The organism is Cupriavidus phytohabitans, assembly GCF_000426345.1.
Classification (GTDB): domain Bacteria; phylum Pseudomonadota; class Gammaproteobacteria; order Burkholderiales; family Burkholderiaceae; genus Cupriavidus.
Genome location: NZ_AUFE01000046.1, coordinates 1 through 54,321, shown reverse-complemented (window position 1 = coordinate 54,321; position 54,321 = coordinate 1). Strand labels below are relative to the sequence as shown.

Annotated in this window: 40 protein-coding genes, 1 other RNA gene and 11 pseudogenes; 41 read left to right on the top strand and 11 right to left on the bottom strand. The window is 61.4% G+C overall.

Annotated features, from left to right (window positions below; genetic code table 11):
• Positions 1-197: 197 nt before the first annotated feature.
• Positions 198-518, bottom strand: coding sequence for a sigma factor-like helix-turn-helix DNA-binding protein (locus K309_RS0125415; protein ID WP_029049017.1), 321 nt, complete (start codon positions 516-518; stop codon positions 198-200).
• 433 nt (positions 519-951) lie between these two features.
• On the opposite strand from K309_RS0125415, the gene K309_RS43115 reads away from it, so the two are divergent.
• The 3 genes from K309_RS43115 to K309_RS0125400 all read left to right on the top strand — a co-directional run bounded on the left by K309_RS43115 (position 952) and on the right by K309_RS0125400 (position 2,734).
• The gene (locus K309_RS43115) at positions 952-1,218 is read left to right on the top strand and encodes an Hsp20/alpha crystallin family protein (RefSeq protein ID WP_232232482.1); all 267 of its coding nucleotides are present in this window, start codon (positions 952-954) and stop codon (positions 1,216-1,218) included.
• A gap of 135 nt (positions 1,219-1,353) precedes the next feature.
• Positions 1,354-1,602: a hypothetical protein gene (locus K309_RS0125405; protein WP_029049016.1), complete on the top strand. Its 249-nt coding sequence runs from the start codon at positions 1,354-1,356 to the stop codon at positions 1,600-1,602.
• 88 nt (positions 1,603-1,690) lie between these two features.
• Positions 1,691-2,734, top strand: a complete 1,044-nt coding sequence (locus K309_RS0125400) for a hypothetical protein (protein WP_084402539.1) — start codon at positions 1,691-1,693, stop codon at positions 2,732-2,734.
• Positions 2,735-2,747: 13 nt separating this feature from the next.
• Here the strand turns inward: K309_RS0125400 and K309_RS0125395 are convergent, their stop codons facing one another.
• Positions 2,748-3,734 (bottom strand): ribose-phosphate diphosphokinase, encoded by a 987-nt coding sequence (locus tag K309_RS0125395; protein WP_029049014.1) that lies wholly within the window; start codon positions 3,732-3,734, stop codon positions 2,748-2,750.
• Between the two features lie 39 nt (positions 3,735-3,773).
• Between K309_RS0125395 and K309_RS0125390 the strand changes: the two genes are divergently transcribed.
• Positions 3,774-4,760: a hypothetical protein gene (locus K309_RS0125390; protein ID WP_029049013.1), complete on the top strand. Its 987-nt coding sequence runs from the start codon at positions 3,774-3,776 to the stop codon at positions 4,758-4,760.
• Positions 4,761-4,872: 112 nt separating this feature from the next.
• On the opposite strand, the pseudogene K309_RS40365 reads toward K309_RS0125390, so the two are convergent.
• Positions 4,873-5,098, bottom strand: a pseudogene (locus tag K309_RS40365) (nicotinate phosphoribosyltransferase); the annotation flags it as partial.
• A gap of 117 nt (positions 5,099-5,215) precedes the next feature.
• Positions 5,216-5,547: a transfer-messenger RNA gene (gene ssrA, locus K309_RS39590) on the bottom strand.
• 290 nt (positions 5,548-5,837) lie between these two features.
• On the opposite strand from ssrA, the pseudogene K309_RS37400 reads away from it, so the two are divergent.
• The 4 genes and pseudogenes from K309_RS37400 to K309_RS42540 form a co-directional block, all read left to right on the top strand.
• A pseudogene (locus tag K309_RS37400) lies at positions 5,838-7,385 on the top strand (S16 family serine protease); the annotation flags it as partial.
• A gap of 16 nt (positions 7,386-7,401) precedes the next feature.
• On the top strand, positions 7,402-8,358 hold the full coding sequence (locus K309_RS0125375) for a Lon-like protease helical domain-containing protein (RefSeq protein ID WP_198030855.1): 957 nt from the start codon (positions 7,402-7,404) through the stop codon (positions 8,356-8,358).
• Positions 8,359-8,517: 159 nt separating this feature from the next.
• Positions 8,518-10,359 carry a DNA polymerase/3'-5' exonuclease PolX gene (gene polX / locus K309_RS0125370; protein WP_232232481.1) on the top strand — a complete coding sequence of 614 codons (1,842 nt, stop codon included), beginning with the start codon at positions 8,518-8,520 and terminating at the stop codon, positions 10,357-10,359.
• Positions 10,360-10,781: 422 nt separating this feature from the next.
• Positions 10,782-10,904 (top strand): annotated as a pseudogene (locus K309_RS42540) (putative glycoside hydrolase); the annotation flags it as partial.
• Positions 10,905-10,963: 59 nt separating this feature from the next.
• On the opposite strand, the gene K309_RS37390 reads toward K309_RS42540, so the two are convergent.
• Entirely contained in the window at positions 10,964-11,842 is an 879-nt protein-coding gene (locus K309_RS37390) for an ABC transporter permease (protein WP_084402537.1), read from the bottom strand.
• A 390-nt stretch (positions 11,843-12,232) separates the two neighbouring features.
• On the opposite strand from K309_RS37390, the gene K309_RS0125355 reads away from it, so the two are divergent.
• From K309_RS0125355 to K309_RS40360, 4 genes and pseudogenes are all read left to right on the top strand, one after another.
• Positions 12,233-13,171 carry a 1-phosphofructokinase family hexose kinase gene (locus K309_RS0125355; protein ID WP_029049010.1) on the top strand — a complete coding sequence of 313 codons (939 nt, stop codon included), beginning with the start codon at positions 12,233-12,235 and terminating at the stop codon, positions 13,169-13,171.
• Between the two features lie 720 nt (positions 13,172-13,891).
• Positions 13,892-16,393, top strand: coding sequence for an alpha-glucan family phosphorylase (gene glgP, locus K309_RS0125350; protein ID WP_029049009.1), 2,502 nt, complete (start codon positions 13,892-13,894; stop codon positions 16,391-16,393).
• A gap of 45 nt (positions 16,394-16,438) precedes the next feature.
• A pseudogene (locus K309_RS37385) lies at positions 16,439-16,846 on the top strand (universal stress protein); the annotation flags it as partial.
• A 278-nt stretch (positions 16,847-17,124) separates the two neighbouring features.
• A complete protein-coding gene (locus K309_RS40360) occupies positions 17,125-17,568 on the top strand; it encodes an NUDIX domain-containing protein (RefSeq protein WP_369796506.1) in 444 nt (147 codons plus the stop codon).
• Positions 17,569-17,588: 20 nt separating this feature from the next.
• Here K309_RS40360 and K309_RS37380 read toward each other — a convergent pair.
• Positions 17,589-18,593, bottom strand: a pseudogene (locus K309_RS37380) (IS110-like element IS884 family transposase); the annotation flags it as partial.
• A gap of 160 nt (positions 18,594-18,753) precedes the next feature.
• Positions 18,754-19,323, bottom strand: coding sequence for a DUF3238 domain-containing protein (locus tag K309_RS0125335; RefSeq protein WP_029049008.1), 570 nt, complete (start codon positions 19,321-19,323; stop codon positions 18,754-18,756).
• 276 nt (positions 19,324-19,599) lie between these two features.
• Between K309_RS0125335 and K309_RS0125330 the strand changes: the two genes are divergently transcribed.
• The 11 genes and pseudogenes from K309_RS0125330 (at position 19,600) to K309_RS0125270 (ending at position 32,809) form a co-directional block, all read left to right on the top strand.
• Positions 19,600-20,295: a hypothetical protein gene (locus tag K309_RS0125330; RefSeq protein ID WP_029049007.1), complete on the top strand. Its 696-nt coding sequence runs from the start codon at positions 19,600-19,602 to the stop codon at positions 20,293-20,295.
• Positions 20,296-20,308: 13 nt separating this feature from the next.
• On the top strand, positions 20,309-20,920 hold the full coding sequence (locus tag K309_RS0125325; RefSeq protein WP_029049006.1) for a hypothetical protein: 612 nt from the start codon (positions 20,309-20,311) through the stop codon (positions 20,918-20,920).
• 195 nt (positions 20,921-21,115) lie between these two features.
• A pseudogene (locus K309_RS37375) lies at positions 21,116-21,528 on the top strand (transposase); the annotation flags it as partial.
• 508 nt (positions 21,529-22,036) lie between these two features.
• Positions 22,037-25,216 (top strand): AfsR/SARP family transcriptional regulator, encoded by a 3,180-nt coding sequence (locus K309_RS37370; RefSeq protein WP_232232479.1) that lies wholly within the window; start codon positions 22,037-22,039, stop codon positions 25,214-25,216.
• A gap of 201 nt (positions 25,217-25,417) precedes the next feature.
• Positions 25,418-26,803 carry an FAD-binding oxidoreductase gene (locus K309_RS0125300; RefSeq protein ID WP_029049002.1) on the top strand — a complete coding sequence of 462 codons (1,386 nt, stop codon included), beginning with the start codon at positions 25,418-25,420 and terminating at the stop codon, positions 26,801-26,803.
• Positions 26,804-26,863: 60 nt separating this feature from the next.
• Entirely contained in the window at positions 26,864-27,031 is a 168-nt protein-coding gene (locus K309_RS41930; protein WP_156914450.1) for a hypothetical protein, read from the top strand.
• 324 nt (positions 27,032-27,355) lie between these two features.
• Positions 27,356-27,580, top strand: a complete 225-nt coding sequence (locus K309_RS0125290) for a hypothetical protein (RefSeq protein WP_029049001.1) — start codon at positions 27,356-27,358, stop codon at positions 27,578-27,580.
• A 272-nt stretch (positions 27,581-27,852) separates the two neighbouring features.
• A pseudogene (locus K309_RS37365) lies at positions 27,853-28,005 on the top strand (DNA-binding protein); the annotation flags it as partial.
• Positions 28,006-28,087: 82 nt separating this feature from the next.
• Positions 28,088-28,432 (top strand): hypothetical protein, encoded by a 345-nt coding sequence (locus K309_RS37360; RefSeq protein WP_369796505.1) that lies wholly within the window; start codon positions 28,088-28,090, stop codon positions 28,430-28,432.
• 1,055 nt (positions 28,433-29,487) lie between these two features.
• Entirely contained in the window at positions 29,488-32,166 is a 2,679-nt protein-coding gene (locus K309_RS0125275) for an excinuclease ABC subunit UvrA (RefSeq protein ID WP_029048999.1), read from the top strand.
• Positions 32,167-32,386: 220 nt separating this feature from the next.
• Positions 32,387-32,809: a hypothetical protein gene (locus K309_RS0125270; RefSeq protein WP_029048998.1), complete on the top strand. Its 423-nt coding sequence runs from the start codon at positions 32,387-32,389 to the stop codon at positions 32,807-32,809.
• Here the strand turns inward: K309_RS0125270 and K309_RS37355 are convergent.
• Entirely contained in the window at positions 32,787-33,842 is a 1,056-nt protein-coding gene (locus K309_RS37355) for a LacI family DNA-binding transcriptional regulator (RefSeq protein WP_051320596.1), read from the bottom strand. The two genes, K309_RS0125270 and K309_RS37355, sit on opposite strands and share 23 nt — an antisense overlap.
• A gap of 228 nt (positions 33,843-34,070) precedes the next feature.
• On the opposite strand from K309_RS37355, the gene hpsN reads away from it, so the two are divergent.
• From hpsN to K309_RS0125210, 12 genes and pseudogenes are all read left to right on the top strand, one after another.
• The gene (gene hpsN, locus K309_RS0125260) at positions 34,071-35,381 is read left to right on the top strand and encodes a sulfopropanediol 3-dehydrogenase (RefSeq protein WP_029048997.1); all 1,311 of its coding nucleotides are present in this window, start codon (positions 34,071-34,073) and stop codon (positions 35,379-35,381) included.
• 2 nt (positions 35,382-35,383) lie between these two features.
• Complete coding sequence (gene hpsO / locus K309_RS0125255; RefSeq protein ID WP_051320595.1) at positions 35,384-36,166, top strand: (S)-sulfopropanediol 2-dehydrogenase HpsO; 783 nt, start codon at positions 35,384-35,386, stop codon at positions 36,164-36,166.
• A gap of 112 nt (positions 36,167-36,278) precedes the next feature.
• Positions 36,279-37,631 carry an MFS transporter gene (locus K309_RS0125250; RefSeq protein ID WP_051320594.1) on the top strand — a complete coding sequence of 451 codons (1,353 nt, stop codon included), beginning with the start codon at positions 36,279-36,281 and terminating at the stop codon, positions 37,629-37,631.
• Positions 37,632-37,687: 56 nt separating this feature from the next.
• Positions 37,688-38,701, top strand: a complete 1,014-nt coding sequence (locus K309_RS0125245) for a galactitol-1-phosphate 5-dehydrogenase (RefSeq protein WP_029048994.1) — start codon at positions 37,688-37,690, stop codon at positions 38,699-38,701.
• 131 nt (positions 38,702-38,832) lie between these two features.
• Positions 38,833-39,114: a UxaA family hydrolase gene (locus K309_RS0125240; protein ID WP_011295856.1), complete on the top strand. Its 282-nt coding sequence runs from the start codon at positions 38,833-38,835 to the stop codon at positions 39,112-39,114.
• Between the two features lie 59 nt (positions 39,115-39,173).
• Entirely contained in the window at positions 39,174-40,349 is a 1,176-nt protein-coding gene (locus K309_RS0125235) for a UxaA family hydrolase (protein ID WP_029048993.1), read from the top strand.
• A gap of 181 nt (positions 40,350-40,530) precedes the next feature.
• Positions 40,531-40,895, top strand: a pseudogene (locus K309_RS40350) (tripartite tricarboxylate transporter substrate-binding protein); the annotation flags it as partial.
• An 87-nt stretch (positions 40,896-40,982) separates the two neighbouring features.
• Positions 40,983-42,101 carry a Re/Si-specific NAD(P)(+) transhydrogenase subunit alpha gene (locus K309_RS0125230; protein WP_029048992.1) on the top strand — a complete coding sequence of 373 codons (1,119 nt, stop codon included), beginning with the start codon at positions 40,983-40,985 and terminating at the stop codon, positions 42,099-42,101.
• A gap of 10 nt (positions 42,102-42,111) precedes the next feature.
• Positions 42,112-42,465, top strand: a complete 354-nt coding sequence (locus K309_RS0125225; RefSeq protein WP_029048991.1) for an NAD(P) transhydrogenase subunit alpha part 2 — start codon at positions 42,112-42,114, stop codon at positions 42,463-42,465.
• Complete coding sequence (locus K309_RS0125220) at positions 42,462-43,934, top strand: NAD(P)(+) transhydrogenase (Re/Si-specific) subunit beta (RefSeq protein WP_029048990.1); 1,473 nt, start codon at positions 42,462-42,464, stop codon at positions 43,932-43,934. Before K309_RS0125225 ends, K309_RS0125220 begins: the two co-directional genes overlap by 4 nt.
• Before the next feature lie 231 nt (positions 43,935-44,165).
• On the top strand, positions 44,166-44,672 hold the full coding sequence (locus tag K309_RS44085) for an aldolase/citrate lyase family protein (RefSeq protein ID WP_369796504.1): 507 nt from the start codon (positions 44,166-44,168) through the stop codon (positions 44,670-44,672).
• Between the two features lie 513 nt (positions 44,673-45,185).
• Positions 45,186-45,389 (top strand): cold-shock protein, encoded by a 204-nt coding sequence (locus K309_RS0125210; RefSeq protein ID WP_010812830.1) that lies wholly within the window; start codon positions 45,186-45,188, stop codon positions 45,387-45,389.
• A 217-nt stretch (positions 45,390-45,606) separates the two neighbouring features.
• Here the strand turns inward: K309_RS0125210 and K309_RS0125205 are convergent, their stop codons facing one another.
• Positions 45,607-45,801 carry a hypothetical protein gene (locus K309_RS0125205; protein WP_029048989.1) on the bottom strand — a complete coding sequence of 65 codons (195 nt, stop codon included), beginning with the start codon at positions 45,799-45,801 and terminating at the stop codon, positions 45,607-45,609.
• An 87-nt stretch (positions 45,802-45,888) separates the two neighbouring features.
• Entirely contained in the window at positions 45,889-47,061 is a 1,173-nt protein-coding gene (gene mdh, locus K309_RS0125200; RefSeq protein WP_029048988.1) for an iron-dependent methanol dehydrogenase, read from the bottom strand.
• A 603-nt stretch (positions 47,062-47,664) separates the two neighbouring features.
• Here mdh and K309_RS0125195 point away from each other — a divergent pair.
• From K309_RS0125195 to K309_RS0125185, 3 genes are all read left to right on the top strand, one after another.
• On the top strand, positions 47,665-48,720 hold the full coding sequence (locus K309_RS0125195; protein ID WP_029048987.1) for a medium chain dehydrogenase/reductase family protein: 1,056 nt from the start codon (positions 47,665-47,667) through the stop codon (positions 48,718-48,720).
• 224 nt (positions 48,721-48,944) lie between these two features.
• Positions 48,945-49,358, top strand: a complete 414-nt coding sequence (locus K309_RS0125190; RefSeq protein WP_029048986.1) for a MarR family winged helix-turn-helix transcriptional regulator — start codon at positions 48,945-48,947, stop codon at positions 49,356-49,358.
• A gap of 55 nt (positions 49,359-49,413) precedes the next feature.
• A complete protein-coding gene (locus K309_RS0125185; protein ID WP_029048985.1) occupies positions 49,414-50,511 on the top strand; it encodes an enolase C-terminal domain-like protein in 1,098 nt (365 codons plus the stop codon).
• A 59-nt stretch (positions 50,512-50,570) separates the two neighbouring features.
• Here the strand turns inward: K309_RS0125185 and K309_RS42535 are convergent.
• Positions 50,571-50,693: pseudogene (locus tag K309_RS42535) on the bottom strand (transposase); the annotation flags it as partial.
• 68 nt (positions 50,694-50,761) lie between these two features.
• Between K309_RS42535 and K309_RS44080 the strand changes: the two are divergent.
• The 3 genes and pseudogenes from K309_RS44080 to K309_RS0125175 all read left to right on the top strand — a co-directional run.
• Positions 50,762-51,130, top strand: a pseudogene (locus tag K309_RS44080) (FtsX-like permease family protein); the annotation flags it as partial.
• A 75-nt stretch (positions 51,131-51,205) separates the two neighbouring features.
• Positions 51,206-51,458: pseudogene (locus K309_RS41925) on the top strand (nucleotidyltransferase family protein).
• A 1,560-nt stretch (positions 51,459-53,018) separates the two neighbouring features.
• Positions 53,019-54,044, top strand: coding sequence for an IS110 family RNA-guided transposase (locus tag K309_RS0125175; protein WP_029048626.1), 1,026 nt, complete (start codon positions 53,019-53,021; stop codon positions 54,042-54,044).
• Positions 54,045-54,321: the final 277 nt, after the last annotated feature.

Sequence of the window (54,321 nt, the reverse complement as noted above, 5' to 3'; positions counted from 1 at the left end):
CCGCCCTCTACTCCGCGCCTCAAATTCCCCGCCTGTACACCAGTTTCGACTTTAGCTCCCCGCCGACATTGGCGCTCTTGTCGAGCGCCAGTTGGTCCGTCTCGAAGCTGCGACAGCAGACCGCAGGCAAATCCGCGTAACCGGGAAAGGGCGGCAACTTCTGGAAGCGATCTGCAGCGGCCGTTGACAGAGCCGGTTCAGTGCGGCCGGAGGTGCGTGGCGCCCTTGTCTGCCGGGGTATCCTCGGCCAGAAACGTCCTGGCTGCATTTGCCTGTCCCGAGGTACGCAGGGTCTCCATCGCCTGCCGTTCGATGCGCCGAACTCTTTCCCGCGACATGCCGGTCCGCCTGGCGATTTCCTCGTAGCCCATCGGGGTAACACCGCCAATGCCAAACCTGCATCGCAACACGGTGGCTTCATCCGGTGTCACGGCTGAAAGCATGGTGGCGACCAACTCGCGCATGCCCTTGTCCGCCACCGTCGTGAACGGGTCGGGCGCCGTCTGATCCTCGATCATTTCCGCGAGAGCGGTATCGCCGGATGGTATCGGCGCATCGCCATGCCGTGCCAAAGCCGCCCAATCACTATCGTGTAGCTTTGACAGGAGTCAAATTGCCCAATGAGAGAGCGCCTAGGATGATTTGTACACTGACCCCACAGGCGGATCTTGAAATGGCTGAATCTCAAACTACGGTGCCCGTGAAGAAAAGCGAAGACGCCGCCAGGCACCCCTGGTCTCCCCAGGCCTGGCACCCCATTGCGAGCCTGCGGCGTGAGATGGAACGCTTGTTTGACGATTTCGATCACGGCACACGCTTCACGCCGGCACGCCTGCCGCGGTTCGGCCTCGAGCCATTCTGGCGGCATGACTGGAGCATGCCTTCCGCTCCTTCCGTAGACCTTGCCGAAACGGACAAGACCTACGAGCTGACGGCCCCGAGTTGCCGGGGATGGACGAGAAGGATATCGAGGTGAAGCTGGCCAACGGCGGCCTGACCATCAAAGGCGAAAAGCGCGAGGAGAAGGAGGAAAAAGAGAAGGACTATTATTTGCGCGAGCGCTGCTTCGGTTCCTTCGAGCGCTATTTTCAACTGCCCGACGGCGTTGATGCCGACAAGATCGAAGCCAGGTTCAACAAGGGTGTGCTGACGATCACGCTTCCCAAGACGGTTGAGGCGCAAAGTGCGGCAAAGAAGATTCCGGTGAAGGGCGCCTGACGGCAGGCTATGATCGCGGCGAGAGTTCGGCGACGATGGCATCGCCACTCTCGTCGATCCCGTCTTCGCGGACAGGCACGGCATCCACTTCGCCGCCCTCAGTCACGTGGGCGGTCCCTTTTGCGAGGAGTGGCAATGGATACGCACAATGCAGCACCGCAGGCCGCTACCGCCAGCGAGATCCGCGACATAGTCGGGCCCGTGGAGGATCAGGTGGTCGAAATGATTCTCGACGAAGGGCCTACACGTGCAGAAGTCCTGGAAGCCTTCACATGGTTGCGTTCCGACCAGCGGTTACGCCATCGCCCGGGCTTCGGCTTGGAGGGAAAGTCCGCACGCATTCTGGAAATTCTGGAAAGCGAAGAGCCGGATTCGGACGCCTGAGGAACCGTGTGCCCCACAACACAGGCCGATCTTGCTATGGGGCCAGGCGCCTTATAAGGGCTCGCGATATGGATGGGAGGTTCCCGCAATGGCATGGAACGGTGCGGCAGTGCCCAATGACTCGATGCCGGTTGCAGCCAAGGTGGCGCTGCTGCGTCAACCCGGAATCTACCCCGATCATCCACGAGATGTGCAAGTGGTGGAGACTCACATGTCCTGGGTCTTCCTCACTCGCGATTATGCGTACAAGCTCAAGAAGCCAGTCCGTTATGACTACCTCGATTTTCGTACGCTTGCGGCAAGGCAGTACTATTGCACGGAAGAAGTGCGCTTGAATCGACGGCTGGCCGGCTCCGTCTATCTTGATGTCGTGCCTGTGGTCTTGGAACCGGGCGGCGCCGCTCGATTAGGCGGCAAGGGCACGGTGGTCGACTGGTTGGTCAAGATGCGCCGGCTGCCGGCCGATCGCATGCTGGACAAGGCACTATCCCAAGGCACCGCGACGCAGGAGGACGCGCGCGCAGTGGCAACCCGCCTGGGCGAGTTCTACATGACGCTGCCACCCGCGCCGGTCACGGTTGATGAATACCGGGGCCGCTTGCGCCGTGACATCGACGAATGCGAGCGCGAACTCAGTAACCCGGCGTTTGCGCAGCCTGTCGCGCTGGTGAGAGAGGTCTGCCTCGCTCAGCGCCGCCTGCTGGCGCAGGACCCGTCGCGCTTCGATCGGCGTGTCAAAGAAGGCCGGATTGTGGAAGCGCATGGCGATTTGCGGCCGGAACATATCTGCCTTGCGCCGCCGCTCGCCATCATCGATTGTCTGGAGTTTTCACGCCAATTCAGGACCCTCGATACGGCCAACGAAATCGGCTTTCTCGCTCTCGAATGCGAGCGGCTGGGCGCTGCCGACTTTGCCCAGGTACTGATTGGTACTTACCGCGACGTTACCGGCGACAGGCCCGATGCCGCCCTGTTGCACTTCTACCAGAGTTGCAGTGCCTGTTTGCGCGCGAAGATTACCGTCTGGCATTTGCGGGAGGCAATATATCGTGATTCGCCAAAGTGGCCCGAGAGAGCAAGATGCTACCTGCGACTGGCCGTGCAGCACATGCAAGCCTTTGCGCAGGCATAATCGCACGAAGGCGTCAACCCGCCAGCAGTTCGCTGATCGACTCGCCGCTGTGGCTGTGCGCGATCGCCTGCGCGAACAGGGCCGCACTGTCCAGGATGATGAGTTTGTCCCTGACCTTGCCTTCGGGGAGGCGGAATGGCGGTACGGTATCCGTGACAACGACCTGTACCAACGCATCATCCGCAAGCACCTGCGCGGCGCTCCCCACGAACAGTCCGTGCGATGCGGCGGTGTAGATCCGGCGGGCGCCGAGACCGCCGCACGCTTTCACGGTACGGGCTATGGTCGTTCCGGTGCCGATCAGGTCGTCGACAATGATGGCGCACTTGCCTTGCACGTCGCCGACTATCAGTTCACCGCTCACGATTCCCTCACTACGGTGTTTTTCGGCAAAAGCGCTGGCTACCGGGCGGGCCAGGGCATGGCTCAAACGCTGCCGGAAATCCTCGGCCCGCTTGATGCCGCCTGCATCCGGAGATACGACAGCGATCTCCTCATCGCGCAGAAGCGACGCGAAGTAGGAAACAAAGAGCTTGTTGGCCCCAAGGTGATCGGTGCGGCAGCGGAATGCATTCTGATAGGCAGCAACATTGTGGACATCGAGCGTGATGACATGATCGGTACCGACCGCCTCAAACAAGCCTGCGACGTAGCGCGTGGTGACCGGGTCGCGGGCCTTCGATTTCTGGTCCTTGCGCGCGTAGCCCAGGTACGGAACGATGGCGGTTACGCAGGCTGCCGAGGCATCCTTAAGCGCGCCAATGAAGAAGAGCAGTCGGCAGAGTTTGTCGTTAACGCTTTGGCGGGCATCGCCGTGCAAGGATTGCACCACGAAGACGTCCCTGCCGCGTACGTTCACCAGCGGGCGGCTTTTGTGCTCGCCGTCCTCGAAAGCCCGCTCCTCATGCGGACATAGCTCGGCCCCCAGGTGGCGGCCAACTTTTTCGCCGAACTCGCGCGTGTCATCGAGTGCGAACAACATCAAGTCAGGATGGATCATGGCTAGCCGGCTCCCCCTTTCTCCGTATGGTGCCCCAGCGTGACACACTTCGACGTCTTCAATGGTGACGCAGACGGTATCTGCGCGCTGCATCAACTACGCTTGGCCAACCCGATTGCATCCTCATTGATCACGGGCGTCAAGCGTGACGTGACGATGCTCGCGCGCGTTCCCGCCCGCCGAGGCGATGCCGTGACGGTGTTGGACATCTCCCTGGATACGAACCGCGAAGCATTGCTTGAACTCCTCGGGCGCGGCGTCCAGGTGGAGTACTTTGATCATCACTTTTCCGGGGACATTCCGCTGCACCCAAGATTGATGGCCTGCATTGAGACGGAGCCCACTGTGTGCACCAGTCTGCTCGTGAATCGCTATCTCGGGGGCAAGTATCCGCTCTGGGCCATTGTCGGGGCATTTGGGGACCATCTGCCCGATGCCGCGCACAGGCTCGCGCGGTGCCACGCCCTGCGAGCGGAGCAGACGCATCAGTTGCGCGAACTCGGCGAATCCATCAACTACAACGCCTATGGCGATGCCGAAGCGGATCTTCTGATCCCGCCTGCCAGACTCTATGAGAGCTTGCTTCCCTATGCGGATCCGTTCCAGTTTATCCTTGCCGCCCCAATCACGCGGGCGCTGCACGACGGACGGCGGCAGGACATGGAAATGGCTATGCGGCAGCGCGCCAGCATCGTGCTGCCGTGCGGCGCCATTTATGTGTTGCCAGACGTGGCCTGGGCGCGGCGTGTACGGGGCGTCTTTTCGAACCATCTGGCAAGTAGCCACCCAGGGCTAGCCCACGCGGTTTTGACGGTGAATGCGCAGGGGGGCTACACGGTGAGCGTGCGCGCGCCGATAGCGTCGCCATTTGGTGCTGACAGGCTGTGCCGGCAGTTTGAGAGTGGCGGGGGGCGCTCAGCTGCGGCAGGCATCAATTGCCTCGCGCGCGATGGCTTGCCGCAGTTCATGCGCGCGTTCGAGGAAGTCTTCAGCGTTGGAGGCGCGGCGCAAAATGCATCTCCCTGATCACGGGGCTGCAGCTGGGGAATCCCGATTCTTCCTTCAAGCCGATCCTGCCGCGGCCCCGGCCGATGCGCCGAGTGCGTCGGCGGTACGGGCCAGTTCGATAAGGGAAGGGCTGATAACGTCGCCATGATTGCTTTCTGCCCGGCCAGGTGGCCTTGCCTTCGGAACGTTTGCGTCGCGGCAAGCCCGCGTATTCCGTGAGCTTGTAGGCGCAGTCAACGTACGGTGAATCCGCCGACGTGTTCATTCGTGTGCCTACCCCGAAACCATCGATTGGTGCATCTCCGTACGCGGTATTCATCGAGATTGCCGCTGGCGAAGATGGCGGCTAGTCTGCCTCTGCTACGGTAGGCGCTGCGCCGGTGACAACGTTGATGCGCAGCGCAAGGCGGTGCTTCTAGACTTCCATCGCATTGAGAGGGAAGGAGACGACAGCGGCGAGGAACCGGCTGAAATGACAATGGGGACCGAAGTCCCCATCGGCTGTCTTGGTTTACAAGGCTTCAGCGGCCCCGGCATTGGCCTCAGGCGGCCAGTGCGAAACGCTCATCGTTGGCGTTTATGAGATTTGCTTCATTTACGTCGATCGCCTGACGGGTTGCCTGCGCCCCTTTGTACGTCCTGTCGAAACCGGTACACCCCCACCTCAGCGCGCCGCGTGTCACGGTACGCTGAGGTGGAGGTGAGGGGATTCGAACCCCTGTCCAGAACGCCGCCAGATTGCCGGGATGACAACCATGTCTCCGATATGGAGCGGCAATGGACATTTTCAAGAGCAAGGGCGCCGCCGAGCCCTGCGATGAACCTGGTCACGAGACAGGACGTTCACGGCGCATTGGAGCGTCAGGCGTGGGCCACTACACACCGGGATAGGGCGGTGACGGTCTGGTCCCTGGTCTTGTTCCTTATCAAACTGCGGCGCCAGGACGCCCCTATTTGACCTTGCACAACCGGTACGAAATTGTTGCCGCCTCGCGACGTAGTTTCAGAATAGGGAGTGGACGATGAACGCGATATCCGAGTAGATCTTGCGGTACACAGGGGCCGTTGATTCGCGACATCAATGTATTGCTCACCGATGTACAGGCCTTGCTCAGGGATGTCGCGGACGACGTGCTTCCGAATGTGCCCGCCGAGCTTGTGACCGCCTTGCAGGCGATCGAGTCGCCGGGGTTGCTCGCCGACACAGTGGCAGGCCTGGTCGACATCCCGCTCGAACGCAAGCAGGAAATCCTCGAGACGGTTGATGTCGGCAAGCGGCTGGACAAGGTTCTCGACGCCGTGGCCGGCCGCATCGAAGTGCTGCGCCTGTCGCGCGAGATTGGCGAACAGACCCGCGGCCGCCTCGACCAGCGGCAGCGGGAAATGCTGCTACGCGAGCAGCTCCGGACCATCCGGCACGAACTCGGCGAAGGCGGCGAGAACCAGGAAGACATCAGCAGGCTGGCCGAGGCGATCGACGGTGCCCACATGCCGGCGTACATCGAGACGCAGGCCCGCAAGGAACTGGCGCGCCTGGAGCGGATGCCGGAAGCGTCTTCCGAGTACTCGATGTGCACGAGCTACCTCGAATGGCTGACCGAGCTGCCGTGGGGCCTGCCGCAGGAAAAGTCCGTAGACATGGCAGAGGCGCGCCGCATTCTCGACGACGAGCATTTCGGACTGGAGAAGGTGAAGCGCCGCATCCTCGAATACCTTGCTGTGCGCAAGCTCAATCCGCAAGGGAAGGGACCGATCCTCGGCTTCCTCGGGCCCCCGGGCGTCGGCAAGACTTCCCTGGGCCAGAGCATCGCGCATGCGATGGGGCGGCCCTTCGTGCGCGTAAGCCTTGGCGGTCTGCATGACGAGTCCGAGATTCGCGGCCACCGGCGCACTTATGTCGGTGCCATGCCGGGCAATATCATCCAGGCCATTCGCAAGGCCGGCACCCGTGATTGCGTGATGATGCTGGATGAGCTTGACAAGCTCGGCCGTGGCGTGCACGGCGACCCTGCCGCCAGCCATGCTGGAGGTGCTCGATCCGGAGCAGAACGCTACCTTCCGAGGACAACTACCTGGGCACGCCGTTCGACCTGTCGGCCGTCGTCTTTATCGGCACAGCCAACCAGGCCGAGAGCATTCCGGGCCCGCTGCGCGACCGCATGGAAGTGCTGGAACTTCCGGGGTATACGGATGCCGAGAAACTGCAGATTGCGACGCGCTTTCTCGTTCCCCGGCAGCTCGCAGCTTGTGGCCTGACGGCCGACCAATGCGAGCTGGACGCTGCGGGACTCTCAGACATCATCCGCCGGTACACGCGCGAGGCATGGTGCGGTACCCAAGGACGGTCCGAGCGCTGGTGTCGCGATATTCATCGCGATAGCTTCGCTGATGATGGGCCGCCCCGTGCGTCGGGATGTGGCCATGACCGGCGAGATCAGCTTGCGCGGCGTGGTATTGCCGGTCGGCGGCATCAAGGAAAAGGTGCGCGCCGCACAGCGCGGCGGAATTGGGACCATCATGTTGCCCGTGCGCAATATGCCCGATATCGAAGACATTCCTGCCGACGCGCGCAGCTTGCTTCGTTTCGTGGCACTGGAAACGGTGGACGATGCGCTGGCGGGAGCCCTGGAAGCGCAGCAGTGACCTGCCGCGCCCGCACATGACGATGATCGCTGAGCTTCCGCCGGAAAGGCTGTACACACCGTGCGGACCGAAAAGCCTTGGGTTCGACACCACCGAATCACTGGTTGATGTCGATCTTGCCCTGATACATCCGCGCGCCGTGGCCGCCATCCAGCTCGGGATCGGCATGCGTGTTCGCGGCTGCAATCTGTTCGTACTGGGCGATCCGGGAAGCGGGCGCCGTGCACTGGTGCGTCACATCCTGGAAGCGGCGGCGCCCGAAGGGCCGCAGCCGGAGGACTGGTGTTATGTCTGCGACTTCGCGGCATCGGAAGGCGTGAAGCTGCTACGGCTGCCGGGCGGCCGCGGCAGGCAACTCTTTCAGGATATGCAGTGCTTCTCCCGCGAGGTAGGACTCGCTGTGGCAGCGGCGTTCGAGGACGTCCAGTACCAGAATCGTGTCGAATTGCTTGAAGAGGAAGAGAAGGCGCGAGAAGACGCCGCGCTGCAGGCGCTGGGCGAGGACGCGCGCAAACATGGCATCGCCATGTCGCGCGAGCCGGACAGCCTGGCCTTTGCGCCGCTCAAGGACGACGGTGAGAAAACGATCTCCGAGGAGGAATTCGCTGGACTACCGGAGGCGCAACAGCAGAAGCTGAGCCAAAGCGTCAATGCCCACTACGAGCAGCTGCAGCGCCTGATGAGCAAACTTCCCCATTGGCGGCGGAACTTGCAGAAGGCTATCAGAAAGGTCGGCCACCGCGCCCTGCGGCTGGCCGTCGGCCACCTGATTGGGGAGATCAAGCCAGCTTACGCCGATTTGCCGGCTGTGGTCTCATACCTCGACGCGATCCTGCAGGATGCTGTCGAGACGGGCCAAGCCTCGTACGAGGCAAACCGGGGGGCGAAGCGGATACGGCGCCGGATACCGGAATGCTTCGGAAGAAGCGACAACCACGGTGAAACGCGCGAGTGTAGTCCGCGCGGCCCGTGATGTCGAAAGCTGGGCGCCGGCAGTGCGCATTGCCTTCGTGTGACGTCAGCGGATTGCGCCTGGCCAGCCGCTGCGCGCCCATGCACTTTGACATTCCGCAAACCGTTCGGCGACCTGTCGACCAGAATGTTTGGGAATGGATACGCGCGGGAGTTAGCTGTGACGGCCAGAGTACGAGATGCCATTGCCGCGAAGGGGGAAAGCGCGACGTCGCTACGAGCGCCGGCGCCGCTGCAAACGCTGGCAAGGGTTGCGGACGTGGAAGATCGCCTCGGATCACGGCAGGGCTTGCTCAATGAGGATGTCATTGCCATCTTCAATGAAATTGCCGACCTGCTTGATATCTCGGGCGCGAACCCGTTCCGGATTCGTGCGTACCGCAATGCCGCGCGCACCATCAGCGGGATGACAGAGGACCTGCGGACCTTTCTCACGCGCGGCTGCGATCCCGCCGATCTGCCGGGCATCGGGCGGGATCTGGCCGGCAAGATTCGCGAGATCGCCGATACCGGTACGTGTGCGCTGCTGCGCCAAGTGCGCGACGAGGTGCCCGGACAGGGAGCAGCATTGATGAAATTGCCCGGCCTCGGGCCTCGGCGTGTTCAGGCGTTGCAGCGTGAACTCCATATCGCGTCGGTGGACGATCTGGGGCGCGCGGCGCGCGAGCACCGTGTCCGTTTGCTGAAGGGATTCGGGGCGCGTAGCGAACAGCGCCTGCTCCAGGCTATTCAGGCGCAGATGGATCGCAACCGGCGTTTCAATGTCGATGTCGCCGCGCGTACTGCCGACCCGCTCATGCAGTACCTGCGCGAGAACGCGAAGATAGCGGCCATGACGGTGGCGGGGAGTCTGCGACGGGGCAGGGACACGGTAGGGGACCTCGATATCGTGGCCACGTCCGCCGTGCCCCGCACGGTCATTCTGGCCTTCACCGCCTATCCGATGACGCAGACGGTCTTGTCGGCGGGCGTCACGCGGGCGAGCGTGATGTTATCGAACGGGATGCAGGTGGACCTCAGGGTCGTACCACCGGCGGACTATGGCGCGGCCATGGTTTACCTGACCGGCTCGAAGGCACACAACCTGGCGTTGCGCCAGCTCGCGCAGTCAATGGGGCTGAAGATCAACGAATACGGCGTTTTCCGGGGGCGCAGGAAGATCGCAGGCCGCGATGAAGCATCGGTCTACGCTGCGGTTGGCCTGCCGTGGATCCCGCCCGAACTGCGCGAGGACACCGGGGAAATACAGGCTGCTCGCGATGGCAGGCTGCCCCGGCTCGTTGCGAGGGAGGACATCAAGGGTGACCTGCACATCCACACCCGTGACAGCGACGGACTTGCCAGCCTGGAAGAAATGGTCGAGGCAGCGGGCAGGCTTCAATACCTGGCGATCACGGATCATTCGCCGCGCATGGGCATGACCCATGGGTTGGGGGCGCAGCGGTTGGCCGTCCAGGCCGAACGCATCGATGCGCTCAATGGCGTGGGTGGCATGCCATGGATACTGAAGGGCGTGGAAGTCGACATCCTGGAAGATGGCTCGCTGGATCTGCCGAACACGGTGCTGGGCCGGCTCGATCTGGTGGTAGGTGCCATCCACAGCCACTTCGAATTGTCGCCAGCCAAGCAGACAGCACGCATTCTCCGTGCCATCGACCATCCGCATTTCAGCATCCTTGCCCATCCTTCCGGCCGCCTGCTCGGTGAGCGGGACGGCTGCAGATTCGACGTTCCCCGCGTAATGAAGGCGCTGGCCGAGCGCGGCTGCTTTGTCGAAGCCAACAGTCAGCCGAGCCGGCTGGACCTGTGGGACAGCGCTTGCCGGATGGCCAGGGAGCATGGCGTACTGGTGAGCATCGCTTCGGATGCACACCGCGTTGCCGACCTGGACAATCTGCCGCTGGGCCTGACACAAGCCAGAAGGGGCTGGCTGGAGGCCGATGACGTTCTCAATGCCCGGGAGCTTCCGGAGTTGCGCTGCCTGCTCAAGCGAACCATGTAGCAAATGGACAAGACGTTCACGCCCGCATCTCGTGGCCCTCGGTGGGGGATCTTCTGCATTTTCCGAGCCCTGAAGACCGGTCGCATGGAAAAGAGAATGCGCTTTCTCGCATGGCTGGGTTGCTTGTTCCTTGTGCCGACCCTGGCGAACCCTGGGCGCGCACAGCCTGTGGCGCGAGATGTGCCTGTGCTCGTCTACCATCGCTTCGCCGAACGTGCGGTCGACACGATGACGGTCCGCACGGAAACAATTCGTGCACATCTGCGCTTTCCCGAGAACAACGGCCACAGGATCGTGCCACTGGCGGATGTGCTAGCGTGGCGGGCCGGTGATTCCGACAACCTGCCGCCGCGTGCGGTTGTGCTCAGCGTCGATGACGGCCACCGCTCCGTCTACGCGGTGTTGTGGCCAATGCTCGCTACGAAGAAGCAGCACGGATGGGGTTCGACGAGGTGCAGTTCGACTATCTGCGGTTTCCCGATGCGCCAGGAGGGAGATCCTGGAGTGAGCTCCCCGGCTTAGATGGGATAGACGTCGCTGCGATACTTCGTTCACCAGATGCGCGCCCGGGGTAGCGCCTTTTCCAACGCTTGAAGGCGCTGCCCTAGGCTGTGGTTTCTTGATTGCAGCCTCGTCTGAGAGCGTGCGGCCCCGAACGAAGCGTTCGAGCCCTGCACCGCATATCCTGCCAATCAGCTCTCTGTTGCGAGAAACGTCTGTGCCGCCCGTGCCGCTGCCGGACAAGGCAGTCCAGCTTGGGCGGCGTATCGTCATCCTGACGGTCTCTGCCGGCTCGCGCGACGGGAAGTTGCGCGCTGCCATCCGCCGAGGCTTTCGCCTGCGCGGGGGAAAGGAGTCCTGGACGCGCTGCACGGCCTACGCGGGCAGCGAGCGAGCCGAGACCTGCCAACGCCAGGACGCTGCCCACTCGTGCCAATGAGAGGGCGGAGCCCAACGGCCAGTGGCGGCTATCCAGAAATTGTTGCTTGATCAGATTCCCAATCAGGATGGAGCGGGTACCGCCGACTAACTCTGGCACCGCGAACATGCCAAGGCAGGGCGTAAAGACGAGTGCCGCCCCCGCCCATACGCCGGGGAGGGAGAGCGGCCATGTGATACGCCAGAAGCACTGCCAGGTAATTGCACCTAGGTCCTTGGCGGCATCGCGAAGCAGGGGATCGTGCTTTTCAAGGTTTTCGTAGAGCGGCAGCACCATAAACGGCAGATGCACATAGACCAGCACGACAATCACTGCAGCCGGCGTAAACAACACCTGTACGGCGTCAAGGCCTGACCATGCCATCACCCCGTTGATGGCACGCATAATGTAGCCGCGCGGACTCAGGATTATCATCCACGCATAGACCCGAATCAGGAAACTCGACCAGAATGGCAGGATAAAGAGGATCAGCATCAGGTCCCGCTGGTGCCGGGCGCTGCGCGCAATCCACCAGGCGAGGGGATAGGCGACGCCGCGCTCGATGCGGCTTGCGACATGCCGCGAACCGTTGAGCGGGGTTCGGGCAGTGCTTCATTCAAGATAGCGGCGGGCCGGTGCCGACGATTGTTCGGCGTCAACGTGTGCGTGCTGTCGCGGAAGTTGCGCAAAGAGGGAGATCGTGCCTAGGATGAGAGGAGTTCTTGCAGGGACGGCCGTAGCGGCACATGGCTGGCGACACTCGCGCATGATCTGGTTTGAGGAGCTCCGGCGCTCTGACATCGGATTGTTTGACGGGGATGATTCCATTTCCGTGACGCCCGCAGCTTCATAGCGGTCGAGCACACAGTTGCTGCCGCTATAGCGGCCGTGGTGATGGCGCGTTGAACAACAAACCTTCAGACATTACGGCAGGGCCATGCCAATCATTGGATGATGACAGACATTCTGACCATTACACCGAATCCCGCCGTGGATGTGGCAACCTCGATCGACCGAGTGTCAGATACGCGCAAGCTAAGATGCAGCGAGGCGAGGCGGGATCCAGGCGGCGGCGGGATAAATGTGGCACGCGTTATCCAGCGGCTTGGCGGTGATTGCCTCGCCGTCTATCTCGCTGGAGGTGCCACGGGGACGCTATTGCAACATCTGCTCGATGCAGAGCGAGTGCCAGGTGTGTGCCATGCGATTGCCGGGGAGACACGCGAAAATTTTTCCGTGACTGAATCCTCCACCGGACGCCAATTCCGCTTCGTGCTGCCAGGGCCAAAGGTAACGCAGGACGAATGGGAGCGTTGCATCATTCATCTTGAGACGCTCGCCGAGCCGCCGCGGTATCTGGTGATGAGCGGCAGTCTGCCACCTGGTGTTCCTGTAGATTTCTATGCAAGGCTTGCACGCCTGGCGCGGGCGCGCGGCACGCAGATCGTCGTGGACACTTCGGGTCCCGCGCTCGTTTGCGCATTGAACGAGGGAGTCAGTCTGGTCAAACCGAGTCTGGCCGAACTGCGTGAGTTGACTGGCTTGCCATTGCACGGTGAAGAAGAGTGGCGCAATGCCGCGTTGGAAGTTGTCCGAGAAGGGCGCGCGCAGATGGTGGCACTTACGCTCGGCGAGCAGGGCGCATTGCTGGTTACCGCGGATCAGACCTTGCGAGCGCCAGCCTTGCCTACGCCAGTGTCCAGTTCTATCGGGGCGGGCGACAGCTTCCTTGCTGCAATGGTCTGGGCGTTGAACCGTCACACAAGCAAGAGGGAGGCATTCCACTATGGGCTGGCGGCCGCTTCTGCGACCTTGCTGAGCGCGGGAACAGGGCTTTGTCAGCGCGCAGACGTCGACCGGAAGTACCGGGAAATCTCGGGGGATGAAACCTGAGGCAGGAGAAGGGTTGGAGCACCGCAGCAAACGATGATGCCTGCACCGCTCACTTCGCACCGCCGCTTCAGGTACTGCTTCTCACGATTTAGTCTCGATCAGTTCGTCGCGAATCAGGAATCGGCAGCACAGCTCTGGTGGGCAACGCCCTGGATACTCTGCCCCAGTCCGTGAATGGCAAGTGTGGCCGACTTCACACGCGGCTCATCGGTCTCGGCTGCGTCCCATTCCTAATGCCATACGGCCTTAGTCCTCGGCGGTGACGCGGGCCCGAGCCGAGGGCGCCCTTGATCGAGATCAAATCCTTGCCGGGCACAGCGTCAAGAATTAGACACGCACCCATACGACTGAGGAGCGCGATTGTGGTGGAATTGGCTGATGCTGCAACCCGGCAGGTGCGACACGGCAATGACAATAGTACTTTGCGCCAGTTGTTGGTGGCATCGGAAATTTTCCCTCTGGCCAAAACGGGTGGTCTCGCTGACGGGCTGTATGAAACGCGGCCTAAGCGCTGGTCAGAACTCCGGGAGCTGGCCATGTCGAGCGATTTTGCCTGGGCGCGCTCGGCAGCGTGCTACGCGTGTATCTCCTGATGCCTTTGCACTGACGCAGTAGACTAGTTGTCTGTCGGCATACGCGGAGCGGCCCGACATGCGCAGCCAACCAAAGCAGCGTGGCGCCGGGCAGTTGCAAACCAACCTATTGTGCTGAGGATCCCACGTGTATGCGTTCTTGCCGCGAACCCTGCCGGAGACGTTGTCTGCGTTGACGGACCTGGCACTCGATTTGCGCTGGACTTGGAGTCACGCGCTGGATGCCTTGTGGCAAACCATCGAGCCAGAGCTCTGGGCGCGCAGCCCCAATCCATGGGTGATCCTGCAAAACATTTCGCAAAAGCGTCTGGATGAACTCGCGGGCGACAGCATCTTTTTGCAGGAGCTCAATCGGGCGATTGAGAATCGCCGGTGCTATCTCAGTGAATTAGGTTGGTACGCTAGAAGGCGGGATAGCGACAGCCCCATCAGGGTTGCCTACTTCAGCATGGAGTTTGGCCTGAGCGAAGCGCTCCCCCTGTACGCGGGCGGGCTCGGAGTGCTGGCGGGCGACTATCTCAAGACGGCCAGTGATCTGGATGCGCCAGTGATTGGCATAGGACTGCTCTACCAGGAAGGCTATTTCCGCCAGATCATTGATGCGAATGGAGACCAGCGCGAAGCCTATCCCTACAACGATCCGACGAGCCTGCCGGTCCAGCCGACGATCGGCGCGGATGGCGCCTGGCTGAAAGTTGAACTGAGGCTGCCTGGCCGTATGCTGTTTGTCCGTGTATGGCAGGCGATTATCGGACGCACCCGGTTATACCTGCTCGATAGCAATGATGTGCGCAACGGTGCCGCGGATCGCGGCATCACGGCTAAGCTGTACGGCGGGGGGGCGGAAATGCGACTGCTCCAGGAGGTGGTGCTCGGCATTGGGGGATGGGCCATGCTCGAGGCGCTCGGCATCGAGGTGGAAGTGTGTCACCTCAACGAAGGTCACGCGGCGCTGGTGGTCCTGGAGCGAGCCCGTCGCTTCATGCAGCACACGAATGTTTCGTTCCGGGAGGCCATGTGGGCCACCCGCGCCGGGAACGTGTTCACGACGCACACGCCAGTACCGGCAGGATTCGACGCATTTCCGCCATCATTGGTCTATATGTATGCGCGCGAGTATCTTCGTGAATTCAACCTCTCGGTCGATGATTTTCTTGCGCTGGGCCGGCTTGACCCGACCGACAAAGACGAACCGTTCAATACTGCCTATCTGGCACTGAAAGGGTGCGCGCATGTCAATAGCGTGAGCCGGCTGCATGCCGAGGTCAGTCGCAGGCTTTTCAGCGGCTTTTATCCACGCTGGCCGCTGGATGAGGTGCCTATACGACATGTCACCAATGGCGTGCATATGCCGTCGTGGGATTCGGTTTGGTCGGATCATTTCTGGACCTGCGCCTGTGGGAAAGACCGCTGGCTCGGTACTGTAGAAGGTCTGGCCGAGCCCATGTCCGCGAGTGTTGACGAGTCCCTTTGGACGCTGGCTGCCAAGCAACGACACGATCTGGTGCGCTACGCGCGGGAACGCCTGGCGTGGCAGCTGGGCCAGCGCGGCGCCTCGCCGCAACTGGTTTCGGAAGCTGCGCAGGTACTCGATCCCAATGTCCTGACGCTTGGCCTGGCACGCCGATTCGCTGAATACAAGCGACCGAATTTGCTGCTAAAGGATCCGGCGCGCCTGACACGTCTGCTCACGGACGCACAGCGACCCTTGCAACTGATCATCGCAGGAAAAGCCCATCCGGAGGATGCGCAAGGCAAGGCGCTGATTCGTGAGTGGTTCGAGTTCACACATCGCTCGGAGCTTCGCCGGCACGTGGTGTTTCTGGAAGACTACGACCTGGCGCTCGCACAGCATCTGCTGCAAGGCGTCGATGTGTGGATCAATACGCCGCGAAGGCCGCGGGAGGCCTGTGGCACGAGTGGCATGAAAACGTTGTGCAATGGCGGGCTGAATCTGTCGACGCTGGACGGCTGGTGGGCGGAAGCTTATCGGCCCGAGTACGGCTGGGCAATCGGAAGCGGGGGGGATGGCAGCGACGAGGCTGACGCCGACAGCCTGTACCGCCTGCTCGAGGAGGAAGTTGTGCCTGCATTCTATGCACGCGACGCGCAGGGTATTCCGCGCAGCTGGGTGCAGCGCATGCGGGCCAGCACGTCGCATCTGGCACCGCGTTTCAGTACAAATCGGATGCTTATTGAGTATATGGAGCGCTTCTACCGGCCTGCGGCACGCACCTATCGGCGACGCTGCGAAAGCGGAGCGCGGCTGGCGCGAGCATTGCACGCATGGGACTCCGCGCTTGCCACGGATTGGCACGAGGTACATTTCGGGGCGGTCGAGGCAAGGCGCGAAGCAGACCAATGGCATTTCAGGCTACCCGTGTATCTGGGTGAAATTTCGCCAGATTCAGTCAAGGTGGAACTCTATGCGGCCGCGGATGGCAAGCTTCCCGCCGAAAGTACTCTAATGAGCGCCGAAGGGTCGATGGCGGGTGCGATTTCAGGGTACATCTTCTCAGCGTCTGTGCCGGCGTCCCGTCCGGTAGAACATTACACGGCAAGGGTACGGGCCTGGCATGAAGAAGCGTTCCTGCCCGCGGAGTCTGCATGGATTGCATGGCAGCGCTGAACGGTGCTAGCTTCGTCGCGCATCAGTTTCTGGAATCCTTGATATCCGTTCGCGGGGGTGTTCCCGACGGTGGGAACGCGGGTCATGCTGGCATGGAATGGGAGCCGGGAAGCGACAAGGGCCCTGCACGACTCCATTCCGCTCATCGCCGGCGCGGAGGTCAGGATCCTGAACGTGCAAACCACCTCCAAGGAGATGCGCGCGGACGCAACGCCTTGCAGCCACGCGGCCCGGACGCTGATGCGCTACGGCGTTGCCGTAGAGATCGAGCACGGTACCGGGGGCTCCGATCTAACCATCGGCGAGTTGCTGCTCTCTCGCACGGCAGATTTCAATGCTGACCTGATCGTCATGGGGGCCTACAGCCATGGCCACGTGCGTGAGCTCGTGCTCGGCGGTGTGACGCGCACGTTGCTGGCGTCCTTGACGGTTCCCGTGCTGATGTCGCACTGACCTCCGCCTGGACCGCCGGCGTGTAGAGGGTCGCTTCGAGCAGGCCGCAATGGCGATGGCGGGGATATCTTCCGAGCTTCGGCAAATCGAGCGGTGGACCGGCGTGATGGTCGCGTGCATGTTCAAGCAGATAGGCGATCGTATGGAGTGGCAGCGAGTGCGGTGCACGATCTCCAGCAGCGCGCGGGCGTGGGTGGGCCCCTTCCAGGTCGGCCACGGCACGCGAGCGCGGTTCTTCCCCCTGCGGGGAATAGGAATAGGAATAGGGCGAGGCCGGGATGGCGCATCAAATGAAGCGATCGGCGGGCGTGGTTGTGCTGCGGCCGGAGGCGGGCGAATGGCGTTGTCTCATTCTACGTGCCTACCGGAATTGGGATTTCCCCAAGGGGTTGCCTGAACCAGAGGAGACCGAACTGGTGGCGGCATTGCGCGAGACCGAAGAGGAAACCGGCCTGACAAGGCTGCAGTTCCGGTGGGGCGAGCAGTACTACGAAACCGAGCCCTACAACCGCGGCAGCAAGGTGGCTCGCTATTATCTGGCGGTTTCGGCCCGGGGCGACGTTGCCTTGCCGATTAGCCCGGAACTGGGCCGGCCGGAACACCATGAATTCCGCTGGGTGTCTTTTGCTGAAGCTGAGCAGCACTTGCCGCCCCGGCTGTTGCCTGTACTTGAGTGGGCGCGGAGGATCGTCGAAACGAAAAGTCGCGAGGGACCCTCCTGAAAGGGGTAATCTTGCTTCACGCTGATGTAATCCTTCTGATACGGCCGGTCATGGGCCAGAACCGCCCATATCATGCGCGCCATCTTGTTGGCCAGCGCAACGACTACGACATTCAGAGGCCGCCGCTTTGTCATTTGCTCAACCCAGGGACCGGGATCCTTAGCACGCGTCACGACGCTGCGCGCACCGTGGATCAAGAGGGTACGCAGATACGTATCACCTCTTTTGCTGATCCCGTGCAGATTCACCTTTCCGCCCGATCCGGTTTGCTTTGGCACAAGGCCTGCCCACGCGGCAAACTCCCGCCCTGACCGGAATGTCTTCGCATCGCCCATCATCGCGACCGTTGCTGTCGCCGTCAGCAGTCCCACGCCAGGGATCTCGCTGATCGCCTTCACAGCTTTGTCCTCTTTGACCCAGTCGCGCATTCGTCGCTCAATGCCGGCTATCTGTTCGTCCAGCTTCGTGAGGCCACTCCATTGCTCGCGCAATGTCTCTACCAGCGCCGCCGGCAAGCGCTCGGCAACCCGGGCGAGCACTTCCGGTATCGCCTTATCCAAGGCTATCCGGCCTTTTCCCATCACTTCACCGTACTCCGTTAGGAGACCGCGCAATGCGTTGATCTGCATGGTGCGGAACTTCACCAGTTGCTCACGCATACGGTGCAGCGCCAGCATTGCCTGCTGCATCTCGGTCTTCACCGCAACCGCCTTGCTGGGCTGCTGGACCGCCAGCCAGATCGCCCGGGCATCCGCTGCATCATTCTTATTGCGGATGTTGAACGCCTTCACGAACTCTGCTGGCATCAGCCTCACCTGGTGCCCCATTTTCGTGAGCTGCCTCGCCCAATGGTGTGCACCGCCGCACGCCTCCATTCCGATCAGGCAGGGAGCACGGTTTGCAAAGTGCTCGAGGAACTTGGCTCGCTTGATCTGCTTGTTCACGATCTCGCCCGTTGCCTGGTCGATGTAGTGCACCTGAAACACCGACTTCTCGATATCCACACCCACGGCCATAGAATTCATTTCAGGATCCTCCGATTGCCGGGAAATGTGCACATCATCCCACTTGGACACTTCGATGTCTTGGCCCGTGAGGATCGACCTCAAGATCTCTTGACCCCACCGCCCCGCGGGTGGGACGCGTTCATTTCAATTCGTACTTTTCGCTTGGCGTCACTCCTTCCTATATATGAAAGGGGCCGGCTGCTGGCGAATCAAGTCGCGCCCGGCGGGTGACGCTGCCGGCCGCGACCGCATTAGAAGCTAGCAGAGCGTAGGGTTGGTCTTCTTCGCCGAACAGGTCCAGTGGACTGACGGGTTGCTTCTGCAACAGAGTTAAGACCGGGCCGTCGTCCACACTACAGTACATCTCGAATGCGGGAAAATCGTTGACGGCACCCTTGACCAAGATGCGGCGTCCCTCGCGATCAATGGTTAGCGTGCCGGACCAATCGATGTCCGGTGCTGCCATCAACGGATTGGCCGCGGAGCCCTGGAAGTCGATCTGCATGGAGCCGGGTATGCCGTCGACAACGCCGCCTTCGGGGGCCACAGTCTGCGAGCCGCGCAGGTTCTGGAAAAGGATGCGATCGGCAGGTGCCGTCGCCGTCCTGATGATGTTGCCGTCATCGTCCAGCTCATGTGTCTCGCCGCAGCGATGAACTTGGCCCAGCACAACGGTGGAATCCTGCGATTCGAGACCGCCGATAGTGACCTCACTGTGCGCTCGACTACCCGAATCGGCGGCGGGCACCCCTCATCTTTGCGCTCGCAGCGACGGCATGTCCGTGATCTGAGACATAAGCCCGGCTCATATCTACCTTTCATAACGCCGAATTGCGCTGCCATGGCCATCGCCTATTATCCGTGAGCGCTTGACACCGTTTCTTCGTTCGAGCGCTTTTTGTTCCTCCGATTCTGCAATCCACACATCTATAGAAGCGATGGGATAGGCGTATCCCAAGGCAGCCCGCATGCCCGCTGCCCTTGTTCCTCTTGTATTGACCGGGAAAATCAGGAGATCACAAAAATGGCTTTTCTTGACACAATTCGGAACGCGCTCAAGCCCGATGACACGAAGGCGCGTGAGCAACTCGACATACTGAAGAAGGCAGCAACCGGTGAACTGGACCGGTATCGCAACGAGCTCGTGCAGAAGATGCGAAACCCAGACGCGTTCCGCGAGGAAATCGTTCCATACAAGATGTTTGAGCACATGGAGCAGTACCGCGTCAGCGTGACCGACAAAGCCGCCGAACAGATTTCCTCCATAGTCGACTCGTTCTTTTCCGGCGGTGAAAAGGACGTCAAGGAAGGCTTCTCCACCCTCATTAAGTTTGCCTTTGATGCAATTCTCGGTAGCCAGTCTGCCGGCGAATCGTCGACGCAGAATTGGTATATCGCCCTCGAGCGCGGCGCCCTTATCCGGGTCGACGTGATGGCCTGGCGCTACAACTTCACTGGCGAAGGCCTGATCACGGATGTGAAGAATGCGTTCTGTTTCACCGCGACGAAGTCGTTCGTCGATACCGCCACACTCAAGGACCAGGAACTCATCTACTTCGTCGCCAAAAGTCTTCACCTTTCGTCGGTGGACGAGATTATCAAGAACAAGGTCCTGGCAGACTATGTCGAATTCCTGCGCAAAGGATTCAGAGCGCAACCTGTCAATGCAGCAATAGCGCACTACGAACGTCTCGCCGGCAAACCCGTTGTCTTGGTGTAAGAGGGGGCTTGCCATGCCATTCAACGACACACAGATCGACTCCATCATCCGGAAGTACGCCGAGAACCGGGAGGCGCTCGGCCGCTTCCCTCCACCAACCAGAGAGACAATTCAGGTCATCGACGCAGTCATGAATCTCGTGGCCCCGCTCGACTTGATCGACGGCAAGGCGCCGATCGAGGATGAGCTCGGTCATATCGCCATGGCGGTCTTCCACTTGCAAACGCCGAAGATCCAGAATGCTTTCATCGTGGCGTTCTCTGGCGGGGCGGCTTCACGTCCGAACTTCGACCAGATCAAGGCTGTATTGAAGCCGGCGCCTTTGCTTGCCGCTCTGGGTATGGAAGACGCGGAAGACCACGAGGTGGCTTTCCAGTTCGAATACCGCATGGACCCGGAGGTCGCTGTATGGCCTTGCGCCGAACCTAAGGCGCTGGTCGTCGCTGAGAGATTGGACTCGAAGCTCCTTGGGTTTGCCTGCCGGTGGTATGCCGCTTCGCAACTCTCTACGCCGCACAGACTGAACATTTCGTTTGTGGAGACCCGAGAGGCGTTCATGTTGCCTTGCGAGCAATGCCTTGGTTTGTTCGGCAAGGCAGAACGGTGGCCGCACATCCACGTGTGAGTCCGGGCGCACAGACTCTAGATCTGCCTTGATGACCTCCTTCGGGAGGTCATTTGCTTTTGGACGTCCGCACCGAACTCGGGGTAATCGAATGAAAGGGACTTCCCCGACCCGAGGTTGCGGCGGAAGGCCAGTTGGCACCGACGTGCCATGATGGCGTGTCGAAGCTCATCACAACCAACGAAGAGGAAGTCCATGGCTATCGTTACCGTTGGAATTGATCTCGCCAAGAACGTGTTTGCCATTCATGGCGTCGACGAGGCCGGCAAGGCAGTGCTGGTCGACCCGAAAGTCTCACGCGATCAGCGGGTGCCACTGATTGCGCAGTTGCCGCCTGGCGCGCATTACTGGGCACGGTGTTTCGCCAGCACGGACACATGGTCAAGCTGATGTCGCCGAGACTGGTGGCGCCTTACCGGATATCCGGCAAGGACGGCAAGAATGACGCAGCCGACGCGGCAGCCATCCGCGAGGCGGCGACCCGACCGAGCATGGGCTTTGTGCCGGTCAAGTACGAGCGCCAGCAAGCGACCCTGAAATTGCCTGGAACCCGACTGGGATTCGTAGAAGAGCGTCCCCCGACTTACAACCGCCTGCGCGGATTGCTTCGGCTGCATTCTTAGCGCCGCGAAGTTCAGATTGATGCGCCACAGGAACCGGACCTTGTCATAGCGGCAGCCAAGGTCTACTCCCTTCCAGCTGTCCCGTTTTGAAGCCGATATCGGCACCCTCGTGCGCGCCGTGGAAATGAATTTTCCGCCTTTGATGACAGGTTGCCGTGCTAAACGCCTTTGCCATCCCCTTCACCTTGGGTGAAATATGCAGTTTTAGCCACTATACTGGACAATTTTGGCTCTTTCCGTGCGCGGTGGCAGGATGGAGTGCCCAATGCGCATGGGAAGGAGCGTCTTTCTCCCAAGTGCTTGGTTCAAGCGAGTAGCGCGTCACACACAAGCATGCCGGCCTTGACAAGACCACGGCCGCCTGCTTGATCTGAGAGTCAGGTTCCCATGTCGTATCGGATTCGCATTAGCGGATGAAGCTGCATCTACCCTGACTTTGATTGTGAATCCAATGTCGCCAGACCCATCGCTTTGTGTTGCATTGCGCTCCAGTATGACTTCCCACGCCCGCTACTCCGTCTGTTTGTTTGGAGAGTTCCAGCTCGACGGCGCTGACGCGCCCCGGTTTAACGCAAACTCGCCCCGCTTGCAGGCACTGCTCGCCTGCCTTGTCCTGCATCGGGACGCACCGCAGACGCGGCAACAGCTTGCTGTCCTGTTCTGGCCTGATTCCTCGCAGGCACAGGCGCGCAATGCCCTGCGTCAACTGCTGTTTCAGCTGCGTAAGGCCTGGCCGGAGGCAGATCAGTTTGTCCATGCCGATGCGCAAACGGTGCGATGGCTGCCCGATGCGGAGCTCGACCTCGATGTCGCTCAATTCCAGTCCGCGCTTGCGGCAGCAGCCAGGGCCTCGAGGCACGGCGACGCAGGCGCTGAAGAAGAGTCGCTGACGCATGCCGCGGATCTCTATCGCGGTGATCTGCTAGCCAACTGCTATGACGAGTGGATCCACGCCGAGCGCGAAAGGTTGCGCGAACAGTGCATCGCCGCGCTTGCGCGCCTCGGTCAACTGAGTGAGGACCGGCGAGACTATGTAAAGGCGCTGAAGTACACACAGCAGTTGCAGCGGCTCGACCCTTGCCGCGAACCCACTTGCATGGCGCTGATGCGCTTGCATGCGCTGAACCATGATCAAGCATCGGCCATACGCGCCTATCAAAACTGTGTGGAAACGCTCGCTCGCGAATTGGGTGTCCTGCCCGGCGAATCCATGCGCGAGGCCTATGCGCGGCTGGCTGCGCAGGCTGCGTCAATGCAGCGCCAACGCCCGCGGGACGCAATGCTGCCAATGATTGGTCGGCATGGCGAATGGCGCCGGCTTATTGAAGTCTGGCAGCGCACCCAGCTGGGCGACAAGCAGTTTGTCCTGATCCTGGGCGAAGCCGGCATCGGCAAATCGCGCCTGGCAGAGGAACTGCTTGTCCATCTGTCCGAGCAAGGCATCACCGTGGCGCATTCGCGCGCCTATGCGGCCGAGGGCCAGCTGGCGTTTGCACCGGTGACCGGCTGGCTTCGCAGCGCTGCTCTGAGTGGTGCGATTGGCAAGCTCGACAGACTGTGGCTGACCGAGGTCACGCGCCTGTTGCCCGAACTCCTCACGCAGCAATCCGGACTGTCGCCGCCGTCGCCTCTGACCGAGTACTGGCAACGCCAGCGGTTCTTCGAGGCGCTTGCGCGAGCGGTGCTTGCACAAGGCGGGCCATTGCTGTTGCTGCTCGACGACCTCCAATGGTGCGACGGCGAGACGCTTGAATGGCTGCGCTTCCTGATGCGCTTCGACTTGACGGCAAGGCTTATGGTGGTCGCAACGGCGCGGCCAGAGGAAATCATGCAGCTACAGGCGGCGAACAGGTTGCTGGACGCACTGCGCCGCGACGACCAGTTGATCGAGATCTCATTGGGGACACTCGATGCGGCCGAAACGGCAAAGATAGCGGCCCATATCTTGGACCGGCCGCTGGCCGACACGGAAGCAACCCGGCTGTTTGAAGAGAGCGAGGGTAACCCGCTGTTTGCGGTCGAAATGATGCGGGCCCGCTCCGACACCATTCCGGTCGGGAACGCACAGGGCGGCATGGCGTCGAAGTTGCCGCCCAAGGTTTACACCATTATCTCGAACCGGCTAGCGCAGCTTCCTCCGGGGACCCGCGATATTGTCGGGGTTGCTGCAATCATTGGCCGGGCGTTCACGACCGACATCCTCGCCCAGGCAAGCGACCTCGGCGAGGATGCCCTGGCAGGCGCGCTGGACGAGTTGTGGCATCGGCGCATCGTGCGCCAGACGGACAGTAGTGGCTTGGCGTTTGACTTCAGCCATGACAAGATCCGCGACGTGGCATACGCCGAAGTGAGTCCGCTGCAGCGCCGCCGCATGCATTTGCGCGTGGCGCGAGCGCTCGAGCAGGCGCCAGGCGATGCGCCCGACGCGGCAAGCGCGCAGATCGCCTCGCACTATGAGCAGGCTGGCCTGCCAGCCCAGGCGGCGGCATTCTATCGGAGCGCGGCCGGCGTTGCACAGAATGTGTACGCCTATGACGATGCCATTGCGTTGCTGACGCGCGGGCTGGAACAAGCGGACCGGATTGCCGATCCTCAGGAGCGCGCCCGTCAATCGCTGGCCCTCCAACTCGACCTTGCGCCACCGATTCGCATCGCCCGAGGTTGGGCGGCCCCCGAACTGGAAGCGCCGCTGCGACGCGCGGTGGAACTGAGCCGGCTGGCGGGCGACAGACATCAGCAAGCACGCGCCCAGGTCAGCCTTTCATTTTTCCTTGAGGTCAGGGCGGAGCTTGCACAGGCACGCAGCCTGAGCGAGGAACTGCTTGCGGGTTTGGGCACTTCGGGTTCCGGTACGTACTCAGTGATGGCATGGACCTGCGTCATGGGCAGCCTGGTCCAGCAAGGCGACTGGATGGCCGCCGAGCCGGCGTATCAGCGCGCGCACGCGGCTTATGACCAAACCCAGCACGCCGAGCATGCGTCCCTGATGGGCGGTAACTTCGGCGTGCTGGCTGCCGCGTGGTCGGCGCACGCACTATGGTTCAGGGGGCTTGCCGATCAGGCCCTTCAGCGTGGACACGAAGCGCTGGACATGGCGAACCGGGTAGCGCACCCGTTTTCGCAGGCGCTCGCGCTGTCATATCTCGCCACGCAGCATGCGCTGCGGGGTGAGCACGATCTCACGCTGCACTACGCCCGCCGGGCGCAGGAGATCGCCGAGCAGTACCACGTAGGCTACTACCTCGCCTGGGCAGGCGTGCTGCTCGCCTGGGCGAAAGCAAAGCAGTCGCCAGGCGCCGACGCAGTGGCGGCGATGCAGACGGCGATCGAGGGCTTTCACGCGACGGGCGCACGCCTGCGTTTGCCGCTCTACCTCGGCATGCTCGCGGAATGCCTGGGCGATGTGGGAGAGACCGAGGCGGCGTTGGCGGCGTTGGACGAGGCATTCGAATGCGCAGAGCGCACCGGCGAGCACTGGGTGAACGCCGAGCTGTACCGTCTGCGCGGTGAATTGCTGCTTCGCAGCAGCGCCAACCTTGCCGAAGCTGAGTCATCGTTGACCAAGGCGATCGAGATCGCCACAGCCCAACGCGCGCTCCCGCTTGAACTGCGGGCTACCCTGTCATGGACAGCGCTGCGCATCTCGCAGGGCGCGTCGGTCCGGATGAGGTGATTGGGGCGCCGCTTGCGCGATTCACCGAGGGTTTCGATCAGCCCGACGTCGTCAGGGCGCGGGCCTTACTTGCGCGTTAATCCCGGCCCGACCGCCGCGGGGCCCGTCGGGAGCCGAATCCCCCTTGTAACGGCGCACCTAACGCTTTCGAAACGCCGAGGTTGCTAAAACTCCTGCATACCAGCCGGACAGGAGGCAACCATGGAAGCTTCGTTGAGCGAACCCGTCGCGACGGATCTCAAGGCGCATTTTCGGGGCCAACTGATTCAACCGGGCGATGCGGCTTACGACCAGGCACGTGCCGTGTACAACGGCATGATCGACAAGCATCCTGCGCTCATCGCGCGCTGCGTCGATGTCGCGGATGTCATCGCGGCGGTGAACGCCGCGCGCGACGGCGGGATGCTGCTGGCCGTGCGTGGGGGCGCGCACAATGGCGCCGGGCTCGGCACCTGCGATGGCGGACTGGTGATCGACCTGTCGCCAATGAAGGGGGTGTTTGTCGATGCCGGACGCAAGACGCTGCGGGTTGGCGGTGGCTGCACATGGGGCGACGTGGATCACGCCGCCAGTGCCTACGGGCTGGCGACGCCGAGTGGCTTCATCTCGACAACTGGCGTGGGCGGACTGACGCTCGGCGGCGGCATCGGCTACCTCAGCCGCGCCTACGGCCTGACGATCGACAATCTGCTCGGCGCCGAGGTCGTGCTGGCCGACGGGCGTGTCGTCACCGCAAGTGAAGAGGAAAACGCCGACCTGTTCTGGGCATTGCGCGGCGGCGGTGGCAACTTCGGCGTGGTGACCTCATTCGAGTTCAAGGCTCATCCCCTTGCCACGGTCTATGGTGGCCCCATGCTATGGCCGATGGAGCAGGCACGCGAGCTGATGACATGGTGGCGCGACTTCATCCTGAGCGCGCCGCAGCACATCAATGGCTGGTTCGGTTTCGTCACGGTGCCGCCTGTCCCGCCATTCCCAGAGGAAGTTCACCTGCAAAAAATGTGCGCCGTGGTCTGGTGCTACACCGGGCCGCTCAATCAGGCCGAGACGCATTTCCGCCAGATTCGCCAGGCGGTTCCGCCGGCGGTGGACTTTGCCGGGCCGATCCCCTGGCCAGCCCTGCAGAGCCTGTTCGACGGACTGTATCCGGCGGGCCTGCAGTGGTACTGGAAAGCCGACTTCGTCAGCGACCTGAGCGACAAGGCCATCGATCTGCACATCAAGTACGCGCAGCAATTGCCGTCGATGCACTCGACCATGCATCTGTATCCGATCAATGGCGCAGCGCATCGTGCCGGTTGCGACGACACGGCCTTCAGCTACCGCGATGCCAACTTTGCCAGCGTGATTGTCGGCGTGGATCCCGACCCGGCCAACAACGATCGCATCGTGCAGTGGGCGAAGGACTACTGGCTGGCTCTGCATCCTCACTCTGCTGGCGGCGGCTACATCAACATGATGATGGACGAGGGGAACGACAGCGTGAAGGCGTCCTATCGCGACAATTACGCGCGACTCGCGCAGATCAAGCGCAAATACGATCCGGCCAACCTGTTCCGCGTGAATCAGAACATCTGGCCCGCCTGACGCAACACGATTGCGACGTGGGCGCAGGTACCCCTTTGCATCCCGCGGAAGGAGACTTTCATGAACAGGTTGTTGTGCATGGGATTTGCAGCGTTGATGCTTGCTTGCGCCGGTTGCCGCGACACCGGGGCCACCGCAGATGGCTCCAGCGATAACGCCATGGGTGCTATCGCGAGCACGGGCGAGCGAGCAAATGGAGAGCTGCATTCGCTGTACCTGTTGCGCTAAAGCGCATTCGGACACACAGGGCGCACGCCTGCACAACCAAAGGAGACTGGCCCGCGTGGAAAGGTTGACGGGCCTTCACTGACGTCGCTGGCGCCGCTGTTCGTGATGCTCCGATGGCTACACTGAGGGCGCTCTTTCGCCGCATCCGCACTAACTGATCCAGAGTCCGGCGCGACGTCGCTACCACAAGATGGCAGTCGGCACGCGCCAGGCAACGGCTTGCACGGCAGAGGCGATCCCGTGCGGCCCGTGCCGTTCCGTCTGATCGCCTGCACGAGGAGTGCGGCCGCAGCAGCGCCGCCGACACCCCTGTTGGAGATAGCAATGCGTAAGAATCTTGCCAAGACCCTGCTTGCCACTGTCGCACTCGCCGCCGGCCTCAGTCAGACCGCCCACGCCGGTGCATATGCTGATGCACTGATCGTTGCCGTGTCGGGACACAACGGCCAGCGCGACGCCTTTACCGATGGGGGGCGCATCAGCTCTCGCGATGGCTTCACCGACGGCGCGCGCAGCGGTGCACGCGACAGCGGGGCATGCCTGTCCTGAGCCGGGGCAGGGCAACGGAGCGGCTTCTCGGAGCCGCTCAAGGTTTTGCGAGTTGCCTTAGAGGGTAATTGTCCGAACCGTCGAATTGTAACGATGACGGTCCGGAAAGCTGCACTGGTAAAGCCGATTTCGCATCCATCGAGATTTATGACAAGCCTCTGAATCACAAGGATGCAGGCCAAGACCTGATGCTGGTGCGAGATCCTTTTGCCGCCAAGGCTTAGCCGATGACGCGGCTGCTGTCCGTCATCGACCACAAGCGTCGAGCCTGTGAGAAGGGCGAGATCCCGTTCCGTAAGGTCAACACGCATCGGCGCGTCCGCTATCAGGAGGTTGTCAGCTACAAGCAGCGCATTGATGGCGAGCGACGCAAGGCACTTGATGAACTTGCAGCACAGGCCCAAGAGTTGGACATGGGCTATTGAGCATGACTTCCAACTTCGCTGTAGTCTACGATGCTTGCGTTCTCTATCCTGCTTCGCTGGGCGATCTGCTGATCGGCTCGCGGTGACGGATCTGTACCGTGGAAAGTGGACGAATCAAATTCATGACGAGTGGATTCGCAACCTCCTCGCGCGGCGGCCGGAGCTTTCCGCGGATCGCCTTGCAGGCACTCGCGAACTGATGAACCGAAGTGTTCGGGATTCGCTAGTTTTCGGCTATGAGCACCTTAATGAATCCATTGAATTGCCTGACCCTGACGATCGACATGTGGTTGCGGCCGCAATTCATAGCGGCTCGGAGAGAATCATCACGTTCAATATGAAAGACTTCCCCGCAAGCCGCACCCTTTCGGCGCAGGGCCTGACGCAAACGGTGTTGATCCTAACGCAGTACAGTCTGGCAATCTAAATCCCCAGCCTCATCTTGGCATTCCGCCGCGACAGAAGATACTGGGCCTCCAGACATTGGCAGCTGCAGCGAGCTTACGGTTTTCGTCCGTTTGCATAATTTTGTTCCCGCTGGTCGCACGCCAGTTCGCCGTTTTCGAGGTGCCGAGAACAATTTTATGCAAAGAAATCTTGCAGAACATTGTTCTTCCGGCCGACGTTTTGCGTAATTTTGTTCCTTTCCCGGCGGATCGGTCAGCCGGTGCGCAGCCCGCTGCAGCTTGCGAAGCCGAGGACGGCCGCCGTTAGGGGCACCGCGTGCACCGTCGTGCGATCAAGGGCCAATCCGGGGCACGCCGGCGGAGGCTGCAAGGCGGCCGCCGCGCGCCTTCCCGCGGCGCTCCTTGGCCTGGCCCAGGGGGGCCAGGAACAAAAATCTGCAAAATCCGGGAACAGTTTTATGCAAACCGACGATAACGTCGCGACGCACAGTCGATTGCCTTGCCTTTTTGACCTAACGCCCGAAGGGCGATTTTTTGCGGGGGGTGATGCTTAATGAGACGCCAGCCGGCTGCGGTCGCAGCCAGTTGCTCAGTCCACTGTCGGCGCGCTGACGCTGGAGGCAGGCGCAAAGTCGAAATGGGCCGCGGCATACAAGCCTTGCACGCCCAAACTTCTTCACCGTGCTGATAGAAGACGACCCATTTGCCGTCGCTGCGCGTCAAACCGCGCTGCGGCTACGCGCATGTAGCAAATTGCACTTTCTGGCAATAAGCCTTCACTCCGAGAGAGTCTGGCATGTTTCCTGCGTCGCGAGAGCCATTGCCACGTTGCCCATGAGCATTTGGCGTGCGGCGCCAACGCGTGCCAGCCACGCGACGGCGCAGGGAAGCAGCAGAGAGCGCTCACGTCTGCGTGTTGACGGTAGACGTGAATTGTGTGGACGCCCGCATCTTGCGGAGCACGCGGCGCTGCCAGGCCGGGTATGAAGTCGCTGGAAATACTTAGATCCGGTCGGCAATTTGTGCAAGAAGGGCGGCCGGAAGGCGATGCCGAACGAACACGGCACCAATTCGTATGAGCGATGAAAAACGACAGAGCCAAGTGAGCCCGCAGAACGACCCGTTGCCGGCTGCTGCCGGCGGCGTGGCGGACAACTTCGTCCGCGTGCGCGGCGCGCGCGAGCACAACCTCAAGAACGTCGATGTTGATATTCCGCGCAATGCGCTGGTGGTGTTTACCGGGGTATCGGGTTCCGGCAAGTCGTCTCTGGCGTTCGGCACGCTGTACGCCGAAGCGCAGCGGCGCTACTTCGAGTCGGTGGCACCCTATGCCAGGCGGCTGATCGACCAAGTGGGCGTTCCGGAGGTGGATGCCATCGAGGGGTTGCCGCCCGCCGTCGCGCTGCAGCAGCAGCGCGGTGCGCCAAACGCGCGCTCCACGGTTGGCAGCGTCACCACGCTGGCGAGCCTTGTGCGCATGTTGTATTCCCGCGCCGGCACCTATCCCCCCCGGCAGCCAATGCTGTATGCGGAGGACTTCTCGCCTAACACGGTGCAGGGCGCCTGCCCCATGTGCCATGGCCTGGGGCGTACCTATGATGTCAGCGAGCAGTCAATGGTGCCGGACGATTCATTGTCGATCCGCGAGCGCGCGATCGCCGCATGGCCGCCCGCATGGCACGGGCAGAACTTGCGCGACATCCTGGTCACGCTCGGTTACGACGTGGACAAGCCGTGGCGCGAGTTGCCAAAAAGGGACCGCGACTGGATCTTGTTCACGGAGGAGCAGCCTTCGGTGCCGGTATATGCCGGATTCACGCCCAAGGAAGTCCGCGCCGCGCTAAAGCGCAAGATGGAGCCCAGCTACCAGGGAACGTTCACCGGCGCACGCCGCTATGTTCTGCAGACATTTGCCACGACGCAGAGCGCGCTGATGAAGAAGCGGGTCGGGCAATACATGATCGGACGGGAATGCCCGGCGTGCCACGGCAAGCGACTGAAGAAAGAAGCGTTATCGGTGGAATTCGCGGGTATGGACATCGGTGCGTTCGCGAGTCTTCCGCTTGCCCGCGTCGCGGAGATCATGCGCCCGATCGCGCGGGGAGAGTGGGCGGGCGCCGAGGATGCATCCGGCGCGGTACTGAGCAAGAACGCGATGCGCGCTGCCACCGCGCGGCGCGTGGCGGCGGGGGGATCCGCGCACAAGGCGGCGCCCGATGTGCGGCGCACGCCCAACCTCTCCGACGAAAAGCGGCTGGCCGCGCAGCGCATCGCGGAAGAGTTGATGGAACGGTTGTCGACGCTCATCGATCTCGGCTTGGGCTATCTGTCGCTGGACCGCAGCACACCGACGCTGTCGTCGGGCGAATTGCAACGTCTGCGGCTGGCCACGCAGTTGTCTTCCCAACTGTTCGGCGTGGTCTATGTCCTCGACGAACCATCGGCTGGGCTGCATCCGGCCGATGGCGAGGCGCTGCTGCTGGCGTTGCGACGGTTGAAGGCGGCGGGCAACTCGCTGTTCGTGGTCGAGCATGACATGGAGACCATGCGCAACGCGGACTGGATCGTAGACGTGGGACCAGCTGCGGGCGAGGGCGGCGGGCGTGTGCTCTACAGCGGGCCACCTGATGGACTCGCCGCAGTGCAGGCATCGCGTACCGCAGCGTATCTTTTTGGCCAGCGACAGGTGCCGCTGCGAACCTCGCGCGACCCGGCGGGTTGGCTGAAACTCGTGCATGTATCGCGCAACAATCTGCACAAGATCGATGCCGCGATACCGCTGAGTTGCTTCACGGCGGTGACAGGGATCTCAGGATCTGGCAAATCGAGCCTCATCAGCCAGGCATTGCCGGAACTGGTGAACCGGTATCTGGGCCGCGTGAACGATAGCGACGCCGACGAGGAACGCGATCCGTTGTTCGCGGTGACGGATGCCCCGACGGGAGGCCGCGTCGCGGGCGGCATGGAGACTGTGCGCAGGCTGGTGCGCGTCGATCAAAAGCCCATTGGCCGCACGCCGCGGTCGAACCTCGCCACCTACACCGGGCTGTTCGATCATGTGCGCAAACTGTTTGCGGGCACCTCCGCGGCACGCAAGCGACGCTATACGCCAGGACGCTTTTCCTTCAATGTGGCGCAGGGCCGTTGCCCGACCTGCGAAGGCGAGGGCTTTGTTAGCGTGGAGCTGCTGTTCCTGCCGAGTGTCTATGCACCCTGTTCCGCTTGCCACGGCACGCGCTATCAGCCGCAGACGCTGGAAATCTGCTGGCAGGGCCGGAATATCGCTGAAGTCCTGGACCTGACCGTCGATGCGGCATGCGAAGTCTTCGCTGACGAACCCGCGGCGATGAGATCGCTGAAGGCGTTGCGCGACATCGGACTGGGCTATCTTCGGCTGGGGCAACCGGCCACCGAACTGTCCGGCGGAGAGGCGCAACGCATCAAACTCGCCACTGAACTGCAACGAGCGCAGCGGGGCGACACGCTTTACGTGCTGGACGAACCCACCAACGGCCTGCATCCGGCCGATGTGGACCGCTTGCTCGTGCAACTTCAGGAACTGGTCGATGCGGGAAATACAGTCGTAGTCGTCGAACACGACATGCGTGTCGTGGCACAGGCGGACTGGGTGATCGACATGGGTCCCGGTGCTGGAGACGAGGGCGGTCGCGTCGTAGCTTGCGGTCGCCCCCCGGAGATCACCGGCGTGGCGGCGAGCCGGACGGCGGAATATTTGGCAAGGGAATCAGGTTGATCTTGTACTGGTCGGCTCTTGCCGACCCACTGCGGCCATCCGATCCGGTACCACCTCGGCGGCAGCTATCGAGATACAAGGGACATTCGTTCGATAGCGTTTCATTCTTCCGTCCGTATGGACGCTGGCATTCTGGTGGCGTCGCGAGCTCTATCTAAGTGTTGGCCGGCACCAACGTGTGCCGCGACGCTACCGGGGCCGCGATGCCAATGACGGTAGGTTGCATTTCGACGACGACCTGGAAGCCAATCTGCGCGCGGCCGATCGAAGCTTGGAAACGTTCGTGGCGACGATCAACGCGCATTTCGCGCCAACAGGCGGGCTCGACGTCGAGCCCGCCCCCGACAAGCCCTGTGTTCCTGCCCGGACGATGGCTCATTCGCCAGCGCTGCTCGATGCACGCGCGGAGCGCGTTGGCAGCGTGATCTGGGCCACCGGCTACAGCTTCGACTTCGGTTGGATCGAGCTGCCCGAGGTGTTCGATGTGGCCGGGGCGCCCATCCACAGCCGCGGCATCACCGACATGCCGGGGCTGTACTTCCTTGGCCTGCCATGGCTGCATAAACGGAAGTCGAGTTTCCTCGCGGGAGTCGGAGAGGACGCGGCTCATATCGCCGCGGCTATCGCTGACGAGGGGGGATAACGACGGCCGGGTAATCCTCGTCACCCAAAGGTGGAGCCGCGGTGCCGCGCTGAATCAGTGAAATTGGCATCTCCGTACGGCCAGGTTCCGTTCCGTCCTGCAGCCATCGCAATAAAGCTTCCGCAGTCTTCTTCCCCAACAAGCTACTTTCCAACGCTACGGTTGTGAGGCCCGGCGTGACTTCGGCCGAAATCGGTAGGTCGTCGCAGCCAACGATCGAAAGCTGATCAGGCACTTTGAGGTTTAGCGCTGTTGCCTCGAACAGACAACCGAGCGCTAGCACGTCATTGCCACAAAAGATCGCCGTAGGCCTGGTCGATGCATCGCGAAGTATGTTTCGCAGTCCGGTGCGGCCTCCTGCAAACGAGTAAGGCTGCTCGCAGGCCGCGCCGGGAAGGATTTCAGCACGCAGAGCTCGCAAAGTGTTGACAAAGCCTTCGGTGCGTAATCGTGCGCGATCGTTGTTTCGCGAGATACCAGAAATCATGCCGAAGTGCCGATGCCCAAGATCGAACAGGTATCTGGCCGCGAGCGCTCCGATTTCAAAGTTATCGAACCCGATGCAGGGGCACTGGTTCGACAATGCCCATGTGATGATAGTCCGCGTGCCCGATTGTCGTAGGACTGACAGCGTTTCAGGAGCGTGGTCGGCGCCGACGAGGACCATGGCGTCGACGGCGCGCTCTGACAACGCACGGACGACATCTATCTCGGCTTGAGAATCGTAGTTGTGGGAGCCTAGGAGGAGTTGGTAGCCGTTCGCGGCCAACACACCCTGCATCCCTTGGATGGCATGCGAGAAGATGGCGTTGTCCAGAGTAGGCACGACCGCTGCGATTGTGCGGGAACGACCGGAAGCCAACGTCCGTGCGGAAGCGTCCGGGACATATCCGAGTGCCTGAATGGCATGTCGCACACGGGCCAAAGTCTCTTCACGCACCAACGAGGGTGAGGAAAGTGTCCGCGAGACCGTCGCCATGGAGACTCCGGCGAGCCTCGCTACATCTTCAAGTTTCGTTTTCGGCACTTTCATTGCTCCCCGTCCAGTGTCTTATTGTCGCCGATCTGTGAGGGGTGCTCTAGCGACTACAAGTTGGGCGCGGACAGATCGGGGAAAACCCTTTCTTGCGGCTCGCCGCGGACGCGCTATCCTTTGCATGAAAGCGCTTACATTTGCGGCACGACGCATTTTGTGGGTCATTTCTCAGAAAATGAAAGCGATTACATTCATGCCCCTACCCCAACCTGAGGACTTGCAGAAATGATTTCGTATCTGAAAAAAGCGGAAAAGACGCCCCAGACCGAAACGGCGACAGCACAGAAGGTCGTGACAGAGATGCTTGCCGAGATCCAGGCGCGCGGTGAAGACGCCGTGCGTCAGTACGCCAAACAACTCGACGGCTGGAATGGCGATATTGTCCTTACGTCCGATCAGATCCGGGAGCAGACCAAGGACGTGCCGGCGGCCGTGCGCGCCGACATTGACTTCGCCATTCGGCAGGTCACCGATTTCGCACTGGCGCAGCGCGATTCCTTGAAAGAGTTCTCCGTCGAACTGCATCCGGGCGTCACCGCGGGACAACGGGTGCTGCCAGTCAATGTGGTCGGTTGCTACGCACCGGCAGGACGTTACGCGCACATCGCGTCAGCGTATATGGGCGTGGCGACTGCCAAGGCGGCCGGCGTCAAGACTGTAGTGGCGTGCTCGAGCCCGTTCCGCGGCCAAGGCATTCATCCGCACGTCCTTTACGCCTTCCAGGCGGCCGGCGCCGACGTCATCATGGCGCTGGGCGGGGTTCAAGCGATCGCATCCATGGCCTATGGTCTCTTCACTGGCAAGCCGGCCGACGTGGTGGTGGGTCCGGGCAACAAGTTTGTGGCCGAGGCCAAGCGGACGCTGTACGGTCAAGTCGGCATTGACGTGTTCGCCGGACCGTCGGAAGTCGCCGTCATCGCCGATGAGACGGCCGACCCGGCCATCGTCGCCAGCGACCTCGTCGGACAAGCCGAGCACGGCCATGAGTCGCCCGCCTGGCTGTTCACCACTTCGCGCGATCTGGCCGATCGTGTCATGGCGCTGGTGCCGGAACTGATCGCCAAGCTTCCCCCGACCGCCCGCGATGCCGCCACCGCCGCTTGGCGTGATTACGGCGAGGTGATCCTGTGCGACACCCGTGAGGAGGTGGTGGATATCTCCGATCGTTATGCCTCCGAGCATCTGGAGGTCCACACGGCGGATCTCGACTGGTGGCTGGCCAATCTGACCTGTTATGGCTCGCTCTTCCTCGGTGAGGAAACGACCGTGGCGTTCGGCGACAAAACCAGCGGGCCCAACCACGTGCTTCCGACCAAGGGCGCAGCGCGTTACTCCGGCGGCCTGTCCGTACACAAGTTTATGAAGACGCTGACGTGGCAACAAATGACGCGTGAAGCGACGCGCCAGATTGGCCAGGTGACGGCTCGCATCTCGCGGCTTGAAGGCATGGAAGCGCATGCCCGTACTGCGGATGACCGCATGCTGAAGTACTTCCCCAACACGTCCTTCGAAATGGGCACGCCGGTGGAGGTGTAACCATGATCGGACTGCAAAATGCAGGGAGGCTTGCGCCTGATCTTTCGGGAAGGCAGGCGCTCGTAACAGGCGGCAGTTCCGGTATCGGAGAGGCCATTGCTACCGCGATGGGCCAGGCCGGCGCGCGAGTGATTCTCGCGGCGAGACGCCAGTCCCAGCTCGATGCTGCAGCATCACGCCTCGACGCCATGGGAATCGCGGTCGATACACACGTGTGCGATGTGTCCGATCTTGATGCCATTCCGGTTGCGGCGAATGCGCTGCAACAGCAACATGGCACGATCGATATCCTAGTCAATGCGGCCGGCATGAACCTGCGTGAAACGTATGCAAGCGTCACGCCGTCTTCGTGGCGGCTCCAGCTCGACACCCATCTCGGCGCGCCGTTTTTCCTCACGCAGGCGCTGGCACCCGCGATGCAGGCTCAGGGGTGGGGACGCATACTGAACATCGCTTCCCTGCAGTCGTACCGTGCCTTCGCCAACAGTGCACCGTATGGCGCGGCAAAAGGCGGCATCGTCCAACTCACGCGAGCTATTGCCGAAGAGTGGTCTCGTCACGGAATCACTTGCAACGCAATTGGTCCGGGCTTTTTCCCGACAGCGCTGACAGGTCCCGTGTTCGCGGATGCCGGTCTCACGGAGTATCACGCCAGCCGCACGTGTATCGGGCGCAATGGCGAACTAGCGGACCTGCACGGATTGGTCGCCTTCTTGGCCAGCGATATGGCAGCGTACATCACTGGCCAGACTTTCATGGTTGACGGAGGCTATACGGCTCGGTAAGCAACGCGGAAACCCATAAGGGCGGCGCGCGGCAAAAGTGTCACCGCTGCCCGTACCGAAAATAGCGCCTCTGACGCGCAGCCACGGGACAAGACCTAATTAGGAGACAAGCATGACGAAGCAGGCAACGGCGGTGCAGTCCGCCCAGGACGCGGGGCGCAAACTGCGGCAGGTTGTTACGTCGAGCACGATTGGCGCGATGGTTGAGTGGTACGACTTCTTCCTTTACGGGGTGGTAGCCGGCCTCGTGTTCAACAAGCTGTATTTCCCTTCAACTGATCCCGTAGTGGGTACGCTGCTGGCCTATGCAACCTTCGCGGCAGGCTTTGTGGCCCGGCCGCTTGGGGGTGTGATTTTCGGACACTTCGGCGATACCCTGGGTCGCAAGCGCATGCTGGTACTGACGCTGATGATCATGGGCGTGGCGACTACCGCCATCGGCCTGATTCCCACCTATGAACAGATTGGTGTTTGGGCGCCGATCCTGTTACTGGTGTGTCGGGTAGCGCAGGGGATTGGCCTAGGTGGCGAGTGGGGCGGCGCGGTGCTGATGACGTTCGAGAGCGCTCCACGCGGGCGTCGCGGCTTCTTCGCGAGTCTGCCGCAGACAGGCATGTCCCTCGGACTGGTACTGGCGAGCGGCGTCATCGCCATCCTTTCGCTGCTACTCTCCGACAAGGATTTCCTCGCATGGGGCTGGCGCATTGCCTTCTTGCTCAGCGCAGTGATGGTCTTTATCGGTTCGTACATGCGCTCCCATGTGGAGGAGTCCCCGGAATTTGCGGCTACCCAGCATGAGCGCGAGGATCCGCCCGGACTTCCATTCTTCGCCATGCTTCGTCAATATCCCGGCGTAGTGCTTGCCTGCATGGGCGCGCGCTTCATCGATGGCGTCTTCTTCAACGTGTTCGGCGTCTTCTCGCTGGCTTACCTCACGCAGACGCTGAAGCTGTCGCGTGACCAGGCGTTGCTGGGCGTGCTGATCGGTGCCGGTGTGATGACGTTCTTCATTCCGCTGTGGGGCGCCGTATCCGACCGTGTCGGGCGGCCCATCGTCTACGGTACTGGCGCGCTGCTCGCAGGTCTGTCGGCCTTCCCGGCATTCTGGCTGATGCAGCATTCCGGTGGCAATGTGCTGCTGGTCTGGGCGGCGATCATAGTTCCGTTCGGCATCTTCCACGCGGCGGTGTTCGGCACGATGTCGTCGATGTTCTCCGAAGTTTTTGATCCTCGTGTTCGATATACCGGCATCTCCTTTGTCTACCAGTTTGCCGGCGTGTTTGCGGGAGGATTGACGCCCATCATCGCCACCTGGCTTAACGCAAAGGCGGGCGGGGAACCCTGGTATTTGTGCGCGTACGTACTGGCAATCGGCATCATGAGCGCCGCCTGCACGATGTGGATTGCCTTTCGGTCGGCGCACGCCAACCGCGTAAGCCTGAGGCCTTCCAAGGTCCATGGCTGACGCGCGGCTCCCCTTCATCACCTGCAATAACACCCGATTCAGGATTAGGTAAACCCATGAAAGCTATCGTCTATACCCAACCGGACGCTGTCGCGGTCCTGGACCGAGACATGCCGGACCTGGAGCCCGGTGAGATTCTGTTGCGCATCGATGCCAGCGGCATCTGCGGGTCAGATCTCCACGCCTACCATGGTCACGACCCCCGCCGGAAGCCCGGCCTGGTCCTCGGCCACGAGTTCGCCGGCACCGTGGTCGCTTCTTCCGATGAAGCGCGCATGCCCGTCGGTCAGCGCATCACGGCGAACCCTCTTGTTACCTGCGGTCACTGCGAATACTGCCTCCAGGGGCGTGACAACCTCTGCGCTAATCGCGGCATGGTTGGCATGTGCCGGCCCGGCGCAATGTCCGAATATCTGGCGATCCCGACTCGCTGCGCTATCCGGATCCCGGACACGCTACCGAGCGTCAGTGCAGCGCTGACCGAGCCAGCAGCTACTGCGCTCCATGCCGTCAACCTCACGATGCGCGCGATGAACCGCCCCTTGCCTGAGGCGCGTGTGCTGATCATCGGCGGTGGAGCGATAGGCATGCTGACCGCCGCTTTGGTGACGTCTTATGGCTGCAAACGTGTATGCGTTGCCGAGACCAATGCGCTCCGACAGGCGTCGGTAAGCCGGCATCTTGGATGCGAGGTGATCGATCCAATCGCCAGTCCACCTCCCGAATCCGCCTTCGATGTAGTCATCGATGCTGTTGGTGCCGCTCCAACCCGCAACCTTGCCATTGCCGCGACGCGACCCGGGGGGGTTGTCATGCATATCGGCTTGCAAGCGTGGTCGAGCGAGATCGATATGCGCAAATTGACCCTTGCCGAGTTGACGCTGCTGGGAACTTACACCTACACGATGTCCGACATGCACGCCACTGTTCGGGCCCTGGAGCACGGCAACTTTGGCTCGCTGGAATGGGTAGAAACACGTTCTTTGGCCGATGGCCCGGCCGCTTTTGCCGACCTTGCCGCGGGGCGGGTGGCAGCGGGGAAGGTCGTGCTGATTCCTGAGCTCGCCTAACGAAAGTCCCACCCCGTAACCACATACGCAATCATTTTTTTTTCCATCACGTCATATATATGATGTAGTTACCATATATGAGTTGGCTGCCTAAGATGAATTTACCGATGACCCACATGAAGGAGACAAAGATGATTCACGTAGTACTACATGACGCCAAGGACACCGTTGCGGTGGCCGTGGTCGAGGGGATTGAGCCGGGCACCAAGCTGAACGCCTGGATCATGGACGAGGACAAGGTCATCACCGTTACCGCGCTCCAGCCAATCCCCATCGGCCACAAGGTCGCGTTGCGCGACATGGACGTGAACGAGACGGTCTACAAGTACGGCATCGACATCGGCAAGGTTGTCGCGCCGATCAAGGCTGGTGAACACGCTCACGTTCACAACATCAAGACCAAGCGCTGGTAAGCCGCACCACCGCCTCCCTCCGAATCCACCTTTTCAACAAAGCACCCGAGGACCACGTCATGTCCGTGATTGACCAAAACACCACTTTCTGGGGCTACCGCCGCGGCAACGGTCGCGTGGGCGTTCGTAACCACGTCATCATTCTGCCGCTGGACGATCTGTCCAACGCCGCCGCCGAAGCCGTCGCTGTTGCCATCAAGGGCACGATGGCTATTCCTCATCCGTATGGCCGCCTGCAGTTTGGTCCGGACCTCGACTTGCACTTCCGCACCCTGATTGGCGCGGGCAGCAACCCCAACGTCGCCGCGGTAGTGGTGATCGGTATCGAAGACGGCTGGACAAAGAAAGTCGTTGACGGCATTGCCAAGACCGGAAAGCCGGTGGTGGGCTTTGGCATCGAGGGCCACGGCGACCACGAGACCATCATGCGGGCATCGAAGGCGGCGAAGGAGTTCGTGCAATACGCCACGACGCTGCAACGCGTGGAGTGCCCGATCAGCGAACTGTGGGTGTCGACCAAGTGCGGCGAGTCGGACACCACTTCCGGCTGCGGTGCCAACCCGACGGTCGGCAATGCCTTCGATAAGCTCCATCCGCTTGGCACCACGCTGGTGTTCGGCGAGACCTCGGAGCTGACTGGCGGCGAGCACATCGTCGCCGCCCGTTGCGCTAACGACGACGTGCGCAATAAGTTCATGGAAATGTTCGAGCGCTACCAGGGCATGATCGACCGCTGGAAGACCTCAGACCTTTCCGAGTCGCAGCCGACCAAGGGAAATATCGCTGGAGGTCTCACCACGATTGAGGAGAAGGCGCTCGGCAACATCCAGAAGATCGGCAAGAAGTGCACCGTCGATGGTGTATTGGATAAGGCGGAAGAGCCGAACCATCCGGGCCTCTGGTTCATGGACTCATCATCGGCCGCTGCCGAGATGGTCACGCTCTGCGCCGCCGCGGGCTATGTCGTCCACTTCTTCCCGACGGGCCAAGGCAATGTGATCGGCAACCCGATCATCCCAGTCATCAAGCTGTGCGCCAACCCGCGTACGGTCCGTCTCATGAGCGAGCACATGGACGTGGACTGCTCGGGGCTGCTGCAACGCGAACAGACGCTGGACCAGACTGGCGACAAGCTGCTGGAATGCATGTTGGAGACTGTCAATGGCCGATGGACTGCGGCTGAGGCGCTCGGGCATCGTGAGTTCGTGCTGACCCGCATCCATGAGTCCGCGTAACGACACCGCACTGCATCAGTGAAGATAGGAATTCCTTCGCGGTGCAGGGGCTGGGCACCCGGCTTCGACTTACGGGACGAGCCGGGCTACGTCGGCATGCGCAACAACCTGGTCGAGGCTCTTAACGGTGCCCCGGTGCTGATTGTCGTATGGGCACCCAGGTAGATGCGGGGCTGCTGGCTTCTCCAATTTTCCAGAGTCGCTGGCATATGTGAAGTCAGGCAAGCTGCGCGCCCTGGCGGTGACCACGCGTGAGCGTCATCCGCTGCAGACCTGACGTACCAACCGTGACCGAGGTCGGCTATCCGGACTTGATTGTCGAAAACTGGACTGGTTTGTTGATGCCCGCTGGCACGCCGCGCGCTACTGTCGACAAGGTTGCCACCTTCGATTCACGCATGTTGGCATCTGAAACCGGAAGCAATCGCATTATCGCGGCGGGTATTACGTCTGCCCCAGAACGGCCTGCCGTTTGCTGAATACTTTAGCGCGGAAGTGACGCGGTGGGCAAAGCTCATTGAAGAGAGGCTCATCAGAGTTGAGTGACAGCAAGTCCCCGGTAATTAAGGAGCAAGACCGGCCGGGAAGCCGGTCTGTTGATGAGGTTTAACGTAATCGAGACAGGAAAGTAACGTGCACATCGGCATCCCTCAGGAAACACGAGTCGGCGAGACTCGAGTCGCCGCCACCCCGGAGACGGTGAAGAAGTATGTCGCGCAGGGCCATCAGGTCACAGTGCAGTCCGGCGCCGGTGTGCGCGCCAGCGTGCCCGACGACACCTACGAAAGCGCTGGCGCCCACATCGGCACGGCGGCCGAAGCCCTTGGCGCGGAACTCGTTCTGAAGGTCCGCTCGCCGGACGACAACGAATTGGCGCAGATGAGGCGCGGTGCGACGCTGGTGGGCATGCTCAATCCGTTCGATGCCGAGAACAAGGCGCGCATGGCCGCGGCCGGCATCACCGCTTTCGCGCTCGAAGCCGCGCCACGCACCACGCGTGCGCAGAGCATGGACGTGCTGTCCTCGCAGGCGAACATCGCCGGCTACAAGGCCGTGCTGGTCGCCGCGCACCACTACCAGCGCTTCATGCCGATGCTGATGACGGCAGCAGGCACCGTAAAGGCGGCGCGCGTACTGATCCTTGGCGCTGGCGTGGCGGGCCTGCAGGCCATCGCCACGGCCAAGCGCCTGGGCGCGGTGATCGAGGCCTCGGACGTGCGTCCGGCCGTAAAGGAGCAGATCGAATCGCTCGGCGGCAAGTTCGTGGACGTGCCTTTCATTACCGACGAAGAGCGCGAGATCGCGCAGGGCGTGGGCGGCTATGCCCGTCCGATGCCGCCGGGCTGGATGCGTCGCCAGGCCGAACTGGTGCACCAGCGCGCCATCCAGGCCGACATTGTCATCGCGACCGCGCTGATCCCGGGCCGCCAGGCACCCGTGCTGCTGCACGAATCGACCGTGCGGCAGATGAAGCCGGGCTCGGTGGTCGTGGACCTGGCAGCCGCGCAGGGCGGCAACTGCCCGCTGACCGTGCCCGACGAAGTGGTCGAGCGCTATGGCGTGACCTTCGTGGGCCATACGAACCTGGCCAGCATGGTCGCGGCCGACGCCTCGGCGCTGTACGCCCGTAACGTGCTGGACTTCCTCAAGCTGGTCATCGACAAGGAAGGCCGGCTGGTGATCAACATGGAAGACGACATCGTCGCGGCATGCCTGATGTCGCGCCGAGTGGAAGAGGCGGTGGCCTCCTAAGGAGCATACGATGGAAATGGTGAACCACACGGTGATCAACCTGATCATCTTTGTCCTGGCGATCTACGTGGGCTACCACGTGGTGTGGACGGTCACGCCCGCGCTGCACACCCCGCTGATGGCCGTGACGAATGCAATCTCGGCCATCATCATCGTCGGCGCCATGTTGGCCGCTGGCCTCACCGAGGGCGCCACGGGCCGCATCATGGGCACGCTGGCAGTCGCCCTGGCTGCCGTCAACGTGTTCGGCGGCTTCCTCGTCACGCAACGCATGCTCGAGATGTTCCGCAAGAAGGCGCCCAAGGCGCAGCCCGCAAAGACGCCCGCGCATGCTGGCGGCGAACTGCTGGAGATGCCGCGATGAACGGACTGTCCATGAATACCGTGACGCTGTTCTACCTGGGCGCGTCGGTCTGCTTCATCCAGGCGCTCAAGGGGCTCTCGCACCCGGCTTCGGCTCGCAGGGGCAATGCCTTCGGCATCATCGGCATGGCCATTGCCGTGGTCACGACGCTGGTGCTGATCGTCAAGCTCAAGAACGAGTTCCTCGCGGCCGGCACGGCGCAGTCCTCGGTCGCTTCGAGCCTGGCGCTGATCTTCGGCGCGCTGGTGGTGGGCGGCGGCATCGGCGCTTACGTAGCGAAGAAGGTCGAGATGACCAAGATGCCCGAGCTGGTCGCCGCCATGCACTCGCTGATCGGTCTCGCGGCGGTGTTCATCGCGGTGGCGGCGGTGGCCGAGCCTTCGGCCTTTGGCATCGCGCCGGCTGGCTCGCATGAGATCCCGACGGGCAACCGCTTCGAACTGTTCATCGGCTGCTTCGTCGGTGCCATCACCTTCTCCGGTTCGGTGATCGCCTTCGGCAAGCTGGCCGGGCGCTACAAGTTCCGCCTGTTCCAGGGCGCGCCCGTGGTGTTCCCCGGCCAGCACTGGCTGAACCTGCTGCTGGCGGTGGCGATGGTCGGCTTCGGCATTGCCTTCTTCCTGACGCAGGCGTGGGAGCCGTTCCTGGTCATGCTGGCCATCGCCTTCGTGCTGGGCGTGCTGATCATCATCCCGATCGGCGGTGCCGACATGCCGGTGGTGGTGTCGATGCTGAACTCGTACTCGGGCTGGGCGGCGGCGGGCATCGGTTTCTCGCTGAACAACCCGATGCTGATCATCGCCGGTTCGCTGGTGGGGTCGTGCGGTGCCATCCTCTCGTACATCATGTGCCGCGCGATGAACCGCTCGTTCTTCAACGTGATCCTGGGCGGCTTCGGCGGCGACGCGTCGGCCGGTGCGGCGGCCGGCGCGCAGGCGCAGCGCAACGTGAAGTCCGGCTCGGCCGACGATGCCGCGTTCCTGATGGGCAATGCAGAGACCGTAATCATCGTCCCCGGTTACGGCCTGGCGGTGGCACGTGCGCAGCATGCGCTGAAGGAATTGACCGAACTGCTCACCGAGAAGGGCGTGACCGTCAAGTACGCGATCCACCCGGTGGCGGGCCGCATGCCGGGCCACATGAACGTGCTGCTGGCCGAGGCCGAAGTGCCATACGACCAGGTCTTCGAAATGGAAGACATCAACAGCGAGTTCGGCCAGGCCGACGTAGTGCTGGTGCTGGGCGCCAACGACGTGGTCAACCCGGCCGCCAAGACCGATCCGAAGTCGCCGATCGCCGGGATGCCGATCCTGGAGGCGTACAAGGCCAAGACCATCATCGTCAACAAACGCTCGATGGCCGCCGGCTACGCCGGCCTGGACAACGAGCTGTTCTACATGGGCAAGACCATGATGGTGTTCGGCGACGCCAAGAAGGTGGTCGAGGACATGTTCAAGGCGGTGGAGTGAATAGCTGGCACTTCCGGGATCGGTGTTGGGCTCATGTGAGCATCTCCCGGGCCCAGTGCACGAGCGCCATCTCTTGCTGATCTCGTGGAAGTGAGATAGGTCGCGTCGTCGAAGAGTAATAGCGGCGGGTAAGGTGCAGTTCGATCGTGCGCTTCCGCTAGAGTTTGCGATTTTCTCGCCGCGTTCGAGGTTGCTCTTCTGGATGGCAAGTGGGAGACGGCCGTCATTGCCATGGCGACAGAATCAGCGGAAGGCGTCTTCGGGCTGTCATCCTATCGAAACGCTCCGATGCGCCTCCAAGCCCTTATGTGGGGCGTAGACGATCTGGCTGCAGACCTCGGTGCGTTCTCAGCCCATGCGGGCAGGGAGTTGACCGCCCCGTTCTCAGTGGCGCGCACGATGTGTCTGCTTGCAGCCGCGCAAGCAGGCATTGATGCAATTGATGCTGTTAGCACGACCCTCACCGACCCGTCGCATATCAGTGAAGAAATGAACGTCGGCCGGCGGGTATCAATTACCGACCCGTGCGCCGGCAACGGTACCGTTTCAACGCAGCCCCCCTTCGCCAGCCCACTGCCGCCGCCGAAGACCGAGGATGGCGGTCAGGAAGATGTAGGGCCGTCGGCTGCTGCGGAACGTGCGGCATCGTACGTCGACGAGGCCATGGAACCGATTGCAGCATACGAAGAGTGGAACGCCGCAAGGGAGTTCGAGTGGATGAAAGGCGAAGCGCACTAATGCCTGCTCTTAGGTGGAGATGGCGCTTGTCCAATCCCGGCAGCCGGGTCGGCCATTACCTGGGTTTCGATAAAGGGCCGCTTCGACTCGGCCTAGTCAAATATGGCGGCAATTGGAATATCGGCGGCATCCCGGCCGGTGCCGACGCCAGTCGGAATGGATACCCTCAGGGGACGAGCAAAAGTATCATCCGCCTGACAGGAACACCTCGACCACCAAGGCGGAAAATCCGCGGCCACAGTCCACGCTGCTGGACAACAATTTGATACTGTTTCGCGGACGTCGTCAGCTCGCTGGCTTGTGGCGGCCTGGCGAGTACGCATCGATTGCTGTGGGATTTCATTGACCGCGAAGCGGCATGCCTGTATAAGAATTAGTGCAGGATCTTCAAGCGTAACCTCGAAGCGTTAGGTACACGCCCCAGCGGCGCCACTTTCTCTCCATGTTTCCTCCTTGATCGTTATGCCTCGCCCGCTTTTCTGGCTAGGCGAGAATTTTTTAAAGAGTCTTCACATGGAAACCGGTACAGTAAAGTGGTTCAACGATTCAAAGGGTTTTGGCTTCATTACGCCTGATGCAGGCGGAAATGACCTGTTCGCCCATTTCTCCGAAATTCAAGGCAACGGGTTCAAGTCGCTCCAGGAAGGCCAGAAAGTGCGTTATGTGGCGGGTGTGGGCCAGAAGGGTCCGGCCGCGACGAAGATCGAACCGATCTAAGTCGACCGATCAAGGTGCGCAAAGAGCCCCGCCGGGAAATCCGGCGGGGCTTTTCCTTTATTGGTTCACCGTGATGGGTGCGGAAGGATTAGAGTCGGAAACGGGTCTTGAAGTTGGAGGCTCTCCCGAAACTCTTGGCTCTCCAGTCATGTACAGTGCAGCGCCTGCAGCGCGCCTTGGGCTATTCGAAGAGAATGGTGCTTGCTGTGCCTTCGCTCTAGTTGTAACCCAGCACGGCGACGGTCCTGACATCGGGGCGCTCGTTTGAGCCATCCATGAGCACGTCCGTGGGCCTCTTGCGCACAAGGTGCGTGACAAGGTCTTGGCGCGCAAGATGCATCGATTGCCGCGACTGTTGCGGTGAGCCTTCTGCGTGAATGCAGGAAAGCGGTTCGACATAGGTGGAAATCATCGTGACTCCTTTGGGCGGACGTCTAAACACGCGAAGGTAATCGTGCCGCTGAACCCCCTCCCGCGTTCGTCGGAGGGGGCATACCTTTTACATCGCTGCAGCGAAGATTGCGATGACTTGCGCCGTGGTGGCCCTGCGCGGATTCGTCAGCATGCATGCATCTTTTTGTGCGTTGTGCGCCATCACCTCATGGTCTTCCGCCTTGACGCCCAGGCTGGCCAGGCCGGCAGGAATGCCGATCGACGCGGCGAGAGCCCGGATCGCCGAGATCGCAGCCTTGGCCGCGTCACTGGTACTGAGGCTCGCAACGTTTTCGCCGAGCAGTTCTGCGATCTTCGCGAAGCGTTCAGGCGCGGCAATGAGGTTGAATTCCGATACATGGGGCAGCAAGATCGCGTTGCACACACCATGTGGCAGGTTGTAGAGGCCGCCAAGTTGATGGGCCATCGCGTGCACATAGCCGAGCGACGCATTGTTGAAGGCCATGCCCGCAAGGTATTGCGCGTAGCACATCGCGGCACGCGCTTCCATCGAATTGCCATTGGCTACGGCCTTGGGCAGCCACTCGCCGATCAACGCAATCGCTTTTTCCGCGCATGCATCGGTAATTGGCGTGGCCGCGATGGAAACGTATGCTTCGACGGCGTGCGTGAGCGCATCCATGCCGGTCGCGGCAGTCAATGCGGGCGGCATTGCGACCATCAGCCGGGGATCGTCGATTGCGATCAGCGGTGTGCAGCGCCAATCGACGATGGCCATCTTCACGTGATTGCTCGAATTGGTGATGATGCAAAAGCGAGTCATCTCCGCAGCGGTGCCGGCAGTCGTATTGATGGAAATCAGCGGCGTCATTGGCACCGTCGATTTGTCGATACCCTCGTAGTCACGGATATGTCCGCCTCCGGCGGTAACGAGGCCGATTCCTTTCGCGCAGTCGTGCGAGGAGCCGCCGCCCAGCGAGACAATGAAGTCGCATCCTTCCTGCTCGAACAGCTTGACGCCGTCATGAACATTGACGTCGGTTGGATTGGGTTCGGCCCCTGGAAAAATGGTGGCCTGAAGCCCTGCCTCGCGGATGTACCCCGCGATGGTTTCGGATAGCCCCATCTTGTGCAGGCCGGCATCCGTGACGATGAGGGCCTTTCTTGCGCCTAGCGCTTTGGCGCGCGTGCCGGTCTCGCGCGCACAGCCTGGACCAATGAGAGTCACGCAGGGAATGAAGAAGCTGTCGATGCGATCAGCGGCGTTCAGGTGGGTCATGGCGTCTCCAACATTGTAGTGATGAGGTGTCTTGCACCCACATGCCATGACGCACGAACTGTACCTGTGTCCTAAAAGAGATTTTTTGGCAGCGATTGATCCCGTGCGAATCGCAGGGTGTTGTGATTTGAATCGATGTGTTCAATCCTGGAGCAGTGTGGGGTGTCTCCGACGGGTTGAGCGGCCGACACGGAGGGATTGACCGACGCCGGGCAGACCGGCTGCCAAGCCGGATAGCCAGTTTGCAATGCCGGTCTGTGGGCGTGGCAGTAGCGCTTCAAGCGCGCGGTCTGGAACGTTCGGTGATGGGAGGGGCACATACCAGCGGCGGCGGTCATCCGATATGGCGACGCGTTAGCGTCGGCTTTGAAGTTCAGTTCGGCCATCGAAAGCCGGACCCGATGGACGCAAGCTAGTACGGAAGGGACTTTCCGTTGAACCCAATCGCGCAGAGGGCGCGGGCAGGCCGCGCTAGAGATCTGGCTACATCTGCAGCCTCCGTTGACTTAGGTCAAGCGCGCCAGCGAGATAGCAACTAGTTTAAAAGCAGAGGCTGCGACGTTGCGACGTTGTTTTGGAACGAGGCGGATACTCTTCAACGTTATGAAATACAGGCGCATCATAGTCACCAACTACGGAGGGCCCGATGCGCTTCACGTAGTGGAGGAAGAATGCCCCGAACCCAAGGTCGGCGAAGTGCGGGTGAGGGTGCTGGCAGCAGGGGTGGGCCAACCTGACCTGATGATGCGCGAGGGCTTTCACCCCGAAACGCCCCCGCTGCCTTTCACGCCAGGTTGGGATCTGGTCGGCACGGTGGATAAACTCGGTAGTGGAGTCTCAGGGGTTAGACCGGGTCAGATCATTGCAGCCCTGCCGATCAGCGGCGCATACGCTGAGTTCATTTGTCTGGCTCAGCGCGAACTGGTTCCTGTGCCTCCTGGAGTGGACGTGGCCGAGGCTGTCAGCCTCGTCCTGAACTACGTCACTGCGTACCAGATGTTGCATCGCTGCGCCAAAGTCGAACCGGGTCAGCAAGTTTTGATTCACGGTGCGGCGGGCGGGGTCGGCTCCGCACTAATGCAGCTTGGGCGCCTCGCCGGGCTGCAAATGTATGCAACCTGTTCATCGCAAGATGCCATCGCGGTTTCCGGCCTGGGCGGCATACCCATTGACTATCAAAGGCTTGATTTCGTGGAAGAGATACGCCGCCTGACGGGTGATGGCGTAGACGTCGTCTTCGACGGGATCGGCGGTAGCCACATCTGGCGTTCCCGCCACGCTCTCCGTCCCGGCGGGAAAGTCGTAGCCTATGGTCTTACTGCCTCGCTACGTGGGGGACGCCTGGCGTCAGGTCGCTCGGGGCGCCGTAATCGCTTCCAGCGACTCGCGATTTTCGGTTTGTGTATTGTCGGAGGTTGGATCCTCCCTGGCCGGAAGCGGGTGGCCCCCTACAGCATCCAATGGCTCAAGCGGATGAAACCGGCATTGTTTCGGCAGGACTTGACTGTTCTGCTGGACCTACTTCAGCAAAAGAGAATCAAGCCGCTGATTGCTCGGAAATTTCCTCTTGACGAGGCAAGACTTGCGCACGAGTTGCTCGGCGAGAAAGGGGTGACCGGAAAAATCGTGCTTATGGCCAACGCGGCCTTGATGCGGTGACCGACGGCAAGCTTGATAACTCGCAAGTCAGGATTGGCTCCAAGCGAGGCGAATGGCCGAGCATGAAACGCTCGCCTTGAGAACACTCTGCAGCCAGACCCCGACGGAGTCGTTGCTATCGCATCCGCCGCCGGCGCGATCCGATGAGTGGATAGCCAGACGCTGCCTCCCCATTGCAACTGCCGCGGCGCGAACTATATTGGGGGTATATACCCGCAATCCATATGATCCAGACGCCTTGCGCCTGCACCAGGGTACGTCGGGCAGCTCGCGCCCTTACCGATGTGTACGATGACGTGCTGCAGCCCCTTGGCCTGAAGGTCACGCAGTTTTCGCTGCTGCGGACCATTGCGCGAATAGGATCGCCCAGCCTGACCGAGCTGGCCGGGGAAATGGCGCTAGACCGCTCCACGCTCGGGCGCAACGTCGGCGTGCTTCAGCGCAAGGGCTTGGTGCGCTTGTCAGAGGGCAGCGACCTGCGCGAGCACACCGTATCGCTATCGCCGCGGGCACGCCGGTTGTTGGAGCAGGCGGTTCCGCTCTGGCAACAGGCGCAACGACGCGTCGAGCATGCGCTCGGCGTCCAAGGCGTTGCGGTGCTGTTCGATGCGCTGGCTAAACTGGAGGAGCTTCGATAGGAGGTTCCTAGTCCAGTGTCGTGGGGGTTGTACTGGTCGTCAGGGAGGTGCCGCCATGAAGCTCGAACCGCTCACTTACCAAAGCGTTGAGGCTCGTGCGGTTCTCGTTCCGTTAAGGCGACCGATCATTTCGAAGGTCGGCGCATTCGACCAGTGGCCACTGATCCTGGTCGACCTTCACACTCGGGAGGGTATTGTCGGCCGCAGTTATCTCGAGCCATATTTGACACAGGCGGCGAAGTACATCGTGCCTGCGATCCGGGATCTTTTAGCATCGCGGGCCGGTAGCAGGATCGCACCGCTGGATGACTTCCAGAACGCCAGACGTTCAACGCATCTGCTGGGCTACGAAGGCATCACGATGATCGCAATCGCAGGGCTCGACATGGCGGCATGGGACGCACTCGGAAAAGCGGCGGGCCTGCCTCTCGCCGCTTTGCTTGGCGGAACAGTGGGCAACGTGCAGGCGTACAACAGTAACGGGCTGTGGTTGAGCGACGTGGGAGGCCTTGCCGAAGAAGCTAGTTCGCTCATTGCAGAGGGAGCATTCAGCGCTCTGAAGCTGCGGCTGGGCCGCGAGAAGTTGCAAGACGACCTCGATGCCATTCGCGCGGTGCGCGAAGCGGCAGGCGACGAGTTGAAGCTAATGGTGGATTTCAACCAAGGCTTGTCGTTTGATGACGGTCTGCGCCGCTGCCATGCACTCGACAACGAGCGTCTGTACTGGTTTGAGGAGCCCCTCGCCTACAACAACACGAGCGGTCATGCGCAGCTGGCCCGCGACATCAAGACGCCGATCCAGCTAGGTGAGAATTTCTATGGCCCGCGCGAGTTATTCAAGGCTGTGCAGGCCGAGGCGTGTGACTGCGTCATGCGGGACATGATGCGGATCGGCGGCGTGTCGGGGTGGCTGCGGGCTGCGCCGATCGCTTCGGCGGCGGGAATCCCTGTTTCCACGCATCTGTATCCGGAAGTCTGCGCCCATCTGATGCGCATCACCGAGACGGCGCACTGGCTGGAATGGCAGGACTGGGTGAATCCCGTGCTGAAGGAGCCTTTTGCGCTTGCAGATGGAAAACTGGTGGTGCCGGACAGGCCTGGATCAGGCATCGAGTGGGACGAGAGTGCGGTGAAGCGGTTTCAGTACGACTAACGCTGGCCGTGACGCGTGCGACGGTGAAGGTGGGCATTGTGAGCCCAAAGAAAAAAAATTCATCGCCGAATTCCAGGGAAGGCGGCGCGGATCTTGAGGAAGAAGTAGTGGTCGTCACGGAAGCCCTAGGACATGCGCTTGATTACCTTGATCCGGTTGTTGATGCCTTCGACCAGATTGGTGACTGAAGGTGCGTTCGCGCGTCTTTGCGTTGCAGCGTGACGTCGCCGGTGATGCGCACGAGCCGCTCATGGCGGTGCTGCCCGGTGTCGCCGTGGGCGAGCTTTGGCAGATCGTCAGTATCGGTGAGAAGGGTTTGATGCTGATGTCCGCGTTGATCGTCGTGGTGGGTCTTGCCGGACTGGCATCGTCGATCCTGGCTGCGCTGGGCGAGCGGCGGCGCGAACTGGCTCTGCTGCGCGTGGTGGGCGCGCGGCCGGTTGACCTTCTGCTCCTGCTGGCGATGGAAGGAATCCTGCTGATGCCGGCAGGCACATTTGCCGGTTACCTGCTGCTGACGGCGCTGGGCATTGCGCTGGCGCCGTGGCTCGAAGGCAGCCTCGGCGTGGCGCTGCCCGTGGCATGGCCGCATGCGAGCGAGTTTCCGCTGCTGGCGGCGATCATTGCCGCCGGCGCCATCGAAGGCTGTATCCATCTCGCCCCAGAGCGTGGTCAGCTTCGGCGTGTAGTGGCGATGCACCGGGCCACTAATCCGCGCGTCTTTGGTTCGGTCGTTCATGGCAAACACCGAGGGCAGCGATCTGGACCCTCTCATTGATCCGACGCCAGACACGACGTTGCTCGACATCGGCGCGATTCGCCACGAACTGCTTCAGTTGCTGGGTGTGCCCGTCGATGTGTTGACGCCAAAGGCCTTGCCGGAAAAATTCCGCGCCACCGTGCTTGCCGAAGCGACGCCGGTATGTGTCGCGATAAGCAACGGCTGACCGACTACCGGCGTACATTCAACGATCGAACGCATTGGGGCGGTATAGGGAGGACTTGGGAGGCGGGCAGCGTTCCTGGGCAATGAGATGGCGCAAGACGCGATGACTCGCATCGGGCATCCATATAGTGATTCGTAGTTAACTGTCCAGGCAAAGTTGAAATGTCCGGTTTCCAGCAAAGCTAAAATGTCCGGTGAGCCTTCAACTTGCTTGGTCAGTTTTCTGGGTGTTCCGTAGGGCGGTGGTGATCCGAGCAGGGCTGTCAGGCAGAGCGGAATGGATTTGAATTGCCAGCAGCCAGCCGCAACATCATAGCCGGCCATGGCGAAGCTCGCCGCCGCGGTCGTCACAGGAGGGCGGCCCGATCATCCCCTACGCGTGTGTTTGGCCTTGCGCTGACCTTAGCTTTCCCCGCATGGATGGGACACATGACGATCGCGTGACTGCGGATCGCTGCATCACTCTGGCGGCGAGGTGGGCTGGCGATCGCGAACCCAAAAAACGCCTTTTATGGCACATTCATAAGCATAATCTATGATAATTGCCACATCATAGATGCATCGTCGCTTCCGAACTGTGCTGTACTGAAGATGGAAGAAGGCCTCCCGAAGTCGGTTTTCAGGAACAGATTTCAAACCGCCCGATGCGATGGTACATCGGGCGGTTCGCTTTCGCGCATCTTCCGAATACTGCTGCGTCCAAAAGGCATCGCGGTGGCGATATGGGAAAACCCATTAATTGAGGACGTCAGGTGAGTTTTCGACTTGAACTGCGACGCCTCGCCAGTCGAGGCTAGCATTGTGTACCCGTTATACCCCGCGCGTGCCGGGGCTCAGCCTCGGGTTAATCTGACCGTCTCCGGTCGGGCACAGACAGACTGTCGCGTTCGCCTGACATCTGAGATTGGCTAACGGCCGGCGTGCGAGAATACGCCGCGGCCGAAGGCGGGACTCGCTCAGGTCGCGAAAACACAACGCGGAGACGATATTGGCCAAGAACTTACTGTACGGCCTGGTAACGATGGTACTTGCAACATCGGCGTTTGCCGGCGAGCGCTACATAGAAGTATGGAACCCGCCGGAGGCGCACAGTTCTGCCGGGAAACACCTTAAGCCATCGGCACACAAACCGAAGAAAAGTCGTGTGGGTCCTCCTGCAACCAGCCGGACGCGTCGAGTAGCGGAAGTATCAACGTTACGGCCGGCCACAACGACAAGGCCGGGCAGGCCGACATTCAACGACATTCCGAGGCAGATTACGCCAGAGGGCAACGTGCTTCGTGTGGCAGGCGGCCAGTCTCGAATTGACGTTGAGCGCTGATGCAGTCCCGAGCGCTACAAGAGGTGATTGTCCTATTGCTGCAATTTGATAAGGTCGCGCCCCCAAATTCATTGGGAGTCAATGACTTGCGAAAGAGTCGACATTTTCGATAGAAGGGACCTCGGCAGCTTTGCTGCGGGCGGGTTTCCCGACCGGCCACCGTTTCAATCTACTGAGATGGACCCGGCGCCTCCCTTCGGGGGACACTGTCGACCTCAACCTGACACGTGGAGGTTCATCGTGGAAATCGACATCCTTGGCATCGATCTTGCCAAACAAGTCTTTCAGCTCCATGGCGCCGACCAGCGCGGACGCCCCGTGCATCGAGCGAAGGTTTCGCGTGGCTCGCTCCTGGAGGCGGTGCGCACACTGAATCCGAGGATGGTCGTTATGGAAGCCTGCAGCACCGCCCATCACTGGGCACGTCGCTTTCAGTCGCTCGGCATTGAGGTCCGGCTAATCAGTCCACAGTATGTGTCACCGTTCGTTAAGACCAACAAGAATGATCGCAACGATGCCGAAGCAATCGTCGAGGCCGCCAGCCGACCCGCCATGCGCTTCGTTACAGTCAAATCGGTCGAGCAACAGGACATCCAGGCCGCACATCGGATGCGCGCAGTCCTGATCCGCCACCGTACAGCCATGATCAACCAGATGCGTGGCTTGCTCGGTGAACGAGGACTCACGATTTCGCGTTCACCCGAGGCGTTCAAACGCGCAATCCCGGAACTACTCAGCAAGAGCGCCGACGAATTGACATCGTTCTGCCAGACGCTGCTGACTGATCTGATGCAGCACCTGAAGGCAATCGAGGAACGTGTCCAGCTGATCGAAGCGTCTATCCAGTCGTTCATGAAGCAATCCGCGCTGTGCAAGAAGATCGCGGAAGTGCCTGGCATTGGTCCGATCACCGCCACAGCCATGGTTGCCGCTGTCGGCGACGCCAAGCAATTCAGGAACGGGCGGCATCTGGCGGCTTGGCTGGGCCTGGTGCCACGTCAGTATTCCTCGGGAGGCAAACCTCGGCTGCACGGCATTAGCCGGCGCGGCGACACCTACCTGCGGACCCTGCTGATCCACGGGGCGCGGGCGGTTCTCCGCTACGCAACGAATAAGGTTGATCCGCAGAGCATCTGGCTGCAGCAGCTGATCGCGCGACGGGGGCACAACTGCGCGGCAGTCGCGCTGGCCAACAAAAACGCGCGCGTCATCCAGGCGCTGCTCAGCAGCGACTCGACCTACATAGCGCGCAACGCGGCTGTATAACCCAACAACCAGCTTGCAAGGAGGAGGATACCCACACAGGATTGCGAAGCTTCTCAAAGCGATGACGAAATTGGTTGAACCAGCATCCTAAAGCCTGTTTTTGCTGTCGGCGGCCCGTGAGGCACGCCGCCAATCTGCTAAGGACGGGATGCGCGGATCTCATCGAGGCTGCGGGCGTGCTTCGGCAAGCGCCCATCGGGCAAGCCGGATACATGTATGCAGACCGTTTCGATATCACGAACAAGAAGCTTGCAAAAGGCGTCGGGTCCATACATGC

Bases quoted from the DNA above. Each gene is read 5' to 3' on its own strand.
- K309_RS0125290 (WP_029049001.1), top strand. From the start codon at position 27,356: ATGCGTAAGAATCTTGCCAAGACCCTGCTTGCCACTGTCGCACTCGCC.
- K309_RS0125225 (WP_029048991.1), top strand. From the start codon at position 42,112: ATGGAAATGGTGAACCACACGGTGATCAACCTGATCATCTTTGTCCTG.
- K309_RS0125190 (WP_029048986.1), top strand. From the start codon at position 48,945: ATGATCCAGACGCCTTGCGCCTGCACCAGGGTACGTCGGGCAGCTCGC.
- hpsN (WP_029048997.1), top strand. From the start codon at position 34,071: ATGATTTCGTATCTGAAAAAAGCGGAAAAGACGCCCCAGACCGAAACG.
- K309_RS0125245 (WP_029048994.1), top strand. From the start codon at position 37,688: ATGAAAGCTATCGTCTATACCCAACCGGACGCTGTCGCGGTCCTGGAC.
- K309_RS0125210 (WP_010812830.1), top strand. From the start codon at position 45,186: ATGGAAACCGGTACAGTAAAGTGGTTCAACGATTCAAAGGGTTTTGGC.
- K309_RS0125375 (WP_198030855.1), top strand. From the start codon at position 7,402: ATGACGATGATCGCTGAGCTTCCGCCGGAAAGGCTGTACACACCGTGC.
- K309_RS0125275 (WP_029048999.1), top strand. From the start codon at position 29,488: ATGAGCGATGAAAAACGACAGAGCCAAGTGAGCCCGCAGAACGACCCG.
- K309_RS0125325 (WP_029049006.1), top strand. From the start codon at position 20,309: ATGCCATTCAACGACACACAGATCGACTCCATCATCCGGAAGTACGCC.
- K309_RS37370 (WP_232232479.1), top strand. From the start codon at position 22,037: ATGACTTCCCACGCCCGCTACTCCGTCTGTTTGTTTGGAGAGTTCCAG.
- mdh (WP_029048988.1), bottom strand. From the start codon at position 47,061: ATGACCCACCTGAACGCCGCTGATCGCATCGACAGCTTCTTCATTCCC.
- K309_RS0125405 (WP_029049016.1), top strand. From the start codon at position 1,354: ATGGATACGCACAATGCAGCACCGCAGGCCGCTACCGCCAGCGAGATC.
- K309_RS0125240 (WP_011295856.1), top strand. From the start codon at position 38,833: ATGATTCACGTAGTACTACATGACGCCAAGGACACCGTTGCGGTGGCC.
- K309_RS0125400 (WP_084402539.1), top strand. From the start codon at position 1,691: ATGGCATGGAACGGTGCGGCAGTGCCCAATGACTCGATGCCGGTTGCA.
- K309_RS0125235 (WP_029048993.1), top strand. From the start codon at position 39,174: ATGTCCGTGATTGACCAAAACACCACTTTCTGGGGCTACCGCCGCGGC.
- K309_RS0125330 (WP_029049007.1), top strand. From the start codon at position 19,600: ATGGCTTTTCTTGACACAATTCGGAACGCGCTCAAGCCCGATGACACG.
- K309_RS0125355 (WP_029049010.1), top strand. From the start codon at position 12,233: ATGACAGACATTCTGACCATTACACCGAATCCCGCCGTGGATGTGGCA.
- K309_RS44085 (WP_369796504.1), top strand. From the start codon at position 44,166: ATGGCGACAGAATCAGCGGAAGGCGTCTTCGGGCTGTCATCCTATCGA.
- K309_RS0125250 (WP_051320594.1), top strand. From the start codon at position 36,279: ATGACGAAGCAGGCAACGGCGGTGCAGTCCGCCCAGGACGCGGGGCGC.
- K309_RS41930 (WP_156914450.1), top strand. From the start codon at position 26,864: ATGAACAGGTTGTTGTGCATGGGATTTGCAGCGTTGATGCTTGCTTGC.
- K309_RS0125195 (WP_029048987.1), top strand. From the start codon at position 47,665: ATGAAATACAGGCGCATCATAGTCACCAACTACGGAGGGCCCGATGCG.
- K309_RS0125220 (WP_029048990.1), top strand. From the start codon at position 42,462: ATGAACGGACTGTCCATGAATACCGTGACGCTGTTCTACCTGGGCGCG.
- K309_RS0125185 (WP_029048985.1), top strand. From the start codon at position 49,414: ATGAAGCTCGAACCGCTCACTTACCAAAGCGTTGAGGCTCGTGCGGTT.
- K309_RS40360 (WP_369796506.1), top strand. From the start codon at position 17,125: ATGGCGCATCAAATGAAGCGATCGGCGGGCGTGGTTGTGCTGCGGCCG.
- K309_RS0125300 (WP_029049002.1), top strand. From the start codon at position 25,418: ATGGAAGCTTCGTTGAGCGAACCCGTCGCGACGGATCTCAAGGCGCAT.
- K309_RS43115 (WP_232232482.1), top strand. From the start codon at position 952: ATGGACGAGAAGGATATCGAGGTGAAGCTGGCCAACGGCGGCCTGACC.
- K309_RS37355 (WP_051320596.1), bottom strand. From the start codon at position 33,842: ATGAAAGTGCCGAAAACGAAACTTGAAGATGTAGCGAGGCTCGCCGGA.
- K309_RS0125415 (WP_029049017.1), bottom strand. From the start codon at position 518: ATGATCGAGGATCAGACGGCGCCCGACCCGTTCACGACGGTGGCGGAC.
- K309_RS0125205 (WP_029048989.1), bottom strand. From the start codon at position 45,801: ATGATTTCCACCTATGTCGAACCGCTTTCCTGCATTCACGCAGAAGGC.
- K309_RS0125395 (WP_029049014.1), bottom strand. From the start codon at position 3,734: ATGATCCATCCTGACTTGATGTTGTTCGCACTCGATGACACGCGCGAG.
- hpsO (WP_051320595.1), top strand. From the start codon at position 35,384: ATGATCGGACTGCAAAATGCAGGGAGGCTTGCGCCTGATCTTTCGGGA.